Source organism: Streptomyces sp. NBC_00691, from assembly GCF_036226665.1.
In the GTDB taxonomy this organism is placed as follows: Bacteria; Actinomycetota; Actinomycetes; order Streptomycetales; family Streptomycetaceae; genus Streptomyces.
In genome coordinates, this window is record NZ_CP109007.1 from 5770181 (window position 1) to 5826200 (window position 56020).

Here is a 56020-nt window from a genome sequence, read left to right on the forward strand (position 1 = left end):
GGCGCGACGAGGCCTTCCGCCGCACCGCCGCCCACCGGCCCGATCTCATCGAGCGCTGCGACCCGGCCGCCTTCGACAAGAAGGACCGCGAGATCCTCTCGATGATGGGCTGGGCGCCCGAGCCCGGCGGCCGATTTTGGCGCAAGCTCGACGACGTGGAAGAATAGGCCGCTGTCGTCCGTCCGGCGCGCGCCCCTGCCACAGGGGGAACGACGCCGCCAGGAACGGACGATCTTCCGAATCACTTCGAACGTACCGCTGGTGACCTGTGGCATCAGCGAGGAAAGAGACCTCCATGGCCTCCCTGCTCGACCAGGTCAACGCGGGTTCGCTCCGCTCCGACCTCCCCGCCTTCCGCCCCGGCGACACCGTGAACGTCCACGTGCGCGTCATCGAAGGCAGCCGCTCGCGTATCCAGCAGTTCAAGGGCGTCGTCATCCGTCGCCAGGGTTCGGGCGTCAGCGAGACCTTCACGGTCCGCAAGGTCTCGTTCTCCGTCGGCGTCGAGCGCACCTTCCCGGTGAACAGCCCGATCTTCGAGAAGATCGAGCTCGTGACCCGCGGTGACGTCCGTCGCGCCAAGCTCTACTACCTGCGTGAGCTGCGCGGCAAGGCTGCCAAGATCAAGGAGAAGCGCGACCGCTGAGCTCAGGCTCCCGGCACGCTCGACGCTTCCGAGCCCTCGCACAGGCAGTCCGGATAGGCTCTGCCAGCGATGGACACCGAAGCACAGCACACGGAGCGCGACCCCTCTTCCACGACGGAGGACGGGTCGCGCTCCGCGCGCGTTTCCGAGGGCGTGAACGACGTGGGGGACACGGAGGACACCGCCGGCGCCGGGGGTACGAGGAGCGCCTCCTCCTGGCGGCGCACGGCCTTCGTGGGCGCCGCCTGCGTGACCTTCCTGCTGCTCCTGAGCCACTTCGTGATGCAGCCCTTCCTGATCCCCAGCCGCTCCATGGAACCGACCCTCCAGGTCGGCGACCGGATCCTGGTCAACAAGCTGGCGTACCGTTTCGGCACTGAGCCGGGCCGGGGCGACGTCGTCGTCTTCGACGGCACCGGATCCTTCGTCCGGGAACAGCCCCGGGACCACCCCGTGACCGGACTCCTGCACGACGGGGCTGCCGCCCTCGGGCTCGCCGAACCCGACGAGACGGACTTCGTGAAGCGGGTCGTCGGCATCGGCGGCGACCGGGTCGTCTGCTGCGACAGGAACGGCCGTCTCACCGTCAACGGCGTCCCCGTCGAGGAGCGCTACGTGATGTTCGGCGACCAGCCCTCCGGCGTGCCCTTCGACATCGTCGTCCCGCAGGACAGGCTCTGGGTCATGGGCGACCACCGCAGTCAGTCCAGCGACTCCCGCGACCATCTCGGCGATCCCGGCGGCGGCATGGTGCCGGTCGACAAGGTCATCGGCCGCGCCGACTGGATCGCCTGGCCCTTCGGCCGCTGGTCCACGGTCCAGGAGACCCACGCCTTCGACGCCGTACCGACCGCGCCGGCCGGCGGACACGGGACGGCGCCCCGTGGGTAGCCGGGGACGGCCGCCGGGCGGCGCCGGACGCGCGCCCGACCAGGGACCCGAACAGACCGCGCCCCTGCCGGGCCGCGCCGAGCGGCGCAGGCTCGCCCGCAAGGTCAAGCGTCGCCGGCAGCGCTCGGCGATCCGCGAGATCCCCATTCTGATCACCGTGGCCGTGCTCATCGCGCTCGTCCTCAAGACCTTCCTGGTCCAGGCGTTCGTCATTCCCTCCGGCTCCATGGAGCAGACGATCCGCATCTCCGACCGGGTCCTCGTCGACAAGCTCACGCCCTGGTTCGGCTCCCGCCCGCAGCGCGGCGACGTCGTCGTCTTCAAGGACCCCGGAAACTGGCTCCAGCAGGAGGCCGCGCCTCCCGCCGACGACCCGGTCGGCGTCAAGCAGGCCAAACAGGCCCTCACCTTCATCGGACTGCTGCCCTCCGCCGACGACCGGGACCTCATCAAGCGGGTCGTCGCCGTCGGCGGCGACACCGTCCGCTGCTGCGGCAAGGACGGCCGGCTCACCGTCAACGGCGTACCGCTCGACGAGCCGTACCTCCACCCGGGCAACGAGCCGTCGACCATCCCCTTCGAGGTGAAGGTCCCGCAGGGGCGGATCTTCGTGCTCGGCGACCACCGCTCCGACTCGGCCGACTCCCGCTACCACCTCGACGAGAAGGACCACGGCACCGTCTCGGAGGAGCAGGTCGTGGGCCGTGCCGTGGTGATCGCCTGGCCCTTCGCGCACTGGCGGAGCCTGGAGGAGCGCGCGACGTTCGCCGCCGTACCGGACGCCCGTGCGGGTTCCGGGACCGCACTCGGTGCGTCGCATACTGTGTCCCAGCGGAATCTCAACGGATTCCCCGGGCTCCCGACCCCTGCGGAACTTCTGCTCGTTATGGGAGTGGTGGGCCTGTCCCTGTTCCGGGGCAGGCGATCGCACGGACTGAGGAGTGGATGTGGGGGATTTGGCCGTCGGCGCACGATCCGGACACGATGAGCCCGACAAGAGGGCCGGCGGGGCCTTCGGCGATGACACGACGGGTGACGACGTGACGGATGACGGGCAGGCGCAGCCGCCGGGTGGCGGGGCGCCGGACGGTGGGACGCCGGACGACGGCGACGGGACGGCGGACGGCTCGGACCGGGGCCCGAAGAAGCAGCGTTCCTTCTGGAAGGAACTGCCGCTCCTCGTCGGCATCGCGCTCGTCCTCGCCCTGCTGATCAAGACCTTCCTGGTACAGGCGTTCTCGATCCCCTCGGAATCGATGATGAACACCCTCCAGCGCGGTGACCGGGTGCTCGTCGACAAGCTGACCCCCTGGTTCGGCTCCGAGCCCGAGCGCGGCGAGGTCGTCGTCTTCCACGACCCGGGCGGCTGGCTCGAGGGCCAGGAGACCCCCACGCCCAACGTGGTGCAGAAGTTCCTCAGCTTCATCGGCCTCATGCCGTCCGCCGAGGAGAAGGACCTCATCAAGCGGGTCATCGCCGTCGGAGGCGACACCGTGTCCTGCAAGGAGGGTGGCAAGGTCATCCTCAACGGCGTGGCGCTGGACGAGACTTCGTACCTCTACCCCGGCTCCGTGCCCTGCCAGGACTCCTTCGGCCCGATCAAAGTCCCCGAGAACCGCATCTGGGTCATGGGCGACAACCGCCAGAACTCCCTCGACTCCCGCTTCCACCAGCAGCTCCCCGGTGGCGGCACCGTCTCCAACGACGAGGTCGTGGGTCGCGCGGTCGTGATCGCCTGGCCCGTCACGCGCTGGGCCACCCTCCCGGTGCCGGACATCTTCGACAACCCCGCGCTCAACAAGGCGCTGGGCGCCGCCCCGCTCGGCGCGGCCGGCCTCGCCGGAGCGCTCCCGCTGGTCCTGTGGCGTCGGAAGAAGGTCGCCGCACGGCATACCGCCGAGTAGCGACCCGCGGGTAGGGTGCCGTCCCGGACCGTCGAGAGACCAACGGTCCGCCGACAGACCTACGGGGTGCGCACATGAGCGGAAACATACGGACCAAGGGCGGCCACGGCCGCCTCGGCAGCGCGCTGTCGGGGCTGGCCGTGGCCGTCGGCTGTGTGCTCTTCCTCGGCGGCTTCGTCTGGGGAGCGCTGCTCTACCAGCCGTACTCCGTCCCCACCGATTCCATGACCCCCACCCTCGACGTCGGATCCAAGATCCTCGCCCAGCGCGTCGACGGCGACGAGGTGCGGCGCGGCGACGTCGTCGTCTTCACCGACCCCCTCTGGGGCAACGCGCCCATGGTCAAGCGGGTCGCCGCCGTCGGCGGCGACACCGTCGCCTGCTGCGACGCGGACGGCCGCCTCTCCGTCGACGGCAAGCCCGTCGACGAGCCCTATCTGCGGCCCGGACCCGGAGGCCGGATCATCGCCTCCGGTACGGAGTTCTCCGTGACCGTCCCGGCCGGCAACCTCTTCCTCCTGGGCGACGACCGGCACACCTCGCTCGACTCCCGTACGCACATGGAGGAGGCCGGGCAGGGCTCCGTGCCCCGCTCCTCCGTGGTCGCCAGGGTCGACGCCGTGGTCTGGCCCGCCAAGGGCCTCCTGGACCGCCCCACGGGCTTCGCCGGCCTTCCCGGCGGGATCTCGGAGCCCGGACCCGTCATGCCCCTCCTGGGCGCGATCGCGGCCGGAGCCGTGCTGGTCCTGGCCGGGGGAGCATACGGGCCGGTGGTGAGGCGGGTGGGCCGGCTGACGAAGCGCCGGCCGACGGGCACCACTCCCGGGGCGCGGGAGAAGGTGGGTACATGACGGACTCCGCGGCACGTGCGACACCGGGGCCCGGCGCCGGGCCGGGTCACGGTGTGCCCGTGGAGGCCCGGCGGGTCGCCCGGGTCGTCCTGCTCGACCCCGACGACCGCATCCTCCTCCTGCACGGATACGAGCCCGATCAGCCCGAGCACACCTGGTGGTTCACGCCCGGCGGCGGCCTGGAGGGCGACGAGACCCGGCAGCAGGCGGCCCTGCGCGAGCTCGCCGAGGAGACCGGCATCACCGACATCGACCTCGGGCCCGTGCTCTGGACGCGGTACTGCTCGTTCCCCTTCGACGGGCGCCGCTGGGACCAGGACGAGTGGTACTACCTCGCCCGCACCCGGAGGACCGAGGCGGCGCCCCGGCCCCAGGCCCTCACCGAGCTGGAGAGCCGCAGCCTCGCGGGCCTCAGATGGTGGACCTCCGCCGAACTGTCCGCGGCCCGTGAGACGGTGTACCCGACCAGACTCGCCGAGCTGCTGCGCACGCTGCTCGTCGAGGGACCTCCGCGTGCACCGGTGGTTCTCGCCCCGGAAATCGTTTAGGGGCGCGTCCGCCTGGCGCACAATAGGGGGACGCACGGCTGAAGGGGAACATGCCATGAGCGCCGAGGACCTCGAGAAGTACGAGACCGAGATGGAGCTGAAGCTCTACCGGGAGTACCGCGATGTCGTCGGGCTGTTCAAATACGTGATCGAGACCGAGCGGCGCTTCTACCTCACCAATGACTACGAGATGCAGGTGCACTCGGTCCAGGGCGAGGTCTTCTTCGAGGTCAGCATGGCCGACGCCTGGGTCTGGGACATGTACAGACCGGCGAGGTTCGTCAAGCAGGTCCGGGTTCTCACCTTCAAGGACGTGAACATCGAGGAGCTCAACAAGAGCGACCTCGAACTCCCCGGCAGCTGACCACCTCACCCGCGAGAGTGAGCGGGTTCTCCACAGCCCCTCGGCCGTCCACAGCGCCGCACGCGATCCCACCACCTCCGTCACTGTCGGTGACGGAGGTGGTATCGCATGAACAGGACCCAGGCACTCGGACGGTACGGAGAAGAGCTGGCCACCCGCCTGCTCGCCGCGACCGGCATGCACATCCTCGCCCGCAACTGGCGCTGCGGCCGGACCGGCGAGATCGACATCGTCGCCCGCCACGGCGACACCCTCGTCATCTGCGAGGTCAAGACCCGGCGTGACGGCGCGTACGAACACCCGATGGCCGCCGTCACACCCCGGAAGGCGGACCGGCTCCGCCGCCTCGCCGCCTGCTGGATCGACCGCAACGGCATCCCGGCCCCGCCCGGCGGCGTCCGCATCGACCTCATCGGCATCGTCCTGCCCCGCCGAGGCGCCGCGGTCCTCACCCACGCCCAGGGGGTGGCCTGAGATGGGATTCGCCCGCACCTGCTCCGTCGCCCTCGTCGGCGTCGAAGGCGTCGTCGTCGAGGTCCAGGCCGACCTCGAACCCGGCGTCGCCGCCTTCACCCTCGTCGGCCTCCCCGACAAGAGCCTCACCGAGAGCCGCGACCGGGTCCGCGCCGCCGTCGTCAACTCCGGTGCCGAGTGGCCCCAGAAGAAGCTCACCGTAGGACTCAGCCCCGCGTCCGTACCCAAGGGCGGATCGGGATTCGACCTCGCCGTGGCAGCCGCCGTCCTGGGCGCCGCCGAGCGCGTCGACCCGCGGGCCATCGCCGACCTCGTCCTCATCGGCGAACTCGGCCTCGACGGACGCGTCCGGCCCGTCCGCGGCATCCTCCCCGCCGTCCTCGCCGCCGCCGACGCCGGGTACAGCCAGGTCGTCGTCCCCGAACAGACCGCGGGCGAGGCCGCCCTCGTCCCCGGGGTCTCCGTCCTCGGCGTCCGCAGCCTGCGTCAGCTCATCGCCGTCCTCACCGACGAACCCGTCCCCGAGGAGGAACCCACCGAGGCCGGCCGGCCCGACGCCATGCTCGCCGGGCTCCTCGTCCCCGGCGCCGGCCTCGGGGCCGGTCTCGCCGCCGACCCCGCCGACGGCCCCGACCTCGCGGACGTCGCCGGACAGCACCGAGCCCGCCGCGCCCTCGAGGTCGCCGCGGCCGGCAGCCACCACATCCTGCTCTCCGGCCCGCCCGGCGCCGGGAAGACCATGCTGGCCGAGCGTCTGCCCGGCATCCTCCCGCCCCTCACTCGGCAGGAGTCCCTCGAGGTCACCGCCGTCCACTCCGTCGCCGGCATCCTGCCGCCCGGCGAACCCCTCGTCCGCCGCGCCCCCTACTGCGCGCCCCACCACTCCGCCACCATGCAGTCCCTCGTCGGAGGCGGAAACGGACTGCCCAGGCCCGGCGCCGTCTCCCTCGCCCACCGGGGCATCCTCTTCCTCGACGAGGCCCCGGAGTTCTCCGGAAAGGCCCTCGACGCACTCCGTCAGCCCCTCGAATCCGGGCACGTCGTCATCGCCCGCGCCGCCGGAGTCGTCCGCCTCCCGGCCCGCTTCCTCCTCGCCCTCGCCGCCAACCCCTGCCCCTGCGGACGCCATACCCTGCACGGCGCCGGCTGCGAATGCCCCGCCGCCCTCGTCCGCCGCTACCAGGCTCGTCTCTCCGGACCCCTCCTCGACCGCGTCGACCTCCGTGTCGAGGTCGAGCCGGTCACCCGATCCGACCTCCTCGGCCAGGGAGGCCGGGGCGAGACCACCGAGGCCGTCGCCGCACGCGTCCGCGAGGCCCGTGACCGCGCCGCGGCACGCCTCGCCGACACCCCCTGGAACGTCAACAGCGAGATCCCCGGACACGAACTCCGCACCCGCTACCTCGCCGCCCCCGGAGCCCTCGCCACCGCCGAACGCGACATCGAGCGCGGACTCCTCACCGCCCGCGGTCTCGACCGGGTCCTCCGCGTCGCCTGGACCGTCGCCGACCTCGCCGGACACGACCGCCCCGACCACGAGGACATCGCCCTCGCCCTGGAAATGCGCACCGGCATCGCCCGCGGCGTGCCCGTCGGAGCGGGGGACCCCGCGTGAGCACCCCCGAACCCCGCCCCGGTACCCCGGGCTCCGCGTCCCTGGACGAGCGGCTGGCGCGGGCCGCGCTCAGCCGCGCCGTCGAACCCGGCGACGAGCACGCCGGCCGCTGGCTCCGGCGCTACGGAGCCACCCGCTTCCTCGACCGGCTCCTCGGCGCCACGCCCGCTCCCCTCGGGGGCGGGGGCGCCGACCCCTTCCCGGGCACCGGAGCGAAACGGGTCGCCTCGTGGCGACTCCGCGCCACCGCCGCCGATCCCGCCCGTGACCTCGCCGCCATCCACGACCTCGGCGGACGCTTCCTCGTCCCCGGCGACATCGAATGGCCCCGCCAGCTCGACGACCTCGGTGACACCCGTCCGCTCGGCCTCTGGGTCCGGGGCCCCGCCGACCTGCGCACCTGGGCCCTCCGCTCCGTCGCGCTCGTCGGCGCCCGCGCCTGCACGCCGTACGGCGCCCACACCGCCGCCGACCTGGCCACCGGCCTCGCCCGGAAGGGCTGGGTCGTCGTCTCCGGAGCCGCCTACGGCATCGACGGCGCCGCCCACCGCGGCGCGCTCGCCGCGGGAGGAGCCACCGTCGCCGTCCTCGCCTGCGGCGTCGACACCCCGTATCCCCGCGGCCACGACCAGCTCATCCGCCGTGTCGCCGAACAGGGCCTGGTGGTGGGGGAGTTGCCGCCCGATAGTCATCCGACCCCCAGCCGCTTCATCCTCCGCAACCGGGTCATCGCCGCCCTCACCCGAGGCACCGTCGTCGTCGAGGCCCAGCACCGCAGCGGTTCGCTCGTCACTGCCCGGGCCGCCGCCCGCCTCGGCCGCCACACCATGGGCGTTCCCGGCCCGGTGACCAGCGCGCTCTCCGCCGGCGTCCATGAACTCCTCCGGGGCGACGCCGCTCTCGTCACCGACGCCGACGAGATCGTCGAACTCGTCGGCGACATGGGGCAGCTCGCTCCGGCGCGCCGGGGGCCCGTCCTCCCGCGCGACCTCCTCGCGCCGGCCGCGGCCCACATCCTCGAGGCGATCCCCGCCCGCGGCCCCACCCCCGCGACCGTCATCGCCCGTCGCGCCGGAACCACTCCGGAGGACACCCTCGCCAGGCTGTACGAACTCCACTCCCTCGGCTTCGTCGAACGACACGGAGAGGGCTGGCAGTTGACGAACACGACGACACCCGCGTCGAACGCGCGGCGAGGCGGTACTTGACCTGGAGCATTCGGGTGAAAGGGTGATGGCGATGAACAATCGAGTTCTCTCGGTCGCACCCGAGGGGCCGACACGCGCCACGGCCCGGGTTCGAAGATGTGGCCGACGGCGTCCACCCGGACCGGCGCGATCCGCCGATGTTCGCGCACCGCGACCGCGCACTCACGCTACGCTCACCAGAATTCCGTCCAGGACACCCGCACCGACACACCCGACAGCAGAACGGCTCAAGGCAACGCATGCCCCAGCACACCTCCGGGTCTGACCGCGCTGCGGTGCCCCCAGCAGCCCGGGGCGCCGTGCGACCACCCGCACCGACCTCCCTCGACGAACTGTGGCGGTCGTACAAGGACACGGGCGACGAGCGGCTGCGGGAGCAGCTGATCCTGCACTACTCGCCCCTCGTCAAGTACGTCGCGGGACGGGTCAGCGTCGGCCTGCCGTCCAATGTGGAGCAGGCCGACTTCGTCTCCTCCGGCGTCTTCGGCCTCATCGACGCCATCGAGAAGTTCGACGTCGAGCGCGCGATCAAGTTCGAGACGTACGCCATCACCCGTATCCGTGGCGCCATGATCGACGAACTCCGCGCCCTCGACTGGATCCCGCGCTCCGTCCGCCAGAAGGCCCGCAACGTCGAGCGCGCGTACGCCACCCTGGAAGCCCAGCTCCGGCGGACTCCCTCCGAGACCGAGGTCGCCGCGGAGATGGACGTCACGCTGGAGGAACTGCACGCGGTTTTCAGCCAGTTGTCCCTGGCGAACGTCGTCGCCCTCGAAGAGCTGCTGCACGTCGGAGGCGAGGGCGGCGACCGGCTCTCCCTGATGGACACCCTGGAGGACACCGCGGCGGACAATCCCGTCGAGGTCGCCGAGGACCGCGAGCTGCGCCGACTGCTGGCCCGTGCCATCAACACGCTCCCCGAGCGGGAGAAGACCGTCGTCACGCTCTACTACTACGAGGGCCTCACCCTGGCCGAGATCGGCCATGTCCTCGGCGTGACCGAGAGCCGCGTCAGCCAGATCCACACCAAGTCCGTCCTCCAGCTCCGGGCCAAGCTGGCCGACGTCGGACGCTGACCCGGCGCGAGCCGGTCGTACAGTGGAGCCGTGCCCAGGATTCGAGCGGCCTCGGTGGCCGAGCACCGGACGATGCAGCGCGGCGCCCTCCTGGACGCCGCGCGCGCCCTGCTGTCCGAGGGCGGGACGGAGGCGCTGACCTTCCCCGCACTCGCCGAGCGCACGGGCCTGGCCCGTTCCTCGGTGTACGAGTACTTCCGATCGCGCGCGGCCGTCGTCGAGGAGCTGTGCGCCGTCGACTTCCCCGTGTGGGCGGCCGAGGTCGAGGTCGCCATGGACGGTGCGGACACCCCGCAGGGCAAGGTCGAGGCCTATGTCCGCAAGCAGCTGGAGCTCGTCGGCGACCGCAGGCACCGCGCGGTCGTCGCCATCTCGGCGAGCGAGCTCGACGACGGCGCCCGCGAGAAGATCCGCGCGGCCCACGGAGGCTTGGTCGCCATGATCGTCGAAGCCCTCGCCGCCCTGGGCCAGCCCCAGCCCCGCCTGGGTGCGATGCTCCTCCAGGGCGTCGTCGACGCCGCGGTCCGCCGCGTCGAGCTCGGCGCGGCCGAGGACCCTGCCGAGATCGCCGAGGCGGCGGTCACGATGGCCCTCCACGGCGTCAACGGCACCACCCCGGCCTGATCACTCGCACACGGGCCCCTGCCCCGCACGCCACGACCGCTCCGGCCCCGGTGATCGTCGCGACGACCCCCACCGCCCCGGTCACCCTTCGACCGGCGGCACGGGCAGCACCGGCGGCACCGGCAGCAGGCGGGACGGCGGGCGTGGGGTCAGGAGCAGGGGGTTCAGGTACCGGTCGCCTCTCAGGAGGCCCCAGTGGAGGCAGGCCTCCGGACAGTGCGTGCCGGGGGCGACCCGGGCGATCGGGGTGCCGGCCGTCACCCGCGTACCGGGCTCCACCAGCGGAGTCACCGGGGTGTAAGTGGTCCGCAGCGGGGGAGTGCCCGAGCCCGGCAGGGTGAGGGTGAGGACTCCGCGCCCGCCGACCGGCCCCGCGAAGGTGACCGTGCCCGCGACCGGGGCCAGCACCGGGGTGCCCGGTGGGGCGGCCAGGTCGACGCCGCGATGGCCGGCCGCGTAGGGGCCCGGCGGTGGCTGCCAGCCGCGGAGGATCTCCGGGGGCGGCGGGCCGACCGGCCAGAGCAGGCCGAGGGTCATAAGCAGTGCCGTGAGGTGCATGGGAGAACGCTCCCGCGCACGCCCGGTTCGCGGGAGCCACCGACGGTTTCTGTGGACCGCCCGGCGGTTGTGGACATCGCCGTCACCCGCTGCTCCCGGGGTCCCGTACACTTTCTATGGCGACCCGGGTCACCGGGTCGACTTCGCACGCCCCGCCACTCCCCTCACCGGTCGTGGCAGCGCCTTTCGGTCCCTTGCGGGCATGGCGCGTCGGGGCGTCAGGAACACAAACCGAGAACCCAAGGAGATGGCCATGGCCGTCGTCACGATGCGGGAGCTGCTGGAGAGCGGCGTCCACTTCGGTCACCAGACCCGTCGTTGGAACCCGAAGATGAAGCGCTTCATCTTCACGGAGCGCAACGGCATCTACATCATCGACCTGCTCCAGTCGCTGTCGTACATCGACCGCGCCTTCGAGTTCGTCAAGGAGACCGTCGCCCACGGCGGCTCCATCATGTTCGTCGGTACGAAGAAGCAGGCCCAGGAGGCCATCGCCGAGCAGGCGACGCGTGTCGGCATGCCGTACGTCAACCAGCGTTGGCTCGGTGGCATGCTCACCAACTTCTCGACCGTCTACAAGCGTCTGCAGCGCCTCAAGGAGCTCGAGCAGATCGACTTCGACGACGTCGCCGCTTCCGGTCTCACCAAGAAGGAGCTTCTCGTGCTCTCGCGCGAGAAGGCCAAGCTGGAGAAGACCCTCGGTGGTATCCGCGAGATGTCCAAGGTGCCCAGCGCCGTCTGGATCGTGGACACCAAGAAGGAGCACATCGCCGTCGGCGAGGCGCGCAAGCTGAAGATCCCGGTCGTCGCGATCCTCGACACCAACTGCGACCCCGACGAGGTCGACTACAAGATCCCGGGCAACGACGACGCGATCCGCTCCGTCACCCTGCTCACCCGCGTGATCGCCGACGCCGTCGCCGAGGGCCTCATCGCCCGTTCCGGTGCCGCGACCGGTGACTCGAAGCCGGGCGAGAAGGCCGCCGGCGAGCCCCTCGCCGAGTGGGAGCGCGACCTGCTCGAGGGTGAGAAGAAGGAGGCCTCCGCCGAGGCCGCCGAGGCCGCCGAGGTCCAGACCTCCGCCGAGACCGAGAAGGTCGCCGACGCCGAGGCCGCCGACGCCCCGGCCGAGGCCGCTGCCGAGGTTGCCGAGGCTCCGGCCGCGGACGCCGAGCAGGCCTGACCCTTCAGGACCTTCGGGTGACGACGGCGGGGGCCCACGAAGCCCCCGCCGTCCACCCGTGGACCCGCCCGATCTTTCAGACTTCGAGAGAGAAACAGACTCATGGCGAACTACACCGCCGCTGACGTCAAGAAGCTCCGCGAGCTCACCGGCGCCGGCATGATGGACTGCAAGAAGGCCCTGGACGAGGCCGACGGCGACGTCGACAAGGCCGTAGAGGCCCTGCGCATCAAGGGCCAGAAGGGTGTCGCCAAGCGCGAGGGCCGCTCCGCCGAGAACGGCGCCGTGGTCTCCCTCATCGCCGACGACAACACCTCCGGTGTCCTCGTCGAGCTGAAGTGCGAGACGGACTTCGTCGCCAAGGGTGACAAGTTCCAGGCCGTCGCCGACCAGCTCGCCGCTCACGTCGCCGCCACCTCCCCGGCCGACATCGAGGCGCTGCTCGCCTCCGAGATCGAGGCCGGCAAGACCGTGCAGGCGTTCGTCGACGAGGCCAACGCCAACCTCGGCGAGAAGATCGTCCTGGACCGCTTCGCGCAGTACGCCGACGGCTTCGTCTTCGCGTACATGCACCGCACGATGCCGGACCTCCCGCCGCAGATCGGTGTCCTCGTCGAGTTCGACAAGGCCGACGCCGCCGTCGCCAAGGGTGTCGCCCAGCACATCGCCGCCTTCGCGCCGAAGTACCTCACCCGTGAGGACGTTCCGGCCGAGGTCGTCGAGACCGAGCGTCGCGTCGCCGAGGAGACCACCCGCGCCGAGGGCAAGCCCGAGGCCGCGCTCCCGAAGATCGTCGAGGGTCGCGTGAACGGCTTCTTCAAGGACGCGACGCTGCTCGGTCAGCCGTACGCCCTTGACAACAAGAAGTCCGTCCAGCAGATCCTGGACGAGGCCGGTGTCACCCTGAAGCGCTTCACCCGCATCAAGGTCGGCATCTGAGTCCGTACGCGAACGCGACGGACACCGGACCCCGGTAGGGTCTGAGGCAGTCGACCGCGCACGCGCAGGACGACCGCAGATCTGACGAGGAGGCCATTGCCGTACGGGAAACCCGCGAGGACCCAAGGCAATGGCCTCCTTCGTATGTGCACGAGGAGATCTCCATGAACCAGGGCGCCGTACAGGGCGACGAAACCAACGGCAAGCAGGCCGGCCGCTACATGCTGAAGCTGTCCGGAGAAGCCTTCTCCGGCGGTACGGGCCTGGGCGTCGACCCCAATGTCGTGCACGCCATCGCGCGTGAGATCGCGGCCGTCGTCCGCGACGGCGCGGAGATCGCGGTGGTGATCGGCGGCGGCAACTTCTTCCGTGGCGCCGAGCTCCAGCAGCGCGGCATGGACCGGGCCCGCTCCGACTACATGGGCATGCTCGGCACCGTGATGAACTGCCTCGCCCTCCAGGACTTCCTGGAGAAGGAGGGCATCGACTCCCGCGTCCAGACCGCCATCACCATGGGCCAGGTCGCCGAGCCGTACATCCCGCTGCGCGCCGTGCGCCACCTGGAGAAGGGCCGCGTGGTCATCTTCGGTGCGGGCATGGGCATGCCGTACTTCTCCACGGACACCACCGCCGCCCAGCGCGCCCTGGAGATCGACGCCGAGGCGCTCCTCATGGGCAAGAACGGCGTGGACGGCGTCTACGACTCCGACCCGAAGGCCAACCCCGACGCGGTCAAGTTCGACGCACTGGAGTACGGCGAGGTGCTCTCCCGCGACCTCAAGGTCGCCGACGCCACCGCCATCACCCTGTGCCGGGACAACAACCTTCCGATCCTCGTCTTCGAACTGCTCACCGAGGGCAATATCGCTCGCGCGGTGAAGGGTGAGAAGATCGGCACGCTCGTGAGCGACCAGGGCACCCGGGCCTGACCCGAACCGGGGAACCGCCCCGCAAGGGGATGGACAGAGCCCTGCCGGTCGTACACCGTGCAGGACACAACGCGACGACACGCAGGAGCATGTGGTGATCGAAGAGACCCTCCTCGAGGCCGAGGAGAAGATGGAGAAGGCCGTCGTGGTCGCCAAGGAGGACTTCGCCGCGATCCGCACCGGCCGTGCGCACCCGGCGATGTTCAACAAGATCGTGGCGGACTACTACGGTGCCATCACCCCCATCAACCAGCTGGCGTCCTTCTCCGTTCCGGAGCCGCGGATGGCCGTGGTGACCCCGTTCGACAAGAGCGCGCTGCGCAACATCGAGCAGGCGATCCGTGACTCGGACCTCGGCGTCAACCCGAGCAACGACGGCAACATCATCCGGGTGGTGTTCCCCGAGCTGACGGAGGAGCGCCGCCGCGAGTACATCAAGGTCGCCAAGAGCAAGGCCGAGGACTCGAAGATCTCGATCCGCTCGGTCCGCCGCAAGGCCAAGGAGACCATCGACAAGCTCGTCAAGGACGGCGAGGTCGGCGAGGACGAGGGCCGCCGCGCCGAGAAGGAGCTCGACGACACCACCGCGAAGTACGTCTCGCAGGTGGACGAGCTGCTCAAGCACAAGGAAGCCGAGCTGCTCGAGGTCTGATGAACGACTCTTCCTGGGGGGCCCCGGCCGGCACAGGCCGTGGGGGACCCGACCAGGGGCCCGCCCCGGCGGGTCCCGCATACGATCGGCATCAGGCGGCGCAGACTCGGCCCATGCCCATCGTGCCCGACGTTCCCGCCGGCGGATTCCAGGACGGTCACGGCCGGGGGGCCGCTCACCAGAGCGGTCCCCTGTTCCGTGACGAGACGCCGCACGAGCACCCGCAGGAGCCCATGCCCAGCCCCACCCCGCCTCCGCCGCCCGCGCCGTCGGCGCCACGGCAGAAGAAGAGCGCGGGGCGCAATCTGGGCGCGGCCATAGGGGTCGGGGTCGGCCTCGGGGCCGTCATCATCGCCTCGCTGTACATCTGGGCGCCGGCGTTCGTCGGGGTGATAGCGGTCGCCGTGGTGGTCGGGCTGTGGGAGCTGACCTCGCGTCTCCAGGAGCGCAAGGGGATCAGGGCTCCGCTGGTGCCGCTCGCGGTGGGCGGTGCGGCGATGGTCGTCGCGGGGTACGTCCGGGGGCCCGAGGGAGCCTGGGTGGCGATGGCGCTCACGGCCCTCGCGGTACTCGTCTGGCGGATGACGGAGCCTCCCGAGGGCTATCTGAAGGACGTCACGGCGGGCGTGTTCGCGGCGTTCTACGTGCCGTTCCTGGCGACGTTCGTGGCATTGATGCTCACGGCCGACGACGGCCCGCAGCGGGTGCTGACGTTCCTGCTGCTGACGGTGGTCAGCGACACGGGTGCGTACGCGGTCGGCTGGCGCTTCGGCAAGCACAAGCTGGCGCCGAGGATCAGTCCCGGAAAGACCCGCGAGGGTCTGTTCGGGGCGGTGTCCTTCGCGATGGTGGCGGGCGCGCTGTGCATGGAGTTCATGATCGACGACGGCATCTGGTGGCAGGGTCTGCTGCTGGGTCTCGCGGTGGCGACGAGTGCGACGCTCGGCGACCTCGGCGAGTCGATGATCAAGCGGGACCTGGGCATCAAGGACATGGGCACGCTGCTTCCGGGTCACGGCGGGATCATGGACCGGCTGGACTCGCTGCTGCCGACGGCTCCGGTCGTCTGGCTGCTGTTCGTGATCTTCGTCGGTTCGACCTGATCCGTACGCGTGTGCCGTAAGGGCCCGTCACCCACAGGGGTGACGGGCCCTTACGCGTGCGGTAGCGGTCGCCGAGCCGAAACCGTGGCACGCGGGGACAATGCGGACATGGCATCCAAGGCAGGCGCCGGTGGCGCACCCGCGGGAGCGACCCTCGTCCTGCTGACGCTCGCGGCGGGCCAGTTCCTGATGGCCCTCGACAGCTCCGTCATGAACGTCTCGATCGCGACCGTGGCCGACGACGTGGGCACGACGGTGACCGGGATCCAGGGCGCCATCACCGCCTACACGCTCGTGATGGCGATGTTCATGATCCCCGGAGGCAAGGTCGGCGTGCTGATCGGCCGCCGGCGCGCCTTCATGATCGGCTGCCTGATCTACGGCTGCGGCTCGCTCACCACGGCGCTCGCGCCGAACCTGCCGGTGCTGCTGGTCGGCTGGGCGTTCCTCGAAGGCATCGGGGCGGCACTCATCCTGCCGTCGATCGTGGCGCTGGTGGCCGGCAACTTCGTCACCGAGCGCCGGGCCGCCGCGTACGGGATCGTGGCGGCCGCCGGCGCGGTGGCCATCGCGCTCGGTCCGCTGATCGGCGGCGTGGCCACGACCTACTTCTCCTGGCGCTGGGTCTTCGCGGGCGAGGTCCTGGTGGTGCTCGTCATCCTGGTGTTCGCCCGCCGCATCGCCGAGGCCGTCGACGACGAACGTCCGCGGATCGACCTGGTCGGCGCCCTCCTGTCGGCCCTGGGGCTCGGCGTCTTCGTCTACGGCGTCCTGCGCTCGGACGAGTGGGGCTGGGTCCAGCCGAAGCCCGACGCGCCCGCGTGGATCGGTGTGTCGATGACCGTGTGGCTGATGATGGCGGGACTGCTCCTGGTGTACCTGTTCCTCCACTGGGAGGCCCGGCTGGTCAAGCACGGCCGGGAGCCGCTCGTGCACCCGGCCATGCTGCGGAACCGCCAGCTCACCGGCGGCCTGACGATGTTCTTCTTCCAGTACCTCGTGCAGATGGGCGTCTTCTTCGTCGTCCCGCTCTATCTGTCCGTGGCCCTCGGCCTGTCCGCGCTGCAGACGGGCGCGCGGATCCTGCCGCTCTCGCTGACGCTGCTGGCCGCCGCCGTCCTGATCCCGCGCTTCCTGCCCGACGTCTCGCCCCGGCGGGTGGTACGGATCGGGGTGGTGGCGCTGCTGGCCGGCGCGGTCGCCCTGATGGCCGCGCTGGACGTGGAGGCCGGAGCGGAGATCGTCACGGTCCCGCTGCTGCTGATCGGCTTCGGGATGGGCGCGCTCGCCTCCCAGCTCGGCTCGGTCACCGTGTCCGCGGTGCCGGACCGGGAGAGCGCGGAGGTCGGCGGGATCCAGAACGCCGTCACCAACCTCGGCGCCTCGATCGGCACGGCCCTCGCGGGCTCGCTGATGATCGCCGCGCTCACGTCGTCGTTCCTGGGCGCGGTGGAGCGGAACGAGGCGATCCCGGCCGAGGTCAAGAGCCAGGCCGTCGTCGAGCTGCAGAGCGGCGTCCCGTTCCTCTCGGACGCCCAGCTGACGACCGCCCTCGACGAGGCCGGCACCAGCCCGGAGGTGGCCCGGGCGGCCCTGGAGGCGAACGAGGCCGCCCGCCTCGACGGCCTGCGCGCCGCCCTCGCGATCCTCGCCGGAGCGTCGGTCGTGGCCCTCTTCTTCACCCACCGGATCCCCCGCACCCAGCCCCGGTCTCCTGCTCCCTGAACGTGGACATCCGTGGGCGCGATGTCGAGTCACGTCGGTGGCCGGTTCCGCCGGCAGCGCGGAAGCCGCGAGGGGCTGCCTTCCGTTTCAGGCCGCTTCGTATTCGTGAGCTCGCCCACCGCGCCACTTCACCCAGGCAGGGTCGTCGAGCAGCTCCTCGGCCTCCGGCAGGCCCGCGCGGCGGAGGAACTCGACCACGTCTCCGTCGCTGTGCGCGAGGCCGAGAATGGTGCCGCGTGCGGTGACGCGCCTTCCGCCGGTGGGGGAGGGCTGATGGACGACTATCGGGGCACTGTCCATACCTCCAGGATGCCCCCGGCCGGGGGCGCGCGCGGAGACCGTGCTCGGCCGGCGGACGGGGAGGGCGGCGGGTCCCGCCATGATCAGGAGGAGGGCCGCGCCGCGCGCGAGCGGCCTGACGGGCCACCTTCGCATCAGGCCGTGACCCCGATCCGTGGCCGCGGATTCCCCGCCGGCGGGCCCTGGCACCGGGCCGTCCCCGGGCCGTCCGGGCCGTCCGGGGGTCGCCGGAGACGGCTCCGGGAGGCCCCTGACGACCACCGCCGGGGGCTTGGGCCACTGGTTACCGCCTTCCGTCTGCGACACTGGGGGAACCATGCCCAAGCCCGGAGAACTCACTTTCGTCGCCCCCCGCGGAGCCAAGAAGCCGCCGCGGCACCTGGCCGACCTCACGCCCGCCGAGCGGAAGGAAGCCGTCGCCGCGATCGGCGAGAAGCCCTTCCGCGCCAAGCAGCTGTCCACCCACTACTTCGCGCGGTACGCGCACGATCCCGCCGAGTGGACGGACATTCCGGCCGCCTCGCGGGAGAAGCTGGCCGGGGAGCTGCTGCCCGATCTGATGTCCGTGGTGCGGCACATCTCGTGCGACGACGACACCACCCGTAAGACCCTGTGGCGGCTGCACGACGGCACGCTCGTCGAGTCGGTGCTCATGCGCTACCCGGACCGGGTGACCATGTGCATCTCCTCGCAGGCCGGCTGCGGAATGAACTGCCCGTTCTGCGCGACGGGGCAGGCCGGGCTCGACCGGAACCTGTCGACCGCCGAGATCGTCCACCAGATCGTGGACGGCATGCGGTCGCTGCGGGACGGGGAGGTGCCCGGGGGACCGGCGCGCCTCTCCAACATCGTGTTCATGGGCATGGGGGAGCCGCTCGCGAACTACAAGCGGGTCGTCGGCTCCATCCGGCGTCTCACCGACCCCGAGCCGGACGGCCTCGGGCTCTCGCAGCGCGGGATCACCGTCTCCACCGTCGGGCTCGTGCCCGCGATGCTGCGGTTCGCCGACGAGGGCTTCAAGTGCCGGCTCGCGGTCTCGCTGCACGCCCCGGACGACGAGCTCCGGGACACCCTGGTGCCGGTCAACACGCGCTGGAAGGTGCGAGAGGTCCTCGACGCCGCCTGGGAGTACGCGGAGAAGTCCGGGCGCCGGATCTCCATCGAGTACGCGCTCATCCGGGACATCAACGACCAGGCCTGGCGCGGTGACCTGCTCGGCAGGCTCCTCAAGGGCAAGCGGGTGCACGTCAACCTGATCCCGCTGAACCCGACGCCGGGTTCGAAGTGGACGGCGTCGCGTCCGGAGGACGAGAAGGCCTTCGTCGAGGCCATCGCCCGCCACGGCGTGCCGGTCACCGTCCGGGACACCCGAGGTCAGGAGATCGACGGTGCCTGCGGACAGCTGGCGGCCGCCGAGCGCTGACCTTGTAGTCTGAGTTCGAACACATCTCCATATTCCGACAGGGGAGCGCCACAGCGCTGAGAGTGCGGTCACCGTAGGACCGCAGACCCTCTGAACCTTGCCCAGGTCATTCTGGGTAGGAAGTTCGGTCGTTAACTCAAGCTGTTGCGCCCTGCCCGCGTCCGGTCCGCCGGTCGTGGGCAGGGCCGCGTCTCTTCCTGGTCATACCCAGGAGGAATCTCAGTGAGCACCAATCCGGTGAGCATCAAGAAGGCCGCCGCCGCCGCGCTCGTCGCGGCGCTGGGCGTCACCACCCTCGCCGCCTGCGGCGCGGACGACGTCCGCGAGGCCGCGGGCAAGTCCGGCGCGCCCGCGCCGAAGACCGTGACCCTCGTGAGCCACGACTCGTTCAACGCCTCCAAGGAGGTGCTGGCCGAGTTCACGAAGCAGACCGGCTTCACCGTCAAGGTCCTGAAGAGCGGCGACGCGGGCGAGGCTGTCAACAAGGAGATCCTGACCAAGGGCTCCCCGCAGGGCGACGTCTTCTTCGGCGTCGACAACACCCTGCTGTCCCGCGCCCTCGACAACGGCATCTTCGTGCCGTACGCCGCGAAGGGTCTGGACCGTGTCCCGGCCGCGTACCAGCTCGACAAGGAGCACCGGGTCACGCCGATCGACTCCGGCGACATCTGCGTCAACTACGACAAGAAGTACTTCGCGGACAAGAAGCTGGCGCCGCCGGTGACCTTCGACGACCTGGCGAAGCCGGCGTACAAGGATCTCCTCGTCGTCGAGAACCCCGAGCGGTCCTCCCCGGGCCTCGGCTTCCTCCTCGGTACGGCCGCGAAGTACGGGGACGAGGGCTGGCAGGACTACTGGACGAAGCTCAAGGCCAACGGCGTGAAGACCGTCGACAGCTGGGAGCTCGCCTACAACCAGGAGTTCTCCGGCTCGGCCGGCGGCCGGAAGGCCAAGGGGGACCGGCCGCTCGTCGTGTCGTACGCCTCCAGCCCGCCGGTCGAGGTGCTCTACGGCGAGCCCCAGCCGAAGGTGGCCCCCACCGGGGTCTCCACCGGCACCTGCTTCCGGCAGACCGAGTTCGCGGGCCTGCTGGACGGAGCGAAGAACCCCCAGGGCGGCAAGGCGCTGATCGACTTCCTGATCTCCAAGAAGTTCCAGGAGGACATGCCGCTCCAGATGTTCGTCAACCCGGTGGCGAAGGACGCGGCGCTGCCCGAACTGTTCACCGAGCACGGTGTGGTCGTCGAGAAGCCGGAGACGATGGCGCCGGAGAAGATCGCCGAGAAGCGTGACCCGTGGATCCAGCAGTGGTCGTCGCTCGTTCTGAAGTAGTCCCCGACCGCCGGGGAAGCGTGGCGCGGCTCGGCCTGATGGTCGTGCCCGTCGCCTTCTTCGCGCTCTTCTTCGCCTGGCCCGTCGTCTCGATCGTCGAGCGCGGGCTGCGGGTCGACGGGGTGTGGCAGTTCGGGCGGTTCGGCGAGACGCTGAGCCGCCCGGAGATCCTCGACGTCCTGTGGTTCACGCTCTGGCAGGCCCTCGCCTCCACCGGGCTGACCCTGCTGATCGCGCTGCCCGGCGCGTACGTCTTCGCGCGGTTCGAGTTCCGCGGCAAGGGGCTGCTGCGGGCCGTCGTCACCGTGCCCTTCGTGATGCCGACCGTCATGGTCGGTACGGCCTTCCTGGCGCTCGTCGGCCGCGGCGGGCTCCTCGACGAACTCTGGGGCGTACGACTCGACACCACGGTCTGGGCGATCCTGATCGCCCATGTGTTCTTCAACTACGCCGTCGTCGTGCGGACCGTCGGCGGTCTGTGGGCGCAGCTCGACCCGCGCCAGGAGGAGGCGGCCCGGGTCCTCGGCGCGTCCCGATGGAGGGCGTGGCGGACCGTGACGCTGCCGGCGCTGGCGCCGTCCGTCGCTGCGGCGGCGCTGATGGTCTTCCTGTTCACCGCGAGCTCCTTCGCCGTCGTGCAGATCCTCGGCGGATCCACGTACTCCACCCTGGAGACGGAGATCTACCGGCAGACCGTCGTCCGCTTCGACCTGACGACGGCGGCCGTGCTCACGATGGTGCAGTTCGCCGCCGTCGGCGTCGTCCTCGCCGTGCACGCCCGGACGGTCCGCCGCCGGGAGACCGCGCTGCGGATGGTGGCGCCCGAGGAGACGGCCCGCCGGCCCCGGGGCATCGGCCAGTGGGCGCTGTTCGCGGGCGTGCTGCTCTCCGTGGCCGTGCTGATCGTGCTGCCGCTCGGGGTGCTCGTCGAGCGGTCCTTCGCCACCTCCCGGGGATACGGGCTCGACTACTACCGGGCCCTGCAGACCCCCGACCCCTCCGGCACCTTCCTCGTGCCGCTGCTGGACACGATCGGGAACTCGCTGCGGTACGCCGTCGTCGCCACCCTGATCGCCCTCGTCATCGGCGGGCTCGCGGCGGCCGCGCTGACCCGGCGGGCCGGACGGCTGGTCCGGGGCTTCGACGCGCTGCTCATGCTCCCGCTCGGGGTGTCGGCGGTGACCGTCGGCTTCGGGTTCCTCATCACGCTCGACGAGCCGCCGTTCGACCTGCGGGCCAGCTGGATCCTCGTACCGCTGGCACAGGCGCTGGTCGGTGTGCCCTTCGTCGTACGGACGATGCTCCCGGTGCTTCGGGCGGTGGACGAGCGGCTGCGGGAGGCGGCGGCCGTGCTCGGCGCCTCGCCGTGGCGGGCCTGGCGGGAGGTGGACCTGCCGCTGGTGCGGCGGGCGTTGCTGATCGCCGCCGGGTTCGCGTTCGCCGTCTCGCTCGGCGAGTTCGGCGCGACCGTCTTCATCGCCCGCCCCGACAGCCCGACCCTTCCGGTGGCGGTGGCCCGTCTCCTCGGCCGGCCCGGCGAACTCAACTACGGCCAGGCGATGGCCCTCTCGACGATCCTCATGGTGGTGTGCGCGGTGTCCCTGTTGCTGCTCGAACGGCTCCGGACCGAACGCACCTCGGGGGAGTTCTGATGCTGGTACTCGACGGGGCGACCGTACGGTTCGGGGAGCGGGCCGCGCTCGACGCCGTGGACCTGGAGGTCGCCGACCACGAGATCGTGTCCGTGCTCGGACCGAGCGGCAGCGGCAAGTCCACGCTGCTGCGGGCCGTCGCCGGGCTGCGGGCCCTCGACGGCGGACGGGTGCTCCTCGGGGGCGCCGACCAGCGCGGGGTGCCGGTGCACCGGCGGGGCGTCGGCCTGATGTTCCAGGACCACCAGCTCTTCCCGCAGCGGGACGTCGGCGGCAACGTCGCCTTCGGGCTGCGGATGCGCGGGGCCGGGAAGGCCGAGCGGGCCGAGCGGGTGGCGGAGCTGCTCGACCTCGTCGGACTGCCGGGCGCCGGGCGGCGGTCCGTCGCCGCGCTCTCCGGCGGTGAGCAGCAGCGCGTGGCGCTGGCCCGGGCCCTGGCACCCCGGCCGCGGCTGCTGATGCTCGACGAGCCGCTGGGGCAGCTCGACCGGGCGCTGCGGGAGCGGCTCGTCGTGGAGCTGCGACAGCTGTTCGGACGGCTCGGCACGACGGTGCTCGCGGTCACCCACGACCAGGGCGAGGCGTTCGCGCTGGCCGACCGGGTGGTGGTCATGCGGGACGGGCGCATCGCCCAGTCGGGTGCGCCCGTCGAGGTGTGGTCGCGGCCGGCCTCGGAGTTCGTGGCGCGCTTCCTGGGGTTCGACAACGTGGTGGCCGCGCGGGTGACCGGGCCGGTCGCGGAGACCCCGTGGGGGAAGGTCCCGGTGCCGGACGGCACACCGCAGGGCGAGCGGCGGCTCCTGGTCCGGCCCGGCGGGGTACGGCTCGTACCCGTCGAGAAGGGGCCGGCCTGGACGGTCGAGTCCCGGACCTTCCGCGGCGGCCACGTGGCCGTACGGCTCCGCCCGGTGGACGGACCGCCGCTGGACGCGGAGCTTCCGCTGCGGGAGGCGCCGGGGGACGGCGCCGCGGTGGGTGTGGAGTTCCGGGCGGAGGACGTGGTGGTGCTGGGGGACGACACGCCGTAGGGGCCTGGTCCCCGGGGCCGTGCGGCGTGCGGGAGAGCCCTGTCCGGGCGCCACCCGCTGCGGGAGGGACCTGGTCCGGGGCGACACGCGGCAGGAGCCCGTCCGGGGTGCGATGAGTTCTCGCCGTCGGGGGAGTCTCCTTGGTGTTGTTCCGTCGTCTCTCGTCATCGCAAGCACAGGAGGAATGTCATGGGCGAGCAGCTGCTCAGGGTCCAGAACTTCATGGTCTCGTCCGACGGGTTCGGTACCGGTGAGGGCCAGAGCCTGGAGCATCCCTTCGGGCACGCGGATCCCGGGGCCATGTTCTCCTGGGCGGGTGCCACGGCCAGCTGGCCCAACCGCACCGACCCGGGCGGCAGTCGTGGTCTCGACGACTACTTCACGCGGGACTTCTCCCACAACATCGGGGCCGAGATCATGGGCCGCAACAAGTTCGGGCCCCAGCGCGGACCGTGGCAGGACCACGAGTGGCAGGGCTGGTGGGGCGGCGAGCCGCCGTTCCACACTCCGGTGTTCGTCATGACGCACCACCCGCGCCCCTCGTTCACACTGTCCGACACGACGTTCCACTTCGTCGACGGCGACCCCGCGAGTGTCCTGGCGCGTGCGAAGGAGGCGGCGGAGGGCAAGGACGTCCGGCTCGGCGGCGGGGCCACCGTCATCCGTGAGTTCCTCGACGCCGGCCTCGTCGACACCCTGCACGTCGCGGTCGCACCGGTGAAGCTCGGTTCCGGGGTACGGCTCTGGGAGTCGCCCGACGAACTCCTCGACCGGTTCCACCGCGACGTGGTGGCCAGCCCGGGCGGCGAGGTCACGCATCACCTCTTCTGGCGGAAGTGACCGGAGGCGCTCTGGCAGCGGTCGCCCGCCCGCCCCGGCCCCGCCGAGCAACGGCAGGGGGAGCCGGCGCGGCCGGCGTCCCCGGGGCGGGCCGGCGCGAGCGCGAGGACCGTGCCGAGGACGGCGAGGACGGCCCGTGGGTGTCTCAGCCGGTCAGCGGCAGCGCCGCCAGCTCCGCGATCGCCCAGGTCAGCGGGAGGAAGACCGCGAGCAGCACGCCGGCGCGCATCAGGGCCGCCGAGCGGAGGACCGTGGGCGGGGCGCCGATGCGGAGAAGCGCCTCGGTGGTGTGGGCGCGGCACTGCTTGGACTCCAGGGCCGCGGTGAGGAGGGTGGCCGTCGTGCAGGCCAGGATGAGGGCCGCGCCCAGGCCGGTGAGCGGGCCGAAGGCGCCGGGGCCGGTGCCCGCGTCGTCCAGGGCCGCCGCAGCGAGCGTTCCGGAGAGCACCGCGCTGACCACACCCAGGGGCCGGCCGATACGGCGGGACTCGTCCATCAGGACCCGGCCCGCGAGCAGCCGGGTGGCGCCCGGCCGGACGGACTGGAGGAGGCGGCCGCAGCCGTGGACCAGGCCGGGGCCCGCCATCGCGAGGCCGATGGCGGTGAGGACCCAGCCGGCCAGGACGCCCGCCGGGTTGCCGTCGAAGCGGCCGGGCAGGGGGAGTCCCTCGCCGGCGCCGCCGCGGCCCGCGTACGTCTCGATCGCCAGGCCGACGGCGACCAGGGCGACGCCCCACGGCAGCCCGGACGGCACCGCCTTCTCCGTGCCCTCCGGTGCGGCGGGCGCGGTGCGCGGCCGCAGGGCGAGGCCCGCCGCCGTGGCCGCGACGACCGGGAGGACCGCGAGCAGGGTGAGCGCGGCGGCGAGCGGGACGGGCTGGTCGGCGGCGAGGAGGTCGGCGGCGGCCCCGTCGAAGGGCAGGCCCGTGATGTCGCCGCGCAGGTGCAGGTAGAAGAGCAGCGCGAGGACGGAGCCGAGCGTGCAGGCGACGGCCGTCGACGCGGCGGCGATCGCGGTGAGACGGGCGGGGCCGAGGCCGATCGCGGAGAGTCCGGGGCGCGGGCGGGTGCTGGGATCGGTGCGGGCCACCGCGACCGCGAACTGCACGGTCGCGGCGAGCGGCAGGACGCACCAGAGCAGCCGCAGCACGGACGCCGAGGACCGCTCCGGGTGCCCGACCGCGTATCCGAGGGTGCAGAGCAGCAGGAAGCCGACCCCCGCCGCCGCGACGGCGACGAGGAGCCGGCGCGTCTGGACGAGGGGGTGGGCCCCGCGGGCTAGACGGAGAGCGAGCACGCCGCGACGCCCTCCGCCCCTGACGCCGGGGGTACGGTGCCGACCCGGCGTCCGTCGAGGAGCGCGACCGTGCGGTCGGCGAGCGCCGCGACCTCGGTGTCGTGGGTGGCGAGGAGCACGGTGATGCCGTGCGAGCGGGCGGCGGCGGTCAGGGTGCGCAGGACCTGGGCGCCGTCGGCCCGGTGCAGGATCGCGGTGGGCTCGTCGGCGAACAGCACCGACGGGGTGGTGACCAGCGCGCGGGCGATGGCGATGCGCTGGCGCTGCGCGTGGGTGAGGGCGTGCGGACGCTTCGCCGCGCAGGCGCCGATGTCGAGGCGCTCCAGCCACTCCCCGGCGGCGGTCTTCGCGGCCCGGTGGGAGGTGCCGCGGAGCAGCAGGGGCAGCGCCACGTTCTCCCAGCCGGTGAGTTCGGGTACGAGGCCGGGCTCGGGGTCGATCCAGCCGAAGCGGTCGCGGCGGAGCCGTTCGCGGTCGGCGGGGCCCAGGGTGTGGACGGGGTTGCTGTTGAACCAGACCTCGCCCTCCTGGGCGACGAGCTGGCCGGAAAGGCACCGCATGAGGGTGGTCTTGCCGCTGCCGCGCGGGCCGACGAGGGCGAGGATCTCGCCCTCGCGGACGCCGAGGGAGACGCCGCTGAGGGCGTCCGAACCGCCCAGGGCGCAGTGCAGTGAACGCGCCCAGAGCACGTCGTTGTCCGGTGGGGCCATCGCGTACACCTCGATGTCGGATCCGATCTGTGTCCCCCGTCCGGGGGAACGAAGGGACGGGCCTGTCGGTCACTGGGCACCGTAAGTATTCGGATCCGTTTGTACGGACAGCACGCGGCCCGGGCCGCCGCCATCCACTCGGATGGCGGCATGCCCGGGCCGGGGTCACGCCGTGAGGGCGGCGTGATGTCGTGTGCCTCGCGGGGCGGGGACCTCTAGAGCTTGGTCCAGGCCTCGGTGAGCACCGAGCGCAGGATGCCTTCGATCTCGTCGAAGGTGCCCTGGTCGGCGATCAGCGGCGGGGCGAGCTGGATGACCGGGTCGCCACGGTCGTCGGCACGGCAGTACAGGCCGTTCTCGAAGAGCGCCTTGGAGAGGAAGCCGTACAGGACGCGCTCGGTCTCCTCGTCCGTGAAGGACTCCTTGGTGACCTTGTCCTTGACGAGCTCGATGCCGTAGAAGAAGCCGTTGCCGCGGACGTCGCCGACGATCGGGAGGTCGTGCAGCTTCTTCAGGGTGTTGAAGAAGTTGCCCTCCTGGTCGAGGACGTGCTGGTTCAGGCCTTCCTTGTCGAAGATGTCGAGGTTGGCGATGGCGACCGCCGACGACACCGGGTGGCCACCGAAGGTGTAGCCGTGGAGGAAGGTGTTGTCGCCCTTGTAGAAGGGCTCCGCGATGCGGTCCGAGACGATGCAGGCGCCGATCGGGGAGTAGCCCGAGGTCATGCCCTTGGCGCAGGTGATCATGTCCGGCACGTAGCCGAACTTGTCACAGGCGAACATCGTGCCGAGGCGGCCGAAGGCGCAGATCGTCTCGTCGGAGACGAGCAGCACGTCGTACTGGTCGCAGATCTCGCGGACGCGCTGGAAGTAGCCGGGCGGCGGCGGGAAGCAGCCGCCGGCGTTCTGCACCGGCTCCAGGAAGACGGCGGCGACGGTGTCGGCGCCCTCGAAGAGGATCTGCTGCTCGATCTGGTCGGCGGCCCAGCGGCCGAAGGCCTCGGGGTCGTCGCCGTGGATCGGGGCGCGGTAGATGTTGGTGTTCGGCACCTTGTGCGCGCCGGGGACCAGCGGCTCGAAGGGGGCCTTGAGGGCCGGCAGACCCGTGATGGACAGGGCGCCCTGCGGGGTGCCGTGGTAGGCGACCGCACGCGAGATGACCTTGTACTTGGTGTGCTTGCCCTGCAGCTTGAAGTACTGCTTGGCGAGCTTCCACGCGGTCTCGACGGCCTCGCCGCCACCGGTGGTGAAGAAGACCTTGTTCAGGTCGCCCGGCGCGTAGTCCGCAAGACGCTCGGCGAGCTCGACGGCCTTGGGGTGCGCGTACGACCACACGGGGAAGAACGCGAGCTCCTGGGCCTGCTTGTACGCGACCTCGGCCAGTTCCTTGCGGCCGTGTCCGGCGTTGACCACGAAGAGACCCGCGAGACCGTCGAGGTAGCGCTTGCCCTTGTCGTCGAAGATGTAGGTGCCCTCACCACGCACGATGGTGGGAACGGGCGAGTTCTCGTACGACGACATGCGGGTGAAGTGCATCCACAGGTGGTCGTAGGCGGACTTTGACATGTCACTTCGGGACTGGGTCACGATTATCGAGTTCCCCACATATAGGTCTGCTTCTTGAGCTTGAGGTAGACGAAGCTCTCGGTGGAGCGCACGCCGGGGAGGGTGCGGATGCGCTTGTTGATCACATCCAGCAGGTGGTCGTCGTCCTCGCAGACGACCTCCACCATCAGGTCGAACGAGCCCGCGGTCATCACCACGTACTCGCATTCGGCCATGGCCGTCAGGGCTTCCGCAACCGGATCAAGGTCACCCTCGACGTTGATGCCGACCATCGCCTGCCGCCGGAAACCCACGGTGAGAGGGTCGGTGACGGCGACGATCTGCATGACGCCCTGATCGAGCAGCTTCTGGACGCGCTGCCGCACGGCGGCCTCGGAGAGGCCCACGGCCTTGCCGATCGCCGCGTAGGGACGGCGACCGTCCTCCTGGAGCTGCTCGATGATCGCCAGGGAGACGGCGTCGATCGTCGGGGACGAACCGGTTCCGGTTCTGGGTTCTGTGCTTCGACTGGCCACGGGTTCACTGTGCACCGAGAATGTCGGTCTTGCAACCCCGGAGCGATGTAATTCGTTGTCGGCGGGCTCAAAACTCACGGAATCCGAAGTTGGAGAGGGTTGGGCCTGTTGAAAGCGTCAGCCGAGCGACTAGGCTGAGGTGTCTCGCCCATCGGGACAGCGCACAAGGACGTGCGACGACAGAACGTGACAGGAGGGGTGGCAGTGACCACCGAGCTGCGCCGGCTGCGTAACTACATCAACGGGGAGTTCCGCGACGCGGCCGACGGCCGCACCATCGAGGTGGTCAACCCGGCCACCGGCGAGGTGTACGCCACCTCCCCGCTCTCCGGCCAGGCAGACGTCGACGCCGCGATGGAGGCCGCCGCGGCCGCCTTCCCCGCCTGGCGCGACAGCACCCCGGCCGAGCGCCAGAGGGCGCTCCTCAAGATCGCCGACGCCTTCGAGGAGCGCGCCAACGACCTGATCGCCGCCGAGGTCCAGAACACCGGAAAGCCCGTCGCCCTCACGGCGAGCGAAGAGATCCCGCCGATGGTGGACCAGATCCGCTTCTTCGCCGGTGCCGCCCGGATGCTCGAGGGCCGTTCGGCCGGCGAGTACATGGAGGGCATGACCTCCATCGTCCGCCGGGAGCCCGTGGGCGTCTGCGCCCAGGTCGCGCCCTGGAACTACCCGATGATGATGGCCGTGTGGAAGTTCGCCCCGGCGCTCGCCGCGGGCAACACCGTCGTCCTCAAGCCCTCGGACACGACCCCCGCGTCGACCGTCCTCATGGCGGAGATCATCGGCCAGATCCTCCCCAAGGGCGTCTTCAACGTCGTCTGCGGCGACCGTGAGACGGGCAAGGCGATGGTCGAGCACCCGACCCCCGCCATGGCCTCCATCACCGGCTCCGTACGCGCCGGCATGCAGGTCGCCGAGTCGGCGGCCAAGGACGTCAAGCGCGTCCACCTGGAGCTGGGCGGCAAGGCCCCGGTCGTCGTCTTCGAAGACCTCGACAGCGCGGCCATCGACAAGGCCGCCGAGGACATCTCCGTCGCCGGCTTCTTCAACGCCGGCCAGGACTGCACGGCCGCCACCCGCGTCCTCGTGCACGAGTCCATCCACGACGAGTTCGTCGCCGCGCTCGCCAAGGCCGCCTCGGGGACCAAGACCGGTCAGCCGGACGACGAGGACGTGCTCTACGGCCCGCTCAACAACGCCAACCAGCTGAAGCAGGTCACCGGCTTCATCGACCGCCTCCCGGCGCACGCCAAGGTCCAGGCCGGCGGCCACCGGGTCGGCGACAAGGGCTACTTCTACGCCCCGACCGTCGTCTCCGGCCTCAAGCAGGACGACGAGATCATCCAGAACGAGGTCTTCGGCCCCGTCATCACCGTCCAGTCCTTCACGGACGAGGCGCAGGCCCTGGAGTACGCGAACGGCGTCGAGTACGCCCTCGCCTCCTCCGTCTGGACCAAGGACCACGCGCGCGCGATGCGCATGTCCAAGTCCCTCGACTTCGGCTGCGTGTGGATCAACACCCACATCCCGCTGGTCGCCGAGATGCCCCACGGCGGCTTCAAGAAGTCCGGCTACGGCAAGGACCTCTCCGGCTACGGCTTCGAGGACTACACGCGCATCAAGCACGTGATGACCTCCCTGGGCTGAACCCCCGCCTGAACGCCACGCGGCCCCGGCACCCCGGTCGACAGGGTGTCGGGGCCGCGCCGCGCCGCTCGACGGAGCGTCCATTGCCCCGGCCGGTGGCCTGCCGCGATGCTGCACGGGTGAGAGCGACAGCCAGGAACAACATCTCCCGCCGGTCCCTGCTGCACGGCATCGGCGGTGCCGGGGCCGCGAGCCTCCTCGCCGCAGGATGCGGGGTCCCCGCCGCCTACGTCGACGAGAGCGACCGGGCCGGCCGCGACCTCTCCGCCCGGGACCGGACGCTCGACTTCGCCAACTGGCCGCTCTACATCGACACCGATGACGAGGACGCCAGGAGGCGTCCGACCCTCGACGCGTTCAGGAAGCGCACCGGGATCGCCGTCCGGTACACCGAGGAGATCAACGACAACGACGAGTTCTTCGGCAAGATCAGCCCGTCCCTGATGAACCACCAGGAGACCGGCCGCGATCTGATCGTCGTCAGCGACTGGATGGCCGCGCGCTTCGTCCGCCTCGGCTGGGCCCAGGAGATGAACCGCGCCACCCAGCCGAACGTCACCGCGCACCTCGACCCGCAGCTCCGCACGCCCGCCTTCGACCCGGGCCGGCTGCACACCGTCCCCTGGCAGTCCGGGATCACCGGCATCGCGTACAACCGCAGGAAGCTCGGCCGGGAACTCCGCTCCACCAAGGAGCTGTGGGCCGACGACCTGCGCGGCAAGGTCACCCTGCTGTCCGGGCTCGACGAGTCCTTCGCGCTGCTCATGATGGGCCGGGGCGTCGACGTCACCCGGTGGACCGGCGACGACTTCCAGGCCCTGTGCGAGCAGATCGAGGGCCTCGTGAAGAAGCGGCACATCCGCCGCTTCACCGGCAACGACTACATCAAGGACCTGTCGACCGGCGACGTGCTGGCCTGCCAGGCCTACTCGGGCGACGTCATCCAGCTGCAGGCCGACAACCCGGACATCGAGTTCGTCGTCCCCGAGGAGGGCGCCGAACTGTGGGCCGAGTCCCTCATGATCCCCAACCTCGCGCACCACAAGACCAACGCCGAGAAGCTCGTCGACTACTACTACGAGCCCGAGGTCGCCGCCGAACTCGCCGCCTGGGTCAACTACGTCTGCCCGGTGCCGGCCGCCCAGAAGGTCCTCGCGGACTCCGGCGACGAGGAGCTCGTGGCGCTCGCGGAGGATCCGCTGATCTTCCCGGACGCGGACATGCGGGGCCGGCTCGCGATCGCCCGGGACATCACCGCGCAGGAGCGGCAGGACTTCACGAAGCGTTGGAACGCGATCGTCGGTCTGTGAGTTGGGGGGACGTGACCCCATCTCGCTCGAACTCGCTCGCCACCTACGGACTCTTCCTCGCCTGGGCCGTCCACGACGCCGAGGAGCTGGCCCTCGGACCCCGCTGGCTCCGGGAGAACCTCCCGATGCTCCGCGAGCGGTACCCCGCTGTCCCGGAGGCGGTCTGGAAGGCCGCCGAGTCCGTCGACGAGCGTGAATTCGCCCTCGCCGTCGGGGTGATGGCGACCGCCGTCGGCGCCGCCGGCGTCGCCGGGGCCCGCACCGGCGGTCGATCCGCCTTCTATCAGGGGGCGTTGAACGGCTTCGGCCTGCACGGCCTCGTCCATCTCGCGCAGGCCGCCGCCGTACGGCGAGTGACGCCCGGCTCCGTCACCTCGCCGCTCGTGGTCATCCCGTTCACCCTCTGGGCGCGCGGCCGGCTGCGCCGTGCGGGCGTGCTCCGCCCGGCCGGACTCCGGGGGACGGTCACCGGCCTGGGGGTGGCGGCGGCCGCCACCGTCGTCTCGCACGCGGTGGCACGCCGACTGGCCCCCTGTTTCTGAACGCGTTCAAGAACGGCGTACGCTGTCCTCATGAGCGACTCGAACGGGCCGAGAGCCCTTCTCACGCGCATCCGCGTCTGGCTGATCGTCTTCGTCGTCTGCCTGGTCCTGAGCGGGATCACCGCGTTCCCGCTCGTCACCGAACTCCGGCTCCTCGACTCCTCGCTCGACGGGTGGGCGGCCCCCGTGGCCGACCTGATCCCGGGGCTCGCCGAATGGATCGACCGGGTGCGGGGCGGCCTGGAGACCGCCGACGCGCAGGCCCCGTACCTGCTCTACGGCACCGACTGGCTCGCCTTCGCCCACCTCGTCATCGCGGTCGCCTTCTACGGCGTCCACCGTGACCCCGTCCGCAACATCTGGGTCGTCGAGTTCGGCATGATCGCCTGCGTCGGCATCATCCCGCTGGCCCTGATCTGCGGACCCGTCCGGGGCATCCCCTTCTGGTGGTCGGTCGTCGACATGTCCTTCGGCGTCATCGGGATCCTGCCGCTGCTCCACGTCCGCCGGCTGATCAAGCGGCTCGAAGCCCTCACGGCACCGGAGCCCGTGCCGGCCGGCGTCCGCTAGTCCGGCAGGCCGTATGCCGAGACCATCACGTTCAGGGCGGTCGGGTTCATGTCCTGGCCCTTCGCGTCGGTGGAGTTGACGCTGTAGACGAGGGTGCGCGCGCCGTCGCGGGTGGAGGCGATGGCCGTGTTGTACCCCCAGCGGCCGCCGGTCTTGCCCCAGACCTCGCGGCCGCCGAGCCGCTTCATCGACAGGCCCGCGGAGTACGCGGCCGGGTCGCCGGACGACAGGTCCGCGACCCTCGGCAGGGTGAACATCTCCTCCAGGAGCGGCCCGCGCACCACCCGGCCCGCGAACAGCGCCTTCGTGAACCGCTCCAGGTCGGCCGTGGTCGAGATCAGGTCACCGGCCGCCCAGCCGTCCGTCACCCCCCACACCGAGACGTCCCGCGGACCGGTCGTCCCGTCGTCGAGCCGCATGGTCTGGTAGCCGTGGTTGTACGGGCCGGCGATCCCGGCGGCCTCACCGGGGAGATACGTGTCCCGCAGCCCCAGCGGGCGCAGGATCCGCCGTTCCACCTGGTGCTCGTAGGAGTCGCCCGTCACCCGCTCCACGATCAGACCGGCGATCGTGTAGCCGATGTTGAGGTAGTGCTGCCTCGTGCCGGGCCGGAACTCGCGCGGCTTCGCCGTCGCCGAGCGGACCATGGCCTCCGGGCTGTGGACGTCGAAGCGGTGGGCGTACCACTCCTCCACCGTGTCGCCGACGGCGAGATCGGCCGGCGGGATGCCGTGGGTGTGGTTCAGGAGCTGGCGCACGGTCACCGTGGCGTACCGGGCGGGGATCAGCTCCGGCAGGTACGAGCGGGCCGTGCGGTCCAGGTCGATCCGGCGCTCGGACGCCAGCTGGAGGACTGCCGCCGCTGTGAAGACCTTCGTCACCGAGCCGGCCCGGAAGCGGGCGGCCGGATCCGCCGGGGCGCCGGACGTCAGGTCGTGGACGCCCGAACTGCCCTGCCAGGAACCCTCGGTGCCGCCGACCCTGACGAGCGCGGCCGTGGCGTCGGCCCGGGGGAGCCCGGCGATCGCCGCGCTCAGGTCGGGGTTCGCGGGCCGGGTGGCAGACGCGGCCGACGGGGCCGCCCGGGGCGTCGCGAAGGCCGGGGTCAGGGCCGGGCCCGTCGCGATCCCCAGGACCAGGGCGGCGGCGAGCAGGGTGCGGGTGGACGATCTCATGGTCAACTCCGTTGGTGTGAGCCGTTGTTCTCGATGGCTCCATCCTGCTGACCTGCGGCGATCGGCGGATCGCCCGCACCGGCGGTCTTCCGCCGGTCAGTTCCTCGCCGACACGGGGGAGGGGCCGGGCCCCTCGCCTCCCCCTGGCGGGGGAGAGCCCGCCGCGACCAGGCCCGTCTCGTACGCGCAGATCACGGCCTGGATCCGGTCCCGCAGGCCGAGCTTGGCGAGCACGTTCCCCACGTGGGTCTTCACCGTGTGGTCGCTGACCACCAGTTCGGCCGCGATCTCCGCGTTGGAGAGCCCGCGCGCGAGCAGCAGCAGCGTCTCCCGTTCCCGGACCGTCAGTACGCCCAGCCGCGGGTCGGGGGAGGTCCTGCGCGGGCCGCCCGCGGTGTACTGCTCCACCAGACGACGGGCCACGGACGGCGCGAGCAGCGAGTCGCCCGCCGCCACCACCCGTACCGCGTGCACCAGATCGTCACGGCGTACGTCCTTGAGGAGGAAGCCGCTCGCGCCCGCGTGCAGCGCCTCGTACACATACGCGTCGGTGTCGAAGGTCGTCAGGATCACCGTCCGGCAGCCGGTGTGCGCGCTGATCTCCCGGCAGGCCTCGATGCCGTCGGTACCGGGCATCCGGATGTCGAGCAGCGCCACGTCCGGGGCGTGCCGGCGCACCGCCTCGACGGCCTCGGCGCCGTCCCCGGCCTCGGCCACCACCTCGATGTCCGGCTGTGCGTCGAGGATCATCGCGAAGCCGCTGCGGACCAGTTCCTGGTCGTCCGCGACCACCACCCGGATCGTCGTCATCTCCCCACCTCCGCCGTGGAGGGTACGGGGAGCAGGGCCCGCACCTCGAACCCCCGGCCGCCCGGCCCCGGGCCGGCCGTCGCCGTTCCGCCGTGCGCGGCGGCCCGCTCCCGGATCCCGGTGAGGCCGTGACCGCCGGAACCGGCTCCGGCCCTGTCGCCGCCGGGGCCCCGTCCGTCGTCCGTGACCGTGACCCGCAGGACGCCGTCGGCGTGGGCGAGCCGGACGTCGGCCCGGCGGGCGCCCGCGTGCTTGACGACGTTGGTCAGGGCCTCCTGCACGATTCGGTAGGCGCTCGCGCCGGTCGCGGCCGGCAGGGCCCGCACCCCGCCCTCCGTCGTGTACTCCACCAGCAGTCCGCCCGACCCCACCCGCTCCACCAGCGCGGGGATCCCGGAGATGTCCGGCTGCGGCTCCCGGGGCGGCGCGCCCTCGGAGCCCTCCCGCAGCAGGCCCAGCATCTGCCGCAGCTGAGTCATCGCCTCGCGGCCCGTGTCCGAGATCGCCTCGAACGCGGCCTCCGCGCGCTCCGGTGCCGTCCGTACCGCGACCGGACCCGCCTCGGCCTGCACGATCATCAGGCTCACCGCGTGCGACAGGATGTCGTGCATCTCCCGCGCGATCCGGGCCCGTTCCCGCGCGGCGGCCCGTTCGGCCTCGATCAGGTGGCCCCGCTGGCGGGCGTCCTGCAGCCGGCCGAAGACATAGGCGGCCGCGAACACGAAGAGGGAGAAGGTCAGTTCACGGGCCGACCGGGTGTTGAGCCAGACCGAGGCCGGCACCGCGACCACCAGGAGCCCTGCCGTCGTGAGCCGCTTCCAGGGCGGCGAGAGCAGCGCGATCGTGTAGACGATCACGAGCCCGGTGTACGGCAGCGGCTGGCCCGGCCCCTCCAGGGCCAGGATGTACAGGGTGCTCGTCGCCAGGATCGCGAGGAGTGCGGCGACGGGCGCCCGCCGCCGCCAGACGAGCGGGACCACCGTGAGCGTCGTCAGCCCGTACGCGGGCCAGGTCGCCGGTTCGAGCTCCGGACCGCGCGGCACCACGAACGGCATCGTCATCGCCGCCTGGACCAGCAGCGCGATCCCGAGGTCCACCGCCCACGGGTTGGCGCCGCTCCAGCTCCGCGCCCGCTCCCACCGGACGCGGGCCTCCCCCCGTACGCTCATTACGGCTTGCGGCCCACCGCGCCGAACTGCGCCACCACGGGGGCGTCTTGGTCCGTCGCGCGCCAGCGCGAGCAGGAGAGGATGCCCGGCTCCAGCAGGTCGAGCCCGTCGAAGAAGGAGGCGAACTCGGCGCGGCTGCGGGCGGTGATCGGCGGGGTCGCGTTCTCGTTCCAGAAGGCCATGGCCGCCTTGTTGCCCTCGCCGCCGAGCTCCGGCTCCAGGGTGGGGTGGGTGAGGACCAGGTGGCTGCCGGAGGGGACGGCGTCCATCAGGGTGCGGACGATCGACCGGGCCTCGGCGGTGTCGAGCACGAAGTTGAGGATGCCGAGCATCATCACGGCGACCGGCCGGGACAGGTCGAGCGTCGCGCCGGCCGCGGCCAGGATCTTCTCCGGGTCGTGGGCGTCGGCGTCCACGTACTCGGTGACGCCCTCCGGCGCGCTGGTCAGCAGCGCGCGGGCGTGGGTGAGGACGATCGGGTCGTTGTCGACGTAGACGATCCGGGCGTCGGGCGCGGACCGCTGGGCGACCTCATGGGTGTTGTCGGCGGTCGGCAGACCCGTACCGATGTCGAGGAACTGGCGTACTCCGGCGTCCTCGGCGAGGAAGGTGACGGCCCGGCCGAGGAACGCCCGGTCCGCGCGGGCCACTTCGCCGATGCTCGGGTAGAAGCCGGTGACCTGGTCGCCGACCGCGCGGTCGACGGGGTAGTTGTCCTTGCCGCCCAGCCAGTAGTTCCACACCCGGGCGTTGTGGGCGATGTCGGTCCGGATCCGGTCGTTCATCCCTGAGCCTTTCGCAGGACGGCGGCGAGTGCGTCGACCCGGTTCGTGGTGATCGAGTCGACCCCGTTCTTGATCAGCTTACGCATGGTGCGGTGCGTGTCCGCCGTCCAGGCCGAGACGAGCAGACCGTCCCGATGCACCCGGTCGGTCAGGGCCCGACTGACCAGTCCGAAGCGGTAATTGAGCCAGCGGGGCCGGACCACGTCCAGCAGGACCGGGCGGGGCGGGGCGAGCGAGGTCCAGGTGAGGGCGATCTCGGCGGCCGGGTCGGCGGCGCGCACCTGGAGCATGGCGACGGCCCCCGCGCAGTAGTAGACGCGCTCCCCGGCGCCGCACTCGCGGACCGTACGGACGATGGCGCGGACCGAGTTCTCGTCGCCACCGGGCAGGTCCAGCATGAGCCGCTTCTCCCCGGCGGTGAGCAGCGCCTCGCGCAGGGTCGGGACCCCTTCGTACGTCAGCTCGCGGAGCTGCTCGTAGGAGAGCGCGGAGAGCGGGCGGTCGTGGCCCCACAGGCGCTTCAGGGTGTCGTCGTGGAGGAGGACGGGCACGCCGTCCTTCGTCAGCCGGACGTCGACCTCGACCGCGTCCGCCCCCCGCTCGATCGCCGAGGCGATCGAGCCGAGGGTGTTCTCGCGGACGCGGTACGGGTCGCCGCGATGGCCCACGACGGTGACGGAGGCGGTGGCCTCGGCGGCTTTCACGACGGCGGTCGGGTCCATGGAGGTGTCGGAGTCCATGGGCCCATTCTCGCCGTCGGGGGCGTGCGGGCCAGTCGTCAGCGCGCGAGCCAGGTGTCGGTGTACGTGTCGATCTCGGCGGCGATCCTGGCCTTCCCGGCCGGGTCGAGGAACGAGGCCTCCACCGCGTTCTTGGCGAGGGCGGCGACACCGCGCTCGTCGAGGCCGAGGAGGCGGGCGGCGACCGCGTACTCGTTGTTGAGGTCGGTGCCGAACATCGGCGGGTCGTCGCTGTTGATCGTGACGAGGACGCCGGCGTCCACCATCTGCCGGATCGGGTGCTCGTCGAGGGTGGCGACGGCGCGCGTGGCGATGTTCGAGGTCGGGCAGACCTCCAGGGCGATGCGGTGCTCGGCCAGGTGGGCGAGGAGCGCGGGGTCCTGGACCGAGCTGGTGCCGTGGCCGATGCGCTCGGCGCCCAGGTCGTTGATCGCGTCCCAGATCGTCTGCGGGCCGGTCGTCTCGCCCGCGTGCGGGACGGAGTGCAGGCCGGCGGCCCGCGCCCGGTCGAAGAACGGCTTGAACTGCGGGCGCGGCACGCCGATCTCGGGGCCGCCCAGACCGAAGGAGACCAGGCCCTCGGGGCGCAGCCCGTCGGTGGTGGCGAGACGGGCGGTCTCCTCGGCGGAGGCCAGGCCGGCCTCGCCCGGGATGTCGAAGCACCAGCGCAGGATGGTGCCGAACTCGGCCTCGGCCGCCTTGCGGGCGTCCTCGATGGCGGCCATGAAGGCCCGTTCGTCGATGCCCCGGCGGGTGGAGGAGTAGGGGGTGATGGTCAGCTCGGCGTACCGGATGTTCTGCCGGGCCATGTCGCGGGCGACCTCGAAGGTCAGCAGCCGGACGTCCTCGGGGGTGCGGACCAGGTCGACGACCGAGAGGTAGACGTCGATGAAGTGCGCGAAGTCGGTGAAAGTGAAGTAGTCGGTCAGCGCCTCCGGGTCCGTGGGGACCTTGGAGTCGGGGTGCCGGGCGGCGAGCTCGGCGACGATCCGGGGCGAGGCGGAGCCGACGTGGTGGACGTGCAGCTCTGCCTTGGGCAGGCCCGCGATGAAGGGATGGAGGTCGGTCATCCCGTCATCGTAGGCCGGACGGTTACCGCTCACGGGTGAGGCCGTAGCATGGCGGGACCATGATGGGGGAGGCCCATGTCTGACAACCAAGACCAGTCGCGGGGCGGGTACGACCCGACGGACCCGTGGGCTCCGCCGAACCGCGACGGGGTGGAACTGAGCAAGCCGACGACTCCGTCGCCGTCGCCGGTGCACGACCAGCAGACCGTCACGTCCGTGCCGCTGGCGCAGCCCGGCCCTCAGGACGTGCCGCCGCCACCGGTCGCACCCGGCGGGCCCGCGGCCACGCCCGGGGCGTACGGCTACCCGGCGGCGGACACGTCCGGCGGGTACGGGTACCCGTCGGCGGTGACCCCGCAGCCCGCCCCGGCGAGTTCCGGGTACGGCTATCCCGGCTACTCCGCGCCCGGCGGCTACCCCGGCCAGGCCGGCTGGCAGCAGCCCCCGTCCAACGGCATGGGGACGGCCTCGATGGTGCTCGGCATCATCGCGGTGGCGGGCTTCTGCCTGTACGGCCTGGGCACGATCCTCGGCATCCTGGCGCTGATCTTCGGCATCATCGGCATCAAGAAGTGCGGCCGGGGCGAGGCGACCAACCGGGGCATGGCCATCGCCGGCATCGTGCTCGGCGCCATCGGCACCCTGGTCAGCGCCGTCTTCCTGGGCTTCGTGCTCTGGGCGGTCAGCCAGGACTCGTCGTCCTTCGAAGACTCCGGCTACGACGACGACCCGTTCGCGTCGAGCCTGGTGGTCGAGAGCGGCGGTCGCTGAGCGACCTCGCGGTCACTCCGGGCGATCCCCGGGTCGTACCGGGCGATCCCGATGCCGGAGGGCCCCGCACCTCGTGGAGGTGCGGGGCCCTCCGGCGTCCCCCGGCGCTTCTCAGGCGCCCTGGCGCAGTCGCTCCCGTGCCTCCATCAGGGCGAAGCCCAGGAGGTTGTCGCCGCGCCACTTCGCCGGATCGTGGGCGCGGGGGTCGTCGGCCGCCAGGCCGATGCCCCAGACGCGGTCCACGGGGCTCGCCTCCACCAGGACCCGGCTGCCGGTGGAGAGGAGATAGGCGCGCAGGGACTCGTCCGAGGAGAACTTGTGGACGCTGCCCTCGACGACGATCCCGAGTCGCTCCCGCGCCCACACCGTCTCGTCGAAGCCCCGGACGAGCCGGCCCGCCTTCTTGGCCTCGGCCGGGGTACGGGCGGCCAGCGCGGCCCGCTCCGCCTCGGCGTCCTGGAAGAGCCGGGCCTTGCCCGCCATCATCCAGTGCTCGGCGGTCGCGTACGGCACGCCGTCGACCACGAAGGGGGAGGGCCACCATTGGCTGAGACAGCTCGCCGAAAGGCGACCGTCCGGATGCGGACGGTGACCCCAGAAGTGCAGCCACCTCACCCGGTCACCCCTGTTGACCTGCTCTGTCAGAGACTCCAGCGCGCTCATGCACGCGAGTGTGGCATCCGCCACGGACACTTAGTACGGAGATATTCCGGCCGTCTCGACACATGGTCGACCGATTCCGTCGCGTAACCAAAAGGCAACAACGGAATCCCTTGTTGGGCCATCGTCCCTCTGTCAGGATCGGCACTCAATTCGAGCTGGAACAACGGAGAGCGTCATGGGCAACCGCTTCCAGGTGACGGACCGCTTCGCGGACGGCGCACAGTACATCGGCGGGCGGCTCCGTGCCGGAACCTCCGGTCAGGAACACAGCGTGATCGATCCGGCGACCGGGGAGAGCGTGTACACCTACACGCTCGCCTCCACCGCCGACGTCGACGAGGCCGTCTCCGCCGCCAAGGCCGCCTTCCCCGGCTGGGCCGGCGCCACCCCGGGCGAGCGCTCCGACGCGCTCCACCGCTTCGCCGGCGTCCTCGCCGAGTGGGCCGAGGACTTCGCGAGGGTCGAGTCCCTCCAGTGCGGCAAGCCGCTCAAGCTCACCACCGAGTTCGACGTGCCCGGCACCGTCGACAACACCGCCTTCTTCGCGGGGGCCGCCCGCCACCTCCAGGGCCAGTCCGCCGCCGAGTACAGCGGCGACCACACCTCGTACATCCGCCGCGAACCCCTCGGTGTCGTCGGCTCCATCGCCCCCTGGAACTACCCGCTCCAGATGGCCGCCTGGAAGATCCTCCCGGCCATCGCCGCCGGCAACACGATCGTCCTCAAGCCGGCCGAGCTCACCCCGCTGACCTCCCTGATGTTCGCGCAGGCGGCGAAGGAGGCAGGCATCCCCGACGGTGTGGTCAACATCGTCAACGGCGCCGGGAAGACCGTCGGCGAACACCTCGTCGGCCACCCCGACGTCGTCATGACCTCCTTCACCGGATCCACCCCGGTGGGCAAGCGGGTCGCCGAGATCGCCACCGCCACCGTGAAGCGCCTCCACCTCGAACTCGGCGGCAAGGCCCCCTTCGTGGTCTTCGACGACGCCGACCTGGAGGCCGCCGCCCACGGCGCCGTCGCCGCCTCCCTCATCAACAGCGGCCAGGACTGCACCGCCGCCACGCGCGCGTACGTCCAGCGTCCGCTCTTCGACGCGTTCGTCGCCCGCGTCGCCGAACTGATGGAGACCGTCCGGGTCGGTGACCCCTTCGACCCGGCCACCGACCTCGGTCCGCTGGTCAGTCACCGCCACCGCGACAGCGTCGCCGCCTTCGTGGAGCGCGCCCGCGGCTACGCCACCGTCGTCACCGGCGGCGAAGCCCCTGGCGGAGACCTCAAGGACGGTGCGTACTATCGTCCGACCCTGATCACCGGCGCCGCGCAGGACAGCGAGGTCGTGCAGTCGGAGATCTTCGGCCCGGTCCTGGTGGCCCTGCCCTTCGACAGCGACGACGAGGGCATCCGGCTCGCCAACGACACCCCGTACGGACTGGCCGCCTCGGCCTGGAGCCGGGACGTCTACCGGGCCAACCGCGCCACCCGGGAGATCAAGGCCGGCTGCGTCTGGGTCAACGACCACATCCCGATCATCAGCGAGATGCCCCACGGCGGCACCAAGGCATCGGGCTACGGGAAGGACATGTCGGCGTACTCCTTCGAGGAGTACACGCAGGTCAAGCACGTGATGTTCGACAACACGGCGGTGGCGGCGAAGGACTGGCACCGCACGATCTTCGGGGACCGTCCGTAACCGATCCGCGGCTACCACCGCGTGGCCTCCGCCGCCCGACCAGCGGCGCAACCATCCCGAAAGGGCACAGCGCATGGAGCAGTACGAGCCCGACAGCCTCTCCGCCGCGCAGACGGCCGCGATACGTCGCAGCCTGACGAGCGGCCGGGGCGCCCTCACCCGTCGTTCGATGCTGCGCGCGGGCGGTGTCGGCGCGCTCACCGTGGGAGGCCTCGCGTCGCTGAGCGCCTGCGGCATCCCGCCGGCCAAGCGGGAGGGCCAGGGGCCCGCCTCCACGGACGTGTCGGCCAAGGAGAAGACCCTCGCCTTCTCCAACTGGACCGAGTACATGGACGTCAGTGAGGACGAGAAGTCCCGTCCGACCCTGGAGGCGTTCGCGAAGCGCACCGGGATCAAGGTCAAGTACACCGAGGACATCAACGACAACGTCGAGTTCTTCGGCAAGATCAAGCCGCAGCTCGCGGCCGGCCAGGACACCGGCCGCGACCTGATCTGCGTCACCGACTGGCTCGCCGCGCGGATGATCCGGCTCGGCTGGGTCCAGAGGCTCGACTCCTCGAACCTCCCCCATGCCTACGCGAACCTCTCCGCCCAGTTCCGCAGCCCCGACTGGGACCCGGGCCGCGCCTACTCGTACCCGTGGACCGGCATCTCCACGGTCATCGCGTACAACGCCAAGGCGACGGGCGGCAAGAAGGTCGACTCGGTCACCCAGCTCCTCGACGACCCCTCGCTCAAGGGCCGGGTCGGCTTCCTCACCGAGATGCGGGACTCCGTCGGCATGACGCTGCTCGACCTCGGCAAGGACCCGGGCCGCTTCACCGACGCCGACTACGACGCGGCGATCGGGCGCCTCCAGAAGGGCGTCGACAAGAAGCAGATCCGCCGCTTCACCGGCAACGACTACACCTCCGACCTGGACAAGGGCGACATCGCCGCCTGCCTCGCCTGGGCCGGCGACATCATCCAGCTCCAGGCGGACAACCCGGACATCAAGTTCTCCATCCCGTCCGCCGGTTACATCACCTCCAGCGACAACCTGCTCGTCCCCGCCCAGGCCCGGCACAAGACCAACGCCGAGAAGTTCATCGACTACTACTACGAGCTTCCCGTCGCCGCCCAGCTCGCCGCGTACATCAACTACGTGTGCCCCGTCGACGGGGTGAAGGACGAGCTCGCCAAGATCGACCCCGAACTCGCGAACAACACGCTGATCCTCCCGGACAAGGCCATGGCCAAGAAGTCGCACGCCTTCCGCTCGCTCACCAGCGCGGAGGAGACGGCGTACGAGGAGAAGTTCGCCAAGCTCATCGGCGCCTGAGGCCCCGTCGTCCACCTCTCTCACTCCCCTGGGACCACAACCCATGACTGACAAGACTGCGCACACTGGAAAGAACACGGGCGGCGGCGACGTCCGTCTCACCGGGATCAGCAAGTCCTACGGCTCCTTCACCGCCGTCCACCCGCTCGACCTGACCGTCCCGGAGGGCTCCTTCTTCGCCCTCCTCGGCGCCTCGGGCTGCGGCAAGACCACCACGCTGCGCATGATCGCCGGCCTGGAGGACCCCAGCACCGGCACCGTCTTCCTCGGCGACAAGGACGTCACCGACCTCCCGCCGTACAAGCGGCCGGTCAACACCGTCTTCCAGTCCTACGCGCTCTTCCCGCACATGGACATCACCGAGAACATCGCCTTCGGCCTGCGCCGCCGCGGCATCAAGTCGGTGAAGAAGCAGGTCGACGACATGCTGGAGCTCGTCCAGCTCGGCGACAAGGCCCGGCACAAGCCGCACCAGCTCTCCGGCGGCCAGCAGCAGCGCGTCGCCGTGGCCCGCGCGCTCATCAACCACCCGCAGGTGCTGCTCCTCGACGAGCCGCTCGGCGCCCTCGACCTCAAGCTGCGCCGCCAGATGCAGCTGGAGCTCAAGCGCATCCAGACCGAGGTCGGCATCACCTTCGTGCACGTCACCCACGACCAGGAGGAGGCCATGACCATGGCCGACCAGGTCGCGGTGATGAACGGCGGCCGCGTCGAGCAGCTCGGCGCCCCCGCCGACCTGTACGAGAACCCGCAGACCACCTTCGTCGCGAACTTCCTCGGCACCTCGAACCTGATCGAGGCCGAGGTCGTCGAGACCGGCGCCGACGTGCTCGTCACGGCCGGCGGCGGCACGCTCCGCGTCCCCGGCGACCGCTGTACCTCCGCCGTCCGCCAGGGCGGCAAGGTGCTCGTGGGCGTCCGCCCCGAGAAGATCTCCCTCACCCACAAGGACGACGCGGACTCCATAGCCGACGGCCGCAACCGGGTCACCGGTCGCATCGCCGACTCCTCCTTCATCGGCGTCTCCACCCAGTACGTGGTGAACAGCCCGGCGGGTGCGGAGCTCCAGGTGTACGAGCAGAACGTCGACAGGCGCGCGGGACTCCTGCCCGGGGCCGAGGTCGTCCTGCACTGGAACCCGGCGCACACCTTCGGGCTCGACGCGGCCCAGGACATCGACGCGGGCGTGGAGACGGTGGAGGACGCCGGATGACCACGTCCACGCTCCAGAAGGAGGAGGCGGCACCGGTCGAGGAACCGGTTCTGCGCAAGCCCTCCACCCGCAAGCGGCTCGTCCCCTACTGGCTGCTGCTCCCCGGCATCATCTGGCTGCTCGTCTTCTTCGCGCTGCCGCTGGTCTACCAGGCCTCGACCTCGGTCCAGACCGGCTCGCTCGAAGCGGGCTTCAAGGTCACCTGGCACTTCCAGACCTACTGGAACGCCTTCCACGAGTACTGGCCGCAGTTCGTCCGCTCCCTGCTCTACGCCGGGACCGCGACCGTGCTCTGTCTGCTGCTCGGCTACCCGCTCGCGTACCTCATCGCGTTCAAGGCCGGCCGCTGGCGCAATCTGCTGCTCGTCCTCGTCATCGCGCCCTTCTTCACCAGCTTCCTCATCCGGACGCTGGCCTGGAAGACGATCCTCGCCGACGACAGCCTCGTCGTCGACGCGCTGAACACGCTGCACGTCCTCGACGTGACCAGCTGGATCGGCTGGACCGAGGGCGACCGCGTCCTCGCCACCCCGATGGCGGTCGTCTGCGGTCTCACCTACAACTTCCTGCCCTTCATGATCCTGCCCCTCTACACCTCCCTGGAGCGGATCGACGGCCGGCTGCACGAGGCCGCGCAGGACCTGTACGCCTCCCCGGCGACCACCTTCCGCAAGGTGACCTTCCCGCTGTCGATGCCCGGCGTCGTCTCCGGCACCCTGCTCACCTTCATCCCCGCGAGCGGCGACTACGTCAACGCCGAACTGCTCGGCTCGACCGACACCAAGATGGTCGGCAACGTCATCCAGTCACAGTTCCTGCGGGTCCTCGACTACCCGACGGCGGCCGCGCTCTCCTTCATCCTCATGGCGATCGTGCTGATCATGGTCACCGTCTACATCCGCCGAGCGGGAACGGAGGATCTGGTCTGATGCGTTGGATCCGTCGCAACCTTGTCGTCATCGCGGGCCTGCTGACCCTCGCGTACATGATCCTGCCGAACCTCGTCGTGATGGCGTTCTCCTTCAACAAGCCGAAGGGACGCTTCAACTACTCCTGGCAGGAGTTCTCCCTCGACGCCTGGAAGGACCCCTGCGGCGTCGCCGACATGTGCGAGTCGCTCTCCCTCTCGCTCCAGCTCGCCGCCTGGGCGACGGTCGGCGCGGTCGTCCTCGGCACGATGATCGCCTTCGCGCTCGTCCGCTACCGCTTCCGGGCCCGCGGTGCGATCAACTCGCTGATCTTCCTGCCGATGGCGATGCCCGAGGTCGTCATGGCCGCCTCGCTGCTCACCCTCTTCCTCAACATGGGCATCGAGCTCGGCTTCTGGACGGTCCTGATCGCCCACATCATGTTCTGTCTGTCGTTCGTCGTGACGGCGGTGAAGGCCCGGGTCATGTCCATGGACCCGCGCCTGGAGGAGGCCGCGCGCGATCTCTACGCCGGGCCCACGCAGACCTTCCTGCGCGTGACCCTGCCGATCGCGGCACCCGGCATCGCCGCCGGCGCCCTGCTCGCCTTCGCGCTCTCGTTCGACGACTTCATCATCACCAACTTCAACGCGGGCTCCACCGTCACCTTCCCCATGTTCGTCTGGGGCTCGGCTCAGCGAGGAACCCCCGTTCAGATCAACGTCATCGGCACCGCGATGTTCGTTCTCGCGGTACTGGTGGTCATGGCCGGGCAAATCATTACGAAACGGCGCAAGAAAACAGCAACAGCCTGAGCAGAACGCAGCTCAGGCACCGAAGGAGTTGGAAACCATGGCCCCAGTCGCCATGCGTCTCGCTGCACAATCTCTCTCCGACGCCCAGCCCGTCCCCTTCTGGCTGGAAGACCCCGGCAAGCCCGGCGCCCTGCCCGCCCTCACCGGCACCGAGAAGTGCGATCTTCTCGTCGTCGGCGGCGGCTACAGCGGACTGTGGACCGCGCTCCTCGCCAAGGAGCGCGACCCCGCCCGGGATGTCGTACTGATCGAAGGCCGCGAGGTGGGCTGGGCCGCCTCGGGCCGCAACGGAGGCTTCTGCGCCGCCTCCCTCACCCACGGCTTCGGCAACGGGCTCGCCCGCTGGCCGGGCGAGCTGCCGAAGCTGGAGGAGCTCGGCGAGCGCAACCTCGACGGCATCGAGGAGGCGGTCGCCCGCTACTCCCTGGACTGCGACTTCGAGCGCACCGGCGAGATCGACGTCGCCACCGAGCCGTACCAGCTCGACGAACTCCACGAGATGTACGAGGAGATCGACCGGCTCGGCCTCGCCGACGGCCTCGAACTCCTCGACCGGGACGCCGTCCGGGCCGAGGTCGACTCGCCGACCTTCCTCGGCGGCCTCTGGGACCGCCGCGGCGTCGCCATGCTGAACCCCGCCAAGCTGGCCTGGGGCCTCAAGCGGGCCTGCCTCGACCTGGGTGTCCGCGTCTTCGAGAACACCCCGGGCCTCGACCTGGTCCCCGCCGGCGCCGGCATGGGCGTCCGCACCCCGTACGGCAAGGTCCTCGCCCGCCGGGTCGCGCTCGGCACCAACGTCTTCCCGTCGCTGGTCAAGCGCGTGCGCGCGTACACCGTCCCGGTCTACGACTACGCCCTGACGACCGAGCCGCTCAGCCCCGAGCAGCTCGCCTCGATCGGCTGGAAGAACCGGCAGGGGCTCGGCGACTCCGCCAACCAGTTCCACTACTTCCGGATCACCGCCGACCACCGCATCCTCTGGGGCGGATACGACGCGATCTACCCCTTCGGCGGCAAGGTCAGCGCCGAGATGGACCACCGCCCGGAGACGTACCTCAAGCTCGCCGAGCACTTCTTCCGCTGCTTCCCGCAGCTGGAGGGGCTCCGCTTCAGTCACGCCTGGGGCGGCGCGATCGACACCTGCTCCCGCTTCTCGGCCTTCTTCGGTACGGCGTACCAGGGGAAGGTGGCGTACGCGGCCGGGTTCACCGGCCTCGGCGTCGGCGCCACCCGCTTCGGCGGCGACGTGATGCTCGACCTGCTGGCGGGGGAGCGGACCGAGCGCACCGAGCTGGAGATGGTCCGCCGCAAGCCGCTGCCGTTCCCGCCCGAGCCGATCGCCTGGGCCGGCATCGGCATCACCAAGTGGGCGATGGCGCGCGCGGACGAGAACGGCGGCCGCCGGAACCTGTGGCTCAAGACGATGGACCGGATGGGTCTCGGCTTCGACAGCTGAGCCCTCACGAGCCTTCCGTGTGACCCACATCACAACCGATGGGTAGCTGAAACCGCGTAAGAGCGGGCGCCCGAATCGCTCTCTCCGTACGGACACCGTGTCCACACGGAAGGAGACCGTTGCGATGACTGGTACGGGGGCCTCGGGCGCCAAGAGCGCGGTGGAGTGGCTGGTCTCGGTCGCGCCCGATCCCGACGCCTGCCGGTGGGAGTGGGAGCGCAACCCGCACGGGGTCGCGCTGCTGCCCGCCGGCAGGCGCTGGGACGTGCTGATCCTGCCCGCGGAGCTCGGCTACCCCACCCTCGACATCCTGGCCCGCCTGATGGGCCGCCCGGGGCCGGTCCTCGCCGACTTCGGCGACGCCCGGATGGGCTTCTTCGTCCCGCCGGGCACCGCGACCCGCTGGCTCGGCACCGGGGTGCGCGGCGCGGGCGCCGGGACCTGGATCGTGGTCCCGTACCCGGGCCGGGTGACCGGCGGGGTCCGCTGGCTGGTGGCGCCGGACGGCGCCGGCACCCTCACCGACGCCTCGCTCCTGGAGCTGGCGATGCACGAGGCGGCGGGGCAGATCGGCCGGGCGGACGGAGAGGCGTAGGCGGCGTGGTCCGTACGGTGGGCGGACCGGATCGTCCGCCGTGCGGACGTCGGGGACAGAGGTCTTGACCACTTGATTGGTCTGGACCATGCTGTGGCGCGCTCCCACCCCGATTCCCCCACCCCCGGAGGCAGTTGTGGACCGCGCCAGACCTCTCACCCTGCTCCTCGCGGGCGTCCTAGCCGCCGGAGGGCTCGCGGCGCTCGGGCCCGCCGCCCAGGCCGCCGACGCCGAACTCGCCCGCAACGGCGGCTTCGAGGCCGGCCTCGACGGCTGGACCTGCACCGCCGGCAGCGGCGCCGTCGTCTCCACCCCTACCCACAGCGGTACGAAGGCGCTCCAGGCGACCCCCGCCGGCAGCGACAACGCCCGCTGCTCCCAGACCGTCACCGTGAAGCCCAACTCCGCCTACGCGCTCAGCGGCTGGGTGCGCGGCAGCTACGTCTACCTCGGCGCCTCCGGTACGGGCACCACCGACGTCTCCACCTGGACGGGCTCCGCGCCCGACTGGCAGCGACTCGCCACCACGTTCACGACGGGCGCCTCGACGACCTCGGTCACGATCTACACCCACGGCTGGTACGGCACCCCCGCCTACCAGGCCGACGACCTCTCCCTCATCGGCCCCGGCGGCGACCCGGTGCAGCTCCCGGCAGCCCCCGCCGGCCTCGCGGCGGGCTCCCCGACCTCCACCACCGTGCCGCTGACCTGGTCCGCGGTCCCGGGCGCCACCTCGTACAACGTCTACCGGGGGACCACCAAGGTCCAGACGGTCAGCGGCACCTCGGCCACCGTCACCGGACTCACCGCCTCCACCGCCTACACCTTCCAGGTCAGCGCGGTGAACAGCGCGGGCGAGTCCCCGAAGTCGGCCACCGTGAGCGCGACGACGACCAGCGGCGGCAACCCGGGCAACCCCGGCCTGCCCGCGCACGCCCTCGTCGGCTACCTCCACGCCAGCTTCGCCAACGGCTCCGGCTACACCCGGATGGCCGACGTCCCCGCCTCCTGGGACGTCATCAACCTCGCCTTCGGCGAGCCGACCTCGGTGACCTCGGGCGACATCCGCTTCAGCCTGTGCCCGGCGACCGAGTGCCCGAACGTCGAGTCGGCCGCCGACTTCAAGGCGGCCATCAAGGCCAAGCAGGCCGCGGGCAAGAAGGTCCTGATCTCGATCGGCGGCCAGAACGGCCAGGTGCAGCTCGCCACCACCGCCGCCCGCGACACGTTCGTCTCCTCCGTCTCGAAGATCATCGACGAGTACGGCCTCGACGGCCTCGACATCGACTTCGAGGGCCACTCGCTGTCCCTCCAGACCGGCGACACCGACTTCCGGAACCCGACCAGCCCGGTCATCGTCAACCTGATCCAGGCGGTCAAGACCCTCAAGGCCAAGTACGGCCAGAACTTCGTGCTGACCATGGCCCCGGAGACCTTCTTCGTCCAGCTCGGCTACCAGTACTACGGCTCCGGCCCCTGGGGCGGCCAGGACCCGCGCGCCGGCGCCTACCTGCCGGTCATCCACGCCCTGCGCGACGACCTCACCCTGCTGCACGTCCAGGACTACAACTCGGGCTCCATCATGGGCCTCGACAACCAGTACCACTCGATGGGCGGCGCGGACTTCCACATCGCGATGACCGACATGCTGCTCACCGGCTTCCCCGTCGCGGGCAACACCGACCGCGTCTTCCCCGCCCTCCGCCCCGAGCAGGTCGCGATCGGCCTCCCGGCCTCCACCCAGGCGGGCAACGGCCACACGTCCCCGGCCGAGGTGAACAAGGCCCTGGACTGCCTCACGAAGAAGACCAACTGCGGCACCTACCAGACCCACGGCACCTGGCCGGCCCTGCGCGGCCTGATGACCTGGTCGATCAACTGGGACCGCTTCAACCAGTGGCAGTTCTCGAACAACTTCGACGCGTACAACTGGAGCTGACCCCCAGGATCAGCACCGAGAGGAAGAGACTGGCCAGCACGTCCAGCGGCCAGTGGAAGCCCCGCAGCACCAGCCCGGTCCCCGTCGCCGCCGTCAGCACGGCGGCGACGGGGACCAACCGGTTCGAGACCAGGAAGGCCGCGCCGAAGTAGGCGACGGCGGCCGTGGCCGTATGGCCCGAGGGGTAGTAGCCGTGCGCCCAGGGCTCCAGCGGGCCGGGGCGGGCCGTCCACTCCTTGAGCGGGATCACGAACAGGGGGACGGCGGCCATCGCGAGCCCCGCGTACAGGGCGGCGAGCCGGCGGCCGCGCCACACCGCGTACGCCATCGCGCAGGCGAGGACGGGGAGGGCGACGGTCATGCCACCGAGGTCGGAGGCGAGTTCGCTCAGAGGCCGGGGGACCGTGTCCACCAGGGCCCGGGACACCCGCTCGTCGAGCCTGGCCAAGGGGCCGTGGACGAGCACCTGCCAGGTCACGACGACGAGGGCGACGAGCGCCGAGAAGAGAGCCGGCCGCCCTGGAACAGGGGGGGTGGTTCCAGAGCGGCCGAGAGGATCGGATCGCCGCTCGCCCCGGGGGGTGTGGGGCGGGCGGCCGTCCGATCGGTGAGGAGTTCCGGAGCACGAGGCTCCAGGGGTGTGCGCGACGGCACGGTGTGGGCGGGGCTGGGGAGGCTCCGCCCGGGGTGTTTCTCTCATCTGCAGAAACCGTACGTCAGAGAAGAGGGGACCGACAGCGGGAAACGCGTCCCGCCATCGGCCCCCCACACAGTCTTCACACGGAGTGTCAGATCCGGGGCCGGATCCGAACGCGGGTCCGACCCGGGACGAGGTCCCGGGCCCTGGCCCCGGTCCCTGGCCCCGGTCCCTGGTCCCGGTCCCCGAACGACTGTCCGGGCGGACCTGCCGTCGGATCCGCTGTCGGCTCCGACCGTCAGATCTGGGCGAACGCGTTCTCGATGACGTCGAGGCCCTCGTTCAGCAGGTCCTCGCCCATGACCAGCGGCGGCAGGAAGCGCAGCACGTTGCCGTAGGTGCCACAGGTCAGGACCAGCACGCCCTCGGCGTGGCAGGCCTTCGCCAGCGCGGCGGCGGCCTCCGCGTAGGGCTCCTTGGTGTCGCGGTCCTTGACCAGCTCGATGGCGATCATGGCGCCGCGGCCGCGGATGTCACCGATGGCCGGGAACTTCTCCTGCATGGCGGTGAGGCGGGTCTTCATGACCTCCTCGATGCGCTGCGCCTTGGCGTTGAGGTCGAGCTCCTTCATCGTCTCGATGGAGCCCAGCGCGGCGGCGCAGGCCACCGGGTTGCCGCCGTAGGTGCCGCCCAGACCGCCGCCGTGGACGGAGTCCATGATCTCGGCGCGGCCGGTGACGGCGGCGAGCGGCAGACCGCCAGCGATGCCCTTGGCGGTGGTGATGAGGTCCGGGACGATCCCCTCGTCCTCGCAGGCGAACCACTGGCCGGTACGGCAGAAGCCGGACTGGATCTCGTCGGCGACGAAGACGATGCCGTTGTCGTTGGCGAACTTCACGATCGCCGGCAGGAAGCCCTTGGCCGGCTCGATGAAGCCGCCCTCGCCGAGGACCGGCTCGATGATGATCGCGGCGACGTTGTCGGCGCCGATCTGCTTCGTGATGTTGTCGATCGCCTGGGCGGCGGCCTCGGGGCCACAGTTCTCCGGGCCGGTGGGCCAGCGGTAGCCGTAGGCCACCGGCACGCGGTAGACCTCGGGCGCGAACGGACCGAAGCCCTGCTTGTACGGCATGTTCTTCGAGGTCAGCGCCATCGTGAGGTTCGTACGGCCGTGGTAGCCGTGGTCGAAGACGACGACGGCCTGGCGCTTGGTGTACGAACGGGCGATCTTGACCGCGTTCTCGACGGCCTCGGCGCCCGAGTTGAACAGCGCGGACTTCTTGGCGTGGTCGCCCGGGGTCAGCTCGGCGAGCGCCTCACAGACCTCCACGTAGCCCTCGTACGGCGTCACCATGAAACAGGTGTGGGTGAAGTCCTGGAGCTGCGCGGAGGCGCGGCGCACGACGGCCTCGGCGGAGGCGCCGACCGAGGTCACGGCGATGCCGGAGCCGAAGTCGATCAGGCGGTTGCCGTCGACGTCCTCGATGATGCCGCCACCGGCCCGCTTGGTGAAGACGGGGAGCGTGGAGCCCACGCCACCGGCGACCGTGTCGAGACGGCGGGCCTGAAGCTCCTGCGACTTCGGACCGGGGATGGCGGTGACGATGCGCCGCTCCTGCGGGACAGCGTTCATGCGGGGCTCCTGGGGGTGTTCTGGACGCACTTGCGGGTTTCCTCCGCAGGCTAGGCGCGGGGGAGGGGCGGGGGCATGCGCCGATCGGGAGTGGTGGGGGGTGTGTCGTTGTCCGGGATGGACAGGGCGGGGGTGGGGGTGGGCCGCGGCCGGGGCTCGGGGGAGACGGGTGACTCGGGCCTGGGTATCAGCCGTACGGGTGGTCGAATCCCCTCCCGGGAGCTCCGGGCCCACTAGATTGACGGTGGCACAGACGCGGCGACCTGGCTGTTCAGGGGGCAGGGGTTCATGGAGACCGACGGCACGTACGAGTCACGCGACACCAAAGGGGGCGCTGTGCCGCGCCCGGCGGCGCCACCGATGGGAACGCCTGCCCCCGAGGTGCCTCCCGCTCGAACGGTCGGCCCGGGACCCGGACCGACACCTCCGAGCATCCCGCCCCTGCCGTCCCGGGCTCCGGAGCCGGCCGCGGCACCGCCAGCCTCGTCCGCCGCCGAGTGGCTGGACGCTCCGCGCCCGAAGGTGGGCCTCGGGCTCTGGCGGCTCCGCTACCTCCCGCCGCCCGCGGACGTCACGCGCCTCAAGCCCATCACCCTGCTCGGGATGCTGGTCCCCCTGATGGTCGGCCTGTTCATCTGGCTGGCCTACCGCAATGACAACCTGCCGTACGCGGCCTTCGTGATGCGGACCTTCACCCCGAACGACTGGTGGACAGGTCTGGGCGCCACCGCGAGGGACTGGCAAGGCGTCGCGGTCCACGCGATCTTCGATGCCGTCGTCTTCTTCGGCCTCGTGTGGCTGGTCGCTGTCCTCGGTTCCTGGGGAAAGATCATCCGCTACTACCTCGACCGGCGCCGCCCGCCGACGCGTGCCGCGCTCGCGGGCGTGGGGGCCCTCATCGGTCTGGTAGCCGTCCTGCCCGAGGCCCTTCACCTCGGCTGGTCGGCGGTACCGGTCGTCAACCCGATCCTGTATCTCATCGCCCTGGTCACCGGTGGCTGGAACATCGCCGGGTCACCGTTCGTCGTCTACGCGGTGTACGTACTGAGCGCGGCGCTGGTCGTCTGGCCGTGCGCGCGGATCGGTGACTGGGAGAGCGTCTTCCGGCAATGGCGTTCCGGGGACGCCCCCGCAGCCGGCGCCACCCCTCCGAGCGGACCCGAGACTCCCCGCTCGCAATGGCCCGAGCTGCGGGCGGCGGGTGAGCACCGGGCCGCGGACGTCCTCGCCGGTGAACTGGCCGCCGGACGGATGAACGATGTCGACTGCGCGCGGGTGCGCCGTATCTGGAAGGCCGGTGACGGGGATGCCGCACGCCGGGCCGCCTTCGTCGACGCCCTTCTCCGCCAGGGCGCAGGGGCCGGGGCGCACCCGTCGGGTGACCGGGACCTGCCGAACCGTTCGGGTGCCCACGACCTGCTCGAGGGCCAGGTCCGGGTGGGGAGGTGGGTGGCTGCCGAGCGCGGCCCACGCGAGTACCACCGCGCGGGGCTGGCGCTCCACCCCGAACTCCTCGGCACCTCCCTCCTGGCGGTCGGCCCTTCCGGAGCGGGCAAGACCCGTTCCCTGGTCGTGCCGGTGGTCGAGTCACTGTGCCTCCAGGCCCTCACCGGTGCCTGCGCCGTCGTCGCCGTCGGCTCGGCCGGAACCCCGCTCGGTCCCGACGCGGCGTACGACGTCGTGATCAAGCTCGGTGATCCTGCTTCCCGGTACGACCTGGACCTCTACGCCGGCGCGACGGACCCGGACGAGGCCGCCGCATGCCTGGCGGAAGGGCTGGTCGGTGACGTGGAGGGCATGGAGACGCGACGAGCCGCGACCGTGCTCGCCCAGATCATCGGCCCCTACCGGGCCGCCTACGGGCGCTTCCCGACCGTGCCGGTCCTGCGGGAGCTGCTCGAAGCACGCCCCGAGACGCTGCGAGAGCTGCTCGACCTGCTGCCGGCCGACGGCGCACAGGCGATGCGCCGCGAACTGGAGTCCCGACTCCGCCAAGTGGGCACCGCGAACGACCTGGGCCCCGTGCTCGCTGACCGGCTCGCGGCCCTCGACCGGCCCGTGTTCGCCGAGTTCTTCGGCGGAGGCGAAGAGGCCAGGTCTTTCTCGCTGCGGGCGGTCGCCCAGCATCCGATCCGGGTGCGGATCAGCCTGCCGGAGGGCGGTCACGAGGAGGCGGCGCGTCTCCTCAACCGCCTCTTGACCGCCCAGTTCCAGCACATCACCCGGGGAGGCACGGGACGCGGCAACTTCGCGTGTCTGGTGCTCGACGACGCGGCGGGCGCGGTGACGCCCGGCACTCTGCGCGCGCTCCAGCGGCTGCGCACACAGAACGCGGGTGTCGTGCTGGCCCTCCGCACACTCGCAGAGGTGCCCGAGGCGCTGCACGGTCCGCTCCTCGCGATCGTCGGCTGTCGGATGGCCTTCTCGGGGCTCCCCACCTGGGACGGCAGGGCCTTCGCCGAGGCATGGGGCACCGAACGCGTGGAGATGACCGAGGTGGCCCATCACACCGTCTTCGCCGATCAGCCGATGACCAGGGCCATCCACGCCCTGCGCAAACTGGTGACGGGCAAGGCCGTGACCACCGAGGCCGTCACCGTACGAGAGGTGGAGCGGCAGCGCTGGTCCGCCTCGGACCTGGCCCACGCCGTACCGCCGGGCCACGCCGTCCTCTCGTTGAGCCATGTGCGCGGCGAGCAGGTGCCGCCCATGCTCGTCGATCTGCGAGGCTGAGCGGCCGTCCCGCCGCCCTGGCACAATCGGGTGCGCCGCTCGGCTGAGCGGTGCCCCCTCGCTCAAAGGTCCGACGGTCCCCAATGCCGCCCACCCTCGCCTCGCTCGTCCAGCACTCCTCCCTGAAGCTCGTCGTCCGCGCGGGGGAGGACCGGCTGGACACCCCCGTCCGCTGGGCGCACGTCAGCGAGCTCGCCGACCCCGTTCCGTACATGGAGGGCGGCGAGCTCCTCCTCACCACCGCGCTCACCCTCGACGCGGAGGACCTGGAGGCGATGCGCCGCTACGTGCGGCGGCTCCTCGGCGCGGGGGTCGTCGGGCTCGGCTTCGCCGTCGGCGTCAACTACGACGAGATCCCGGCCGCCCTCCTCGACGCCGCCCGCGACGAGCACCTGCCCCTCCTCGAAGTACCGCGCCGGACGCCCTTCCTCGCCATCAGCAAGGCCGTGTCCGCCGCCATCTCCGCCGACCAGTACCGCGCCGTCACCGCCGGCTTCGAGGCCCAGCGCGAGCTGACCCGTGCCGCGCTCGCCGAAGGCCCCGAGGCCGTCGTCGCCCGGCTCGCCGCCCACGTCGACGGCTGGGCCGCGCTCTACGACACCTCCGGCACCGTCGTCGCCGTCTCGCCCGACTGGGCGGCCCGCCGGGCCGCCCGCCTCACCCCCGACGTCGAGCGGCTGCGCGACCGGCCCGCGCCCGCCAGCGCCGTCGTCGGCGGTACGGACGACCGCGTCGAGCTCCAGTCGCTCGGCACCGGACGACGGGTGCGCGGCGCCCTCGCCGTCGGCACCGGCGCGCCCCTGGGGACGGCCGAGCGGTACGCCGTGCACTCCGCGATCGCCCTGCTCACCCTCACGACGGAACGCTCCCGTTCGCTGCAGGCCGCCGAACAGCGGCTCGGTGCCGCGGTCCTCAGGATGATGCTCGCGGGCCAGCCGGACCACGCGCGCGCGGTGGCCGGTGAGGTGTACGGCGGGCTGCTCGACGCCCCCTTCCGGCTCCTCGTCGCCGAGCCCGCCGGCGGCGACCCCACCGGTGAACCGGCGCTCCACGTCCTCGCCGAGGCCCTGGAGTCGGCGGCCGCCCGCGCGGGTGAGGCGGTGCTCACCGTCCCCGAGAGCGAGCAGCGCCTCGTCGTCCTCGCGGCCGACGCGGGCGCGGTCGTCGCCGCCTGCGAGGGGTACGCCGAACGGGACGCCGAGGACGCCGGCCTCACCATCGGCCTCTCGGCCCCCGCCGGCCCGATCACGGCCGCCGCCGCGTACAAGCAGGCGGAACAGGCCCTCTCGGTGGCGAGGCGGCGTGGCAAGGCGCTCGTCGAGCACGAGGACCTCGCGGCGGGCTCGGTCCTGCCGCTCCTCGCCGACGACGCCGTCCGCGCGTTCGCCGACGGGATGCTCCGCGCCCTCCGTGACCACGACGCGACGGGCCGCGGCGACCTCGTCGCCTCCCTGCGGGCCTGGCTCTCCCGGCACGGCCAGTGGGACGCGGCCGCGGCCGACCTGGGCGTCCACCGGCACACCCTGCGTTACCGGATGCGGCGGGTGGAGGAAATCCTCGGCCGCTCGCTCGACGACCCGGACGTGCGGATGGAGCTGTGGCTGGCGCTCAAGGCGACAGGGGAGGGCGGCGCGGAGTAGCACGCGGAGCCGGGCGGGAGGGCTTGGGCCCGGCACGCCGAGAGCACGCACCTGGCGCCGCGGGGCCGCCCTTCGGGCGACGACGGGATTTCGACGTCAGGACCTAGTCGTTCCCGCCCCCGTCGTCGCTCCCGCCGGTGACGCTCCTCCGGCGGTTGCTGCTGCGCACCATGCTTCCGAGCGTCAGGGTCACCGCGGCGACGCCCCGTACCCAGCCGGGCCCGCCCCGC

General features: G+C 71.3%; 55 protein-coding genes (2 of these 55 cut by a window edge). 39 read left to right on the top strand and 16 right to left on the bottom strand.

All coding sequences use genetic code 11. The annotated features are described in order from the left end of the window. The 13 genes from trmD to OG392_RS26285 all read left to right on the top strand — a co-directional run. Positions 1-167, top strand: partial view of a tRNA (guanosine(37)-N1)-methyltransferase TrmD gene (gene trmD / locus OG392_RS26225; RefSeq protein ID WP_319319880.1) — the final stretch only. The gene continues 655 nt to the left of window position 1, outside the view; 167 of the gene's 822 nt are visible here — the last part of the coding sequence; its start codon lies beyond the left edge, outside the window; its stop codon occupies positions 165-167. A gap of 128 nt (positions 168-295) precedes the next feature. After that, the gene (gene rplS, locus OG392_RS26230; RefSeq protein ID WP_053644504.1) at positions 296-646 is read left to right on the top strand and encodes a 50S ribosomal protein L19; all 351 of its coding nucleotides are present in this window, start codon (positions 296-298) and stop codon (positions 644-646) included. Positions 647-715: 69 nt separating this feature from the next. Next, positions 716-1537 carry a signal peptidase I gene (gene lepB, locus OG392_RS26235; protein ID WP_329283510.1) on the top strand — a complete coding sequence of 274 codons (822 nt, stop codon included), beginning with the start codon at positions 716-718 and terminating at the stop codon, positions 1535-1537. Continuing rightward, the gene (gene lepB / locus OG392_RS26240) at positions 1530-2525 is read left to right on the top strand and encodes a signal peptidase I (RefSeq protein WP_329283512.1); all 996 of its coding nucleotides are present in this window, start codon (positions 1530-1532) and stop codon (positions 2523-2525) included. Before lepB (OG392_RS26235) ends, lepB (OG392_RS26240) begins: the two co-directional genes overlap by 8 nt. After that, positions 2494-3441 carry a signal peptidase I gene (gene lepB / locus OG392_RS26245; RefSeq protein ID WP_329287463.1) on the top strand — a complete coding sequence of 316 codons (948 nt, stop codon included), beginning with the start codon at positions 2494-2496 and terminating at the stop codon, positions 3439-3441. The genes lepB (OG392_RS26240) and lepB (OG392_RS26245) overlap by 32 nt, the downstream gene beginning before the upstream one ends. A gap of 74 nt (positions 3442-3515) precedes the next feature. Next, positions 3516-4292 carry a signal peptidase I gene (gene lepB, locus OG392_RS26250; protein WP_329283514.1) on the top strand — a complete coding sequence of 259 codons (777 nt, stop codon included), beginning with the start codon at positions 3516-3518 and terminating at the stop codon, positions 4290-4292. Next, positions 4289-4840: an NUDIX hydrolase gene (locus OG392_RS26255; protein WP_443054881.1), complete on the top strand. Its 552-nt coding sequence runs from the start codon at positions 4289-4291 to the stop codon at positions 4838-4840. The genes lepB (OG392_RS26250) and OG392_RS26255 overlap by 4 nt, the downstream gene beginning before the upstream one ends. Positions 4841-4895: 55 nt before the next feature. Beyond that, entirely contained in the window at positions 4896-5204 is a 309-nt protein-coding gene (locus OG392_RS26260; RefSeq protein WP_005311352.1) for a DUF2469 domain-containing protein, read from the top strand. Positions 5205-5312: 108 nt separating this feature from the next. Then, complete coding sequence (locus OG392_RS26265; RefSeq protein ID WP_329283516.1) at positions 5313-5678, top strand: YraN family protein; 366 nt, start codon at positions 5313-5315, stop codon at positions 5676-5678. 1 nt (position 5679) lies between these two features. Beyond that, on the top strand, positions 5680-7293 hold the full coding sequence (locus tag OG392_RS26270) for a YifB family Mg chelatase-like AAA ATPase (RefSeq protein ID WP_329283518.1): 1614 nt from the start codon (positions 5680-5682) through the stop codon (positions 7291-7293). Further along, a complete protein-coding gene (dprA, locus tag OG392_RS26275; RefSeq protein WP_329283520.1) occupies positions 7290-8501 on the top strand; it encodes a DNA-processing protein DprA in 1212 nt (403 codons plus the stop codon). Before OG392_RS26270 ends, dprA begins: the two co-directional genes overlap by 4 nt. Positions 8502-8740: 239 nt before the next feature. Beyond that, positions 8741-9577, top strand: a complete 837-nt coding sequence (whiG, locus tag OG392_RS26280; RefSeq protein ID WP_187623028.1) for an RNA polymerase sigma factor WhiG — start codon at positions 8741-8743, stop codon at positions 9575-9577. Between the two features lie 72 nt (positions 9578-9649). Continuing rightward, on the top strand, positions 9650-10201 hold the full coding sequence (locus OG392_RS26285) for a TetR/AcrR family transcriptional regulator (RefSeq protein WP_329287466.1): 552 nt from the start codon (positions 9650-9652) through the stop codon (positions 10199-10201). 81 nt (positions 10202-10282) lie between these two features. Here OG392_RS26285 and OG392_RS26290 read toward each other — a convergent pair whose 3' ends face one another. Then, the gene (locus OG392_RS26290; RefSeq protein WP_329283522.1) at positions 10283-10759 is read right to left on the bottom strand and encodes a murein hydrolase activator EnvC family protein; all 477 of its coding nucleotides are present in this window, start codon (positions 10757-10759) and stop codon (positions 10283-10285) included. 253 nt (positions 10760-11012) lie between these two features. On the opposite strand from OG392_RS26290, the gene rpsB reads away from it, so the two are divergent. From rpsB to OG392_RS26320, 6 genes are all read left to right on the top strand, one after another. Further along, entirely contained in the window at positions 11013-11942 is a 930-nt protein-coding gene (gene rpsB / locus OG392_RS26295) for a 30S ribosomal protein S2 (protein WP_329283524.1), read from the top strand. 102 nt (positions 11943-12044) lie between these two features. Further along, the gene (gene tsf / locus OG392_RS26300) at positions 12045-12881 is read left to right on the top strand and encodes a translation elongation factor Ts (RefSeq protein ID WP_329283526.1); all 837 of its coding nucleotides are present in this window, start codon (positions 12045-12047) and stop codon (positions 12879-12881) included. 164 nt (positions 12882-13045) lie between these two features. Further along, a complete protein-coding gene (gene pyrH, locus OG392_RS26305; protein ID WP_329283528.1) occupies positions 13046-13810 on the top strand; it encodes a UMP kinase in 765 nt (254 codons plus the stop codon). 94 nt (positions 13811-13904) lie between these two features. After that, complete coding sequence (gene frr, locus OG392_RS26310; protein WP_055598433.1) at positions 13905-14462, top strand: ribosome recycling factor; 558 nt, start codon at positions 13905-13907, stop codon at positions 14460-14462. Continuing rightward, on the top strand, positions 14462-15565 hold the full coding sequence (locus OG392_RS26315; RefSeq protein WP_329283530.1) for a phosphatidate cytidylyltransferase: 1104 nt from the start codon (positions 14462-14464) through the stop codon (positions 15563-15565). The genes frr and OG392_RS26315 overlap by 1 nt, the downstream gene beginning before the upstream one ends. A 108-nt stretch (positions 15566-15673) precedes the next feature. Then, complete coding sequence (locus OG392_RS26320) at positions 15674-17290, top strand: MFS transporter (protein ID WP_329283532.1); 1617 nt, start codon at positions 15674-15676, stop codon at positions 17288-17290. A gap of 87 nt (positions 17291-17377) precedes the next feature. Here OG392_RS26320 and OG392_RS26325 read toward each other — a convergent pair whose 3' ends face one another. Beyond that, positions 17378-17590 carry a hypothetical protein gene (locus OG392_RS26325; RefSeq protein WP_329283533.1) on the bottom strand — a complete coding sequence of 71 codons (213 nt, stop codon included), beginning with the start codon at positions 17588-17590 and terminating at the stop codon, positions 17378-17380. A gap of 316 nt (positions 17591-17906) precedes the next feature. Here OG392_RS26325 and rlmN point away from each other — a divergent pair, with 316 nt between their 5' ends. The 5 genes from rlmN (at position 17907) to OG392_RS26350 (ending at position 23865) form a co-directional block, all read left to right on the top strand. Beyond that, the gene (gene rlmN / locus OG392_RS26330; RefSeq protein WP_317874015.1) at positions 17907-19013 is read left to right on the top strand and encodes a 23S rRNA (adenine(2503)-C(2))-methyltransferase RlmN; all 1107 of its coding nucleotides are present in this window, start codon (positions 17907-17909) and stop codon (positions 19011-19013) included. Between the two features lie 237 nt (positions 19014-19250). Then, positions 19251-20345: a thiamine ABC transporter substrate-binding protein gene (locus OG392_RS26335; RefSeq protein WP_329287469.1), complete on the top strand. Its 1095-nt coding sequence runs from the start codon at positions 19251-19253 to the stop codon at positions 20343-20345. A 38-nt stretch (positions 20346-20383) separates the two neighbouring features. Next, positions 20384-21997 (top strand): ABC transporter permease, encoded by a 1614-nt coding sequence (locus OG392_RS26340; protein WP_329287470.1) that lies wholly within the window; start codon positions 20384-20386, stop codon positions 21995-21997. Beyond that, positions 21997-23025, top strand: coding sequence for an ABC transporter ATP-binding protein (locus tag OG392_RS26345; RefSeq protein ID WP_329283538.1), 1029 nt, complete (start codon positions 21997-21999; stop codon positions 23023-23025). Before OG392_RS26340 ends, OG392_RS26345 begins: the two co-directional genes overlap by 1 nt. A 189-nt stretch (positions 23026-23214) precedes the next feature. Further along, entirely contained in the window at positions 23215-23865 is a 651-nt protein-coding gene (locus OG392_RS26350) for a dihydrofolate reductase family protein (protein WP_329283541.1), read from the top strand. Positions 23866-24010: 145 nt separating this feature from the next. Here OG392_RS26350 and OG392_RS26355 read toward each other — a convergent pair whose 3' ends face one another. The 4 genes from OG392_RS26355 to OG392_RS26370 form a co-directional block, all read right to left on the bottom strand. Further along, on the bottom strand, positions 24011-25162 hold the full coding sequence (locus OG392_RS26355) for a hypothetical protein (protein WP_329283543.1): 1152 nt from the start codon (positions 25160-25162) through the stop codon (positions 24011-24013). Continuing rightward, on the bottom strand, positions 25144-25872 hold the full coding sequence (locus tag OG392_RS26360) for an ABC transporter ATP-binding protein (RefSeq protein ID WP_329283545.1): 729 nt from the start codon (positions 25870-25872) through the stop codon (positions 25144-25146). Before OG392_RS26360 ends, OG392_RS26355 begins: the two co-directional genes overlap by 19 nt. 215 nt (positions 25873-26087) lie before the next feature. After that, complete coding sequence (locus OG392_RS26365) at positions 26088-27458, bottom strand: aspartate aminotransferase family protein (RefSeq protein ID WP_443054883.1); 1371 nt, start codon at positions 27456-27458, stop codon at positions 26088-26090. A 2-nt stretch (positions 27459-27460) separates the two neighbouring features. Further along, on the bottom strand, positions 27461-27967 hold the full coding sequence (locus OG392_RS26370; protein ID WP_319320228.1) for an Lrp/AsnC family transcriptional regulator: 507 nt from the start codon (positions 27965-27967) through the stop codon (positions 27461-27463). Positions 27968-28156: 189 nt separating this feature from the next. Between OG392_RS26370 and OG392_RS26375 the strand changes: the two genes are divergently transcribed. The 4 genes from OG392_RS26375 to OG392_RS26390 all read left to right on the top strand — a co-directional run bounded on the left by OG392_RS26375 (position 28157) and on the right by OG392_RS26390 (position 32024). Next, complete coding sequence (locus OG392_RS26375; RefSeq protein ID WP_329283549.1) at positions 28157-29602, top strand: gamma-aminobutyraldehyde dehydrogenase; 1446 nt, start codon at positions 28157-28159, stop codon at positions 29600-29602. Between the two features lie 143 nt (positions 29603-29745). After that, entirely contained in the window at positions 29746-30912 is a 1167-nt protein-coding gene (locus tag OG392_RS26380; RefSeq protein ID WP_329287472.1) for a polyamine ABC transporter substrate-binding protein, read from the top strand. Positions 30913-30923: 11 nt separating this feature from the next. Next, the gene (locus OG392_RS26385) at positions 30924-31454 is read left to right on the top strand and encodes an HXXEE domain-containing protein (RefSeq protein ID WP_329283551.1); all 531 of its coding nucleotides are present in this window, start codon (positions 30924-30926) and stop codon (positions 31452-31454) included. Positions 31455-31484: 30 nt separating this feature from the next. Beyond that, positions 31485-32024 carry a hypothetical protein gene (locus OG392_RS26390; RefSeq protein WP_329283553.1) on the top strand — a complete coding sequence of 180 codons (540 nt, stop codon included), beginning with the start codon at positions 31485-31487 and terminating at the stop codon, positions 32022-32024. Here OG392_RS26390 and OG392_RS26395 read toward each other — a convergent pair. From OG392_RS26395 to OG392_RS26420, 6 genes are all read right to left on the bottom strand, one after another. Beyond that, on the bottom strand, positions 32021-33199 hold the full coding sequence (locus tag OG392_RS26395) for a serine hydrolase domain-containing protein (RefSeq protein ID WP_329283555.1): 1179 nt from the start codon (positions 33197-33199) through the stop codon (positions 32021-32023). The genes OG392_RS26390 and OG392_RS26395 overlap by 4 nt on opposite strands. 96 nt (positions 33200-33295) lie before the next feature. Beyond that, entirely contained in the window at positions 33296-34009 is a 714-nt protein-coding gene (locus tag OG392_RS26400) for a response regulator transcription factor (RefSeq protein WP_329283557.1), read from the bottom strand. Further along, on the bottom strand, positions 34006-35178 hold the full coding sequence (locus tag OG392_RS26405; protein ID WP_329283559.1) for a sensor histidine kinase: 1173 nt from the start codon (positions 35176-35178) through the stop codon (positions 34006-34008). Before OG392_RS26405 ends, OG392_RS26400 begins: the two co-directional genes overlap by 4 nt. Further along, on the bottom strand, positions 35178-35963 hold the full coding sequence (locus OG392_RS26410; RefSeq protein ID WP_329283561.1) for an SAM-dependent methyltransferase: 786 nt from the start codon (positions 35961-35963) through the stop codon (positions 35178-35180). Before OG392_RS26410 ends, OG392_RS26405 begins: the two co-directional genes overlap by 1 nt. Further along, on the bottom strand, positions 35960-36685 hold the full coding sequence (locus OG392_RS26415) for a glycerophosphodiester phosphodiesterase (RefSeq protein ID WP_329287473.1): 726 nt from the start codon (positions 36683-36685) through the stop codon (positions 35960-35962). Before OG392_RS26415 ends, OG392_RS26410 begins: the two co-directional genes overlap by 4 nt. Before the next feature lie 56 nt (positions 36686-36741). After that, a complete protein-coding gene (locus tag OG392_RS26420; protein ID WP_329283563.1) occupies positions 36742-37773 on the bottom strand; it encodes an adenosine deaminase in 1032 nt (343 codons plus the stop codon). Positions 37774-37848: 75 nt separating this feature from the next. Between OG392_RS26420 and OG392_RS26425 the strand changes: the two genes are divergently transcribed. Beyond that, positions 37849-38544: a DUF4190 domain-containing protein gene (locus OG392_RS26425; protein ID WP_329283564.1), complete on the top strand. Its 696-nt coding sequence runs from the start codon at positions 37849-37851 to the stop codon at positions 38542-38544. A 111-nt stretch (positions 38545-38655) separates the two neighbouring features. Here OG392_RS26425 and OG392_RS26430 read toward each other — a convergent pair whose 3' ends face one another. Then, positions 38656-39207: an NADAR family protein gene (locus tag OG392_RS26430; protein WP_329283566.1), complete on the bottom strand. Its 552-nt coding sequence runs from the start codon at positions 39205-39207 to the stop codon at positions 38656-38658. 175 nt (positions 39208-39382) lie between these two features. On the opposite strand from OG392_RS26430, the gene OG392_RS26435 reads away from it, so the two are divergent. The 8 genes from OG392_RS26435 to OG392_RS26470 all read left to right on the top strand — a co-directional run bounded on the left by OG392_RS26435 (position 39383) and on the right by OG392_RS26470 (position 49147). Continuing rightward, the gene (locus OG392_RS26435; protein ID WP_329283567.1) at positions 39383-40900 is read left to right on the top strand and encodes a gamma-aminobutyraldehyde dehydrogenase; all 1518 of its coding nucleotides are present in this window, start codon (positions 39383-39385) and stop codon (positions 40898-40900) included. A 73-nt stretch (positions 40901-40973) separates the two neighbouring features. Next, on the top strand, positions 40974-42221 hold the full coding sequence (locus tag OG392_RS26440; RefSeq protein WP_329283569.1) for a polyamine ABC transporter substrate-binding protein: 1248 nt from the start codon (positions 40974-40976) through the stop codon (positions 42219-42221). A gap of 43 nt (positions 42222-42264) precedes the next feature. Beyond that, on the top strand, positions 42265-43434 hold the full coding sequence (locus tag OG392_RS26445) for an ABC transporter ATP-binding protein (protein WP_329283571.1): 1170 nt from the start codon (positions 42265-42267) through the stop codon (positions 43432-43434). Beyond that, on the top strand, positions 43431-44363 hold the full coding sequence (locus OG392_RS26450; protein ID WP_329283573.1) for an ABC transporter permease: 933 nt from the start codon (positions 43431-43433) through the stop codon (positions 44361-44363). The genes OG392_RS26445 and OG392_RS26450 overlap by 4 nt, the downstream gene beginning before the upstream one ends. Next, a complete protein-coding gene (locus OG392_RS26455; RefSeq protein WP_329283576.1) occupies positions 44363-45157 on the top strand; it encodes an ABC transporter permease in 795 nt (264 codons plus the stop codon). Before OG392_RS26450 ends, OG392_RS26455 begins: the two co-directional genes overlap by 1 nt. A 37-nt stretch (positions 45158-45194) precedes the next feature. Next, positions 45195-46613: an NAD(P)/FAD-dependent oxidoreductase gene (locus OG392_RS26460; protein WP_329283578.1), complete on the top strand. Its 1419-nt coding sequence runs from the start codon at positions 45195-45197 to the stop codon at positions 46611-46613. A 124-nt stretch (positions 46614-46737) separates the two neighbouring features. After that, positions 46738-47208, top strand: coding sequence for a hypothetical protein (locus OG392_RS26465; protein WP_329283581.1), 471 nt, complete (start codon positions 46738-46740; stop codon positions 47206-47208). A 136-nt stretch (positions 47209-47344) separates the two neighbouring features. Next, on the top strand, positions 47345-49147 hold the full coding sequence (locus OG392_RS26470) for a chitinase (RefSeq protein ID WP_329283583.1): 1803 nt from the start codon (positions 47345-47347) through the stop codon (positions 49145-49147). Here the strand turns inward: OG392_RS26470 and OG392_RS26475 are convergent. Next, on the bottom strand, positions 49098-49847 hold the full coding sequence (locus OG392_RS26475) for a phosphatase PAP2 family protein (protein WP_329283585.1): 750 nt from the start codon (positions 49845-49847) through the stop codon (positions 49098-49100). The two genes, OG392_RS26470 and OG392_RS26475, sit on opposite strands and share 50 nt — an antisense overlap. A 235-nt stretch (positions 49848-50082) precedes the next feature. Beyond that, on the bottom strand, positions 50083-51417 hold the full coding sequence (gene gabT / locus OG392_RS26480) for a 4-aminobutyrate--2-oxoglutarate transaminase (RefSeq protein ID WP_329283586.1): 1335 nt from the start codon (positions 51415-51417) through the stop codon (positions 50083-50085). A gap of 522 nt (positions 51418-51939) precedes the next feature. Here gabT and OG392_RS26485 point away from each other — a divergent pair. Both OG392_RS26485 and OG392_RS26490 read left to right on the top strand, forming a co-directional pair. Then, on the top strand, positions 51940-54150 hold the full coding sequence (locus OG392_RS26485; protein WP_443054885.1) for an ATP/GTP-binding protein: 2211 nt from the start codon (positions 51940-51942) through the stop codon (positions 54148-54150). A gap of 83 nt (positions 54151-54233) precedes the next feature. After that, the gene (locus OG392_RS26490; RefSeq protein ID WP_329283590.1) at positions 54234-55790 is read left to right on the top strand and encodes a PucR family transcriptional regulator; all 1557 of its coding nucleotides are present in this window, start codon (positions 54234-54236) and stop codon (positions 55788-55790) included. A gap of 103 nt (positions 55791-55893) precedes the next feature. Here OG392_RS26490 and OG392_RS26495 read toward each other — a convergent pair whose 3' ends face one another. Further along, positions 55894-56020: the 3' portion of a hypothetical protein gene (locus OG392_RS26495; RefSeq protein ID WP_329283592.1), read on the bottom strand. It continues 71 nt past the right edge of the window; only the last 127 of its 198 coding nucleotides appear in the window; its start codon lies off the right edge, out of view; its stop codon occupies positions 55894-55896.

What these genes read in the sequence shown, in the direction of transcription:
- rplS (WP_053644504.1), top strand. Translation starts at nt 296, where the DNA reads ATGGCCTCCCTGCTCGACCAGGTCAACGCGGGTTCGCTCCGCTCCGAC.
- lepB (WP_329283510.1), top strand. Translation starts at nt 716, where the DNA reads ATGGACACCGAAGCACAGCACACGGAGCGCGACCCCTCTTCCACGACG.
- lepB (WP_329283514.1), top strand. Translation starts at nt 3,516, where the DNA reads ATGAGCGGAAACATACGGACCAAGGGCGGCCACGGCCGCCTCGGCAGC.
- OG392_RS26255 (WP_443054881.1), top strand. Translation starts at nt 4,289, where the DNA reads ATGACGGACTCCGCGGCACGTGCGACACCGGGGCCCGGCGCCGGGCCG.
- OG392_RS26260 (WP_005311352.1), top strand. Translation starts at nt 4,896, where the DNA reads ATGAGCGCCGAGGACCTCGAGAAGTACGAGACCGAGATGGAGCTGAAG.
- OG392_RS26265 (WP_329283516.1), top strand. Translation starts at nt 5,313, where the DNA reads ATGAACAGGACCCAGGCACTCGGACGGTACGGAGAAGAGCTGGCCACC.
- OG392_RS26270 (WP_329283518.1), top strand. Translation starts at nt 5,680, where the DNA reads ATGGGATTCGCCCGCACCTGCTCCGTCGCCCTCGTCGGCGTCGAAGGC.
- whiG (WP_187623028.1), top strand. Translation starts at nt 8,741, where the DNA reads ATGCCCCAGCACACCTCCGGGTCTGACCGCGCTGCGGTGCCCCCAGCA.
- OG392_RS26285 (WP_329287466.1), top strand. Translation starts at nt 9,650, where the DNA reads ATGCAGCGCGGCGCCCTCCTGGACGCCGCGCGCGCCCTGCTGTCCGAG.
- OG392_RS26290 (WP_329283522.1), bottom strand. Translation starts at nt 10,759, where the DNA reads ATGCACCTCACGGCACTGCTTATGACCCTCGGCCTGCTCTGGCCGGTC.
- rpsB (WP_329283524.1), top strand. Translation starts at nt 11,013, where the DNA reads ATGGCCGTCGTCACGATGCGGGAGCTGCTGGAGAGCGGCGTCCACTTC.
- tsf (WP_329283526.1), top strand. Translation starts at nt 12,045, where the DNA reads ATGGCGAACTACACCGCCGCTGACGTCAAGAAGCTCCGCGAGCTCACC.
- pyrH (WP_329283528.1), top strand. Translation starts at nt 13,046, where the DNA reads ATGAACCAGGGCGCCGTACAGGGCGACGAAACCAACGGCAAGCAGGCC.
- OG392_RS26315 (WP_329283530.1), top strand. Translation starts at nt 14,462, where the DNA reads ATGAACGACTCTTCCTGGGGGGCCCCGGCCGGCACAGGCCGTGGGGGA.
- OG392_RS26320 (WP_329283532.1), top strand. Translation starts at nt 15,674, where the DNA reads ATGGCATCCAAGGCAGGCGCCGGTGGCGCACCCGCGGGAGCGACCCTC.
- OG392_RS26325 (WP_329283533.1), bottom strand. Translation starts at nt 17,590, where the DNA reads ATGGACAGTGCCCCGATAGTCGTCCATCAGCCCTCCCCCACCGGCGGA.
- rlmN (WP_317874015.1), top strand. Translation starts at nt 17,907, where the DNA reads ATGCCCAAGCCCGGAGAACTCACTTTCGTCGCCCCCCGCGGAGCCAAG.
- OG392_RS26340 (WP_329287470.1), top strand. Translation starts at nt 20,384, where the DNA reads ATGGTCGTGCCCGTCGCCTTCTTCGCGCTCTTCTTCGCCTGGCCCGTC.
- OG392_RS26345 (WP_329283538.1), top strand. Translation starts at nt 21,997, where the DNA reads ATGCTGGTACTCGACGGGGCGACCGTACGGTTCGGGGAGCGGGCCGCG.
- OG392_RS26350 (WP_329283541.1), top strand. Translation starts at nt 23,215, where the DNA reads ATGGGCGAGCAGCTGCTCAGGGTCCAGAACTTCATGGTCTCGTCCGAC.
- OG392_RS26360 (WP_329283545.1), bottom strand. Translation starts at nt 25,872, where the DNA reads ATGGCCCCACCGGACAACGACGTGCTCTGGGCGCGTTCACTGCACTGC.
- OG392_RS26390 (WP_329283553.1), top strand. Translation starts at nt 31,485, where the DNA reads ATGAGCGACTCGAACGGGCCGAGAGCCCTTCTCACGCGCATCCGCGTC.
- OG392_RS26395 (WP_329283555.1), bottom strand. Translation starts at nt 33,199, where the DNA reads ATGAGATCGTCCACCCGCACCCTGCTCGCCGCCGCCCTGGTCCTGGGG.
- OG392_RS26400 (WP_329283557.1), bottom strand. Translation starts at nt 34,009, where the DNA reads ATGACGACGATCCGGGTGGTGGTCGCGGACGACCAGGAACTGGTCCGC.
- OG392_RS26405 (WP_329283559.1), bottom strand. Translation starts at nt 35,178, where the DNA reads ATGAGCGTACGGGGGGAGGCCCGCGTCCGGTGGGAGCGGGCGCGGAGC.
- OG392_RS26410 (WP_329283561.1), bottom strand. Translation starts at nt 35,963, where the DNA reads ATGAACGACCGGATCCGGACCGACATCGCCCACAACGCCCGGGTGTGG.
- OG392_RS26415 (WP_329287473.1), bottom strand. Translation starts at nt 36,685, where the DNA reads ATGGACCCGACCGCCGTCGTGAAAGCCGCCGAGGCCACCGCCTCCGTC.
- OG392_RS26420 (WP_329283563.1), bottom strand. Translation starts at nt 37,773, where the DNA reads ATGACCGACCTCCATCCCTTCATCGCGGGCCTGCCCAAGGCAGAGCTG.
- OG392_RS26425 (WP_329283564.1), top strand. Translation starts at nt 37,849, where the DNA reads ATGTCTGACAACCAAGACCAGTCGCGGGGCGGGTACGACCCGACGGAC.
- OG392_RS26430 (WP_329283566.1), bottom strand. Translation starts at nt 39,207, where the DNA reads ATGAGCGCGCTGGAGTCTCTGACAGAGCAGGTCAACAGGGGTGACCGG.
- OG392_RS26435 (WP_329283567.1), top strand. Translation starts at nt 39,383, where the DNA reads ATGGGCAACCGCTTCCAGGTGACGGACCGCTTCGCGGACGGCGCACAG.
- OG392_RS26440 (WP_329283569.1), top strand. Translation starts at nt 40,974, where the DNA reads ATGGAGCAGTACGAGCCCGACAGCCTCTCCGCCGCGCAGACGGCCGCG.
- OG392_RS26445 (WP_329283571.1), top strand. Translation starts at nt 42,265, where the DNA reads ATGACTGACAAGACTGCGCACACTGGAAAGAACACGGGCGGCGGCGAC.
- OG392_RS26450 (WP_329283573.1), top strand. Translation starts at nt 43,431, where the DNA reads ATGACCACGTCCACGCTCCAGAAGGAGGAGGCGGCACCGGTCGAGGAA.
- OG392_RS26455 (WP_329283576.1), top strand. Translation starts at nt 44,363, where the DNA reads ATGCGTTGGATCCGTCGCAACCTTGTCGTCATCGCGGGCCTGCTGACC.
- OG392_RS26460 (WP_329283578.1), top strand. Translation starts at nt 45,195, where the DNA reads ATGGCCCCAGTCGCCATGCGTCTCGCTGCACAATCTCTCTCCGACGCC.
- OG392_RS26465 (WP_329283581.1), top strand. Translation starts at nt 46,738, where the DNA reads ATGACTGGTACGGGGGCCTCGGGCGCCAAGAGCGCGGTGGAGTGGCTG.
- OG392_RS26475 (WP_329283585.1), bottom strand. Translation starts at nt 49,847, where the DNA reads ATGAGAGAAACACCCCGGGCGGAGCCTCCCCAGCCCCGCCCACACCGT.
- gabT (WP_329283586.1), bottom strand. Translation starts at nt 51,417, where the DNA reads ATGAACGCTGTCCCGCAGGAGCGGCGCATCGTCACCGCCATCCCCGGT.
- OG392_RS26490 (WP_329283590.1), top strand. Translation starts at nt 54,234, where the DNA reads ATGCCGCCCACCCTCGCCTCGCTCGTCCAGCACTCCTCCCTGAAGCTC.